This is a genomic window from Pseudomonas sp. GCM10022186 (assembly GCF_042656385.1).
Lineage (GTDB): Bacteria > Pseudomonadota > Gammaproteobacteria > Pseudomonadales > Pseudomonadaceae > Metapseudomonas.
This window is the reverse complement of sequence record NZ_JBHSOU010000028.1, coordinates 7,466-62,491: the sequence shown is the minus strand read 5'-3', so window position 1 is coordinate 62,491 and position 55,026 is coordinate 7,466. Positions and strand designations below refer to the sequence as shown.

Here is a 55,026-nt window from a genome sequence, read left to right as displayed (position 1 = left end):
CACGGCCAGCCATCACCGCATCGACGAAGCCCATGGCGGAGTTGGACAGCTGGGCGACCATGATCGGCGCCGCCAGCTTGAGGAGGGCGCGCAGTTCAGTGCTGGCACGGCTGAAACGGGGTTGGGACTGGGTCTGTGATAGTTCCATATCGATAAGGCATCCTCCGGGCGTACCGGTGGTGTCCATGCAAAAGGTGGCTGGCTGGGATCTGGATGCTGCCTGGTCGCGACGGGCTCGCGACCTTTCACTGTCCCAGCCTTTGCAGAAGAGGCTGCCGGCGGAACGGGACGTGGAGGCTGAGGGAGGCGTAGTCTACGCCCTGACGCCTTGGTCAGAAAAGAGGGGCCGTGGGTTGCCGCGCGGGCGCAGGTCGGGGCGATTGCGTAGAATGTCGGTCTCTCTGCTGGAGCCTGCCATGCGAATAGTTGCCGACGAAAATATCCCCCTGGTCGACGCCTTCTTCGGCGGCCTGGGCGAAATCCGCCGCCTGCCCGGCCGCGCCATCGATGCCGCTGCCCTCGCCGACGCCGACCTGCTGCTGGTGCGCTCGGTGACCCGCGTCGACCGTACCCTCCTGGCCGGGACTCCGGTGCGTTTCGTCGGCACCTGCACCATTGGTACCGACCACCTGGATCTCGACTACTTCCACGAAGCCGGCATCGCCTGGTCCAGCGCCCCCGGCTGCAACGCCCGCGGCGTGGTGGACTATGTGCTGGGCAGCCTGCTGGTGCTGGCCGAGGACGAGGGCGTGGACCTCGCCTCGCGCACCTTCGGCGTGGTGGGGGCCGGCCAGGTGGGCGGGCGCCTGGTGGACGTGCTGCGGGGCCTCGGCTGGCGGGTGCTGGTCTGCGATCCGCCGCGCCAGGCTGCCGAAGGCGGCGATTACGTCGATCTCGAGCACATTCTCCGCGAGTGCGATGTCATCAGCCTGCACACCCCCCTGAATGCCGCCGGCGACCATCCGACCCACCACCTGCTCGACAAGGGGCGCCTGGAGCGCCTGCACCCCGGCGCCTGGCTGATCAATGCCAGCCGTGGCGCGGTGGTGGACAACGGCGCCTTGCGCGAGCTGCTGGGGCGCCGCACCGACCTGCGCGCGGTCCTGGACGTCTGGGAGGGCGAGCCCCGGGTGGACGTGGAACTGGCGCGGCTGTGCCGCATCGCCACGCCGCATATCGCCGGCTACAGCCTGGATGGCAAGTTGCGCGGCACGGCACAGGTGTACCAGGCCTGGTGCCGGGCAAGTGGACAGGTGGAACGCGTGCAGCTGGATGAACTGTTGCCGGCGCCCTGGCTGGACGAGTTGACCCTGGATGCGGCTTGCGAGCCGGACTGGGCGCTGGCGACCCTCTGTCGCGCGGTGTACGACCCGCGCCGCGACGATGCGGATTTTCGCCGCAGCCTGGTGGGCGACGAGGCCCGGCGCCGGGCCGCCTTCGATGACCTGCGCAAGCATTATCCCGTGCGCCGGGAAATCGACGGCTTGCGGGTGCGGTTGAAGGGTGATGCCCCCGCGCTGGCGGGCATCGTCCGCGCCTTGGGCGCGGAACTGGTGTGACGAGGGGCCCGGGGTTGCCCCGGGCCTGGGATCTCACGCCTGTTTCAGCTCGGCGGACAACTGCTTGTGCAGCTCCTGGCAGGCACGCTGGATCATGCTCTCGGTGATCGGAATCTCACGGCCCTGGGCGTCGATGATGGCTCCGCCCACGGGACGGCGCTGCCGCAGCGGAATCACGCGGCGATCGGAAGTGCTGTCGTGCAAGCTCATGGCCTGTCTCCTCTTCAGGTAGTGCGCGCAGTCTAGGTAGGCTAGATGAACACGCAGTGACAGTCGGCGCCAATGGCGCGCCGGAAAAACGAAAGACCAGGAAAACTAGCAGCGAACATGCCAACTGCGAGTGTCCTGGTCCTGGTGGATGGACCCCTGCACGGGGTGCGAGTTCAGTACGAGGTTTAGCATGTCCACGTTCCATATGGGGCTGATTATCAACCCACTGGCCGGTCTGGGTGGCCCGGCGGCGCTCAAGGGCAGCGACGGGGTCGCCGCAGAGGCCCTCGCCAGAGGCGTCGAGCCCCGTGCGGCGTCACGCACCCGCCTGGCGCTGGAATGCCTGTTGCCGCTCGTCGGGCGCATCCAGTTCCTCACCTTCCCCGGTCCCATGGGCGCCGATCTGCTGGCGGAGATGGGCTTCTCCCATCGGGTACTCGGTCACCTCGACGGACCGGCGACCAGCGCCGACGACACCCGCCACGCCGTCGAAGCCCTGCAGGATTCCGGCGTTGCCCTGATCCTCTTCGCCGGTGGCGACGGTACGGCGCGGGATGTCAGCAGCGTGGTACGCGAGGGGCAGCCGGTGCTGGGCATCCCCGCTGGGGTGAAGATCCATTCCGGGGTCTACGCCATCAGCCCGCGTGCCGCCGGTGAGCTGGCGCGGCGCCTGGTGGCGGGCGGCCTGGTACGCCTGGCCAGCGGCGAGGTGCGCGACCTGGACGAGGCCGCGCTGCGCGACGGCAAGGTCGCGGCACGCTGGTACGGCGAGCTGACGGTGCCCGTGGAGGGCCAGTTCATGCAGCAGGTCAAACAGGGTGGCGTGGAGTCGGAAGAGCTGGTGCTGGTGGAACTGGCCGACTGGCTGGGCGACAGCTGGGAGGAGGGCGTGCGCTACGTCTTCGGTCCGGGCTCGACCCTCCATGGCCTGGCCGCCAACCTGGGGTTGGACACCACTCTGCTGGGGGTGGACGTGATCGAGGACGGCGCCGTGATCGCCCGGGACGTCACCGAAGCCCAGCTGTTCGAGCTGGTGAACGGCCATCCGACGCGCCTGCTGGTCACCGCCATCGGCGGCCAGGGCCATATCATCGGCCGCGGCAACCAGCAGGTCAGCCCGCGGGTGCTGCGCGCCATCGGCCTCGAACACCTGCGAGTAGTGGCCACCAAGCGCAAGCTCGGCACCCTGGAAGGCCGGCCGCTGCTGGTGGACAGCGGCGACCCGGCCCTGGACGAAGCCTTCCCCGATGCAGTGCGGGTCTGGGCCGGCTACAAGGAAGAGCTGCTCTATCCCCTGGGCTGGGGCGACGCGGACTGAGGCCATTCACCGGTTTCGCGGGAGGTCGGCTACCATCGAGGGCAGATTCCCGTGGATGCAGGACCATCGCGATGGATGCCGAGCAGTATCCGCCCCATATCCGCCCCGGCGAGCGCGTCGTGCTCTTCGATGGGGTATGCAAGCTGTGCAATGGCTGGGTGAAGTTCATCATCCGCCATGACCGGACGCGGCTGTTCAAGCTGGCCGCGGTGCAGTCTGCGGAAGGGCAGGCGATCCTGCGCTGGTTCGGCCTGCCCGCTGACAGCTTCGCAACCCTGCTCTATGTCGAGGGTCGCGTCCTGTTCGTCCGCTCCGAGGCCATTGCGCGCATCCTGCGCCAGCTGCCGGCGCCCTGGCCGCTGCTGGCGCTGTTCCGCCTCCTGCCCCTGGCCCTGCGGGACTGGTGTTACGACCGGATCGCCCGCAATCGCTACCGGCTCTTCGGCCGCTACGACAGCTGCCTGCTGCCGACGCCCGACCACGCGGGGCGGTTCCTCGATGCCCGCGATTGAATCCTTCTGCCTGGAGCGCGGGGTAAGGTTCCAGGCGAGCCGAACGAGGCGCTGATGCCATCCTTCCTTTCTTCTCGACAGCGCACTGCGTTGCGCATGGCCGGGCGCTTCGTCGCGCCTTACCGCTGGCGGGTGACGGGCGCCTTGCTGGCGCTGCTGTTCACCGCCGGAATCACCCTCTCCATGGGGCAGGGTATTCGCCTGTTGGTGGACCAGGGGCTGGCCACCCAGTCCGAAACCGCGCTGCGGCATTCGATCATGCTGTTCTTTGGCCTGATCCTGGCCCTGGCGCTGGGCACCTTCACCCGCTTCTACCTAGTGTCCTGGATCGGTGAGCGCTTCGTCGCCGACATCCGCAAACGGGTGTTCGACCACCTGATCGAGCTGCATCCCGGCTTTTACGAGAGCAACCGAGCGTCGGAAATCCAGTCGCGGCTGACTGCCGACACCACCTTGTTGCAATCGGTGATCGGCTCATCCCTGTCCATGGCGCTGCGCAACGGCATCATGCTGGTGGGTGGCATCGTCCTGCTCTTCATCACCAACCCCAAGCTCACCGGCATCGTGCTGCTGGCGCTGCCGCTGGTGCTGGCGCCCATCCTGGTGTTCGGGCGCCGGGTCCGGCGCCTGTCCAGGCAGAGCCAGGACCGCATCGCCGATGTCGGCAGCTATGTGGGCGAGACCCTGGGACAGATCAAGACGGTGCAGGCCTACAACCACCAGGCCCAGGACCGTCTGCGTTTCGCCCGTACGGTGGAGGGCGCGTTCGACACCGCGCGGCGGCGCATCACCCAGCGCGCCTTTCTGATCACCCTGGTGATAGTGCTGGTGCTGGGGGCCGTGGGGGTGATGCTCTGGGTCGGTGGCAGCGACGTCATTGCCGGGCGGATTTCCCAGGGGGACCTGGCGGCGTTCGTGTTCTACAGCCTGATCGTAGGTGCGGCCTTCGGCGCCATCAGCGAGGTGATCGGTGAATTGCAGAGCGCCGCCGGCGCGGCCGAACGCATTGCGGAGCTGCTCCAGGCGCGCAATGCCATCCAGGCTCCGGTGGAGGGGCGAATGGCGCTACCGCCGCGGGTCAGCGGGCGCATCGAGCTGGAGGCGGTGCGTTTCGCCTATCCGGGTCGCCCTGAAACGAATGCCCTGGATGGCGTCAGCCTGGATGTTCGTGCCGGCGAGACGCTTGCGCTGGTGGGCCCTTCCGGAGCGGGCAAATCGACGGTCTTCGAGTTGCTGCTGCGCTTCTTCGACCCCCAGGCGGGCAGCATCCGGGTCGAGGGGGTCGAGCTGCAACGGCTCGATCCTGCCGAGCTGCGCCGCTGTTTTGCCCTGGTGTCGCAAAGTCCCGCGCTGTTCTACGGCAGCGTTGAGGACAACATCCGCTACGGCCGAGCCGATGCCAGCGACGCCGAGGTGGAGTTGGCTGCTCGCGCGGCCCACGCCCATGAATTCATCACCCGCCTGCCCCAGGGCTACCAGACACGCCTGGGAGAGGGCGGTATCGGCCTGTCCGGCGGCCAGCGACAGCGCCTGGCCATCGCCCGCGCGCTGCTGGTGGATGCCCCCATTCTGTTACTGGACGAAGCCACCAGCGCCCTGGACGCGGAAAGCGAGCACCTCATCCAGCAGGCGTTGCCGGCCTTGATGAGCGGCCGTACCACCCTGGTGATCGCCCATCGCCTGGCCACGGTGCAGAATGCTGACCGTATCGCGGTGATGGAGCGGGGCAGGGTGGTGGCGATCGGCCGGCATACGCAGCTGGTGGCCAGCAGCCCGCTCTATGCACGGCTGGCGGAACTGCAGTTCGGTACCCGGACGGAGGATGAGCTGGACTAGCGGCTTCGGCGCGCCATCCGGATCGCATCCGGGCCGCCGGATATCGCAGGGCAACAAAAAAGGGGATGCCGATGGCATCCCCTTTTTCATTCAGGCCTGGCCTCAGACGACCGGTTTGGTCTCGTCCTTGGCTTCATCCTTTTCTTCTTCCTCGGCCTTGGGCTCGGCTTTTGCCGGTACCTCGACCTCGGTTACCACCGCCACCTGCTCGGGCTGTTCGGCGGGAGCCTCCACAGCCTGCTCGACGGCTTCCTCGACCTTCTGCTCGGCAGCAACCACTTCCTCTTCCACGCCGGTGACGGCGTGTGCGGCAGCGGCGACCGGTTCGGCGGCGGCTACAGCCTCGACGACCTTGGCGGCAGCCTCTTCGGCTTCCTTGGCCAGGCGCTCGGCTTCGCGCTGACGACGGCGCACTTCACGCGGGTCGTTGGCGGCACGGCCAGTGCTGGATGCCGTGCGAGCGGGCTCTTCGACCAGCGGCGCAGCGACCGGGGCTTCCTCCACCGGGGTGGCGGCCGGCGCTTCGGCCACGGCCTCGGCGACTTCAACGGCCTGGGGCGCTTCGACCACGGCCGGCGCCTCGATTGCCGGGGCTTCCACGACATCCGCAGCCTGTTCGGCGAGCGGCGCTGCTTCTTCCACCGGGGCAACGGCTTCGGCGGCAGGGGCTTCGACCGCCGGAACTTCGGCGACCGGCGCTTCGGCCTGGGCCAGGGTTTCGCTGGCGGCTTCGGCGACCACCTCGGTGGCAGCCACGGCGGTGGCGACTACGGCAGCGGCCTGGGCGGCGTCGGCAGGCGCTGCCTCCTCGGCGCCTTCCTGGCCTTCGGCCAGTTCTTCGCCATTGGCTTCACGCTGGCGCTCGCGGCGGTTGCTGCGGCGACGCTGGCCACGGGAGCGGCGACGTGGACGCTCGCCATCGGCGCCTTCCTGCTCGTCGTCCTGCAGCAGTTCCTCGTTGTTCAGCAGCTCTTCGTCGACCACCTCGGGCTGGGCGGCCAGCTCGGCGCGTGGCTGGCGCTCTTCGCGGGGTTGACGCTCTTCACGGGGCTGGCGCTCTTCGCGGGCGGGACGCTCGGCGCGCTCGCGGCGGCCTTCCTGACCTTCGCGGGCTTCACGCGGCTGACGCTCTTCACGAGGCTGGCGTTCTTCGCGAGGCTGACGCTCTTCACGGGGCTGGCGCTCTTCGCGCGGCTCGCGAGCCTGGCGTTCCTCGCGCGGCTGGCGCTCTTCACGTGGTTGGCGTTCCTCGCGGGGCGGACGCTCGGCGCGCTCGCGGCGGACTTCCTGACCTTCACGGGCTTCGCGCGGCTGACGCTCTTCACGCGGCTTGCGGTCTTCCTCGCGACGGCCTTCACGACCTTCGCGGCCTTCACGACCATCACGTCGGCGGTTCTGCTGGCGGCCGGCACGGCGCTCTTCACCGCGCGGCTGACGCTCGACGACTGGTTGCTCGGTCTCGACCTTGGGTTCTTCCTTGCCGGCGAACAGGCTCACCAGGGATTTCACCAGGCCCTTGAACAGGCTGGGTTCCGGAGCCGGTGTCGGCGGGGCCAGCGGAGCGGCCGGGGCAGGGGCCGGAGCCGGAGCGGGGCGCTCGGGGGATACGGTCTTCACCGCGGCTTCCTGGCGGACCAGGGTGCGGGTGGAGCTGACCGGCTGGGCGTCCTCGGCTTCGGCCGGGGTCATTTCGTAGCTGGACTGGTTGCTCAGCACTTCCGGGCTGTCGTCGCGCAGGCGCTGGACTTCGAAGTGCGGGGTTTCCAGGTGATCGTTCGGCAGGATGACGATGCGCGAACGGGTGCGCAGCTCGATCTTGGTGATGCTGTTGCGCTTCTCGTTGAGCAGGAAGGCGGCGACCGGGATCGGTACCTGGGCGCGGACTTCGGCGGTACGGTCCTTGAGGGCTTCTTCCTCGATCAGGCGCAGGATGGCCAGCGAGAGGGACTCGACGTCACGGATGATGCCCTGGCCATCGCAGCGCGGGCAGACGATGCCGCTGGTCTCGCCGAGGGACGGACGCAGGCGCTGGCGGGACATTTCCAGCAGGCCGAAGCGGGAGATGCGGCCGATCTGCACGCGGGCGCGGTCGGCTTCCAGCGCTTCGCGGACTTTCTCTTCCACTGCGCGCTGGTTCTTGGCCGGGGTCATGTCGATGAAGTCGATGACGATCAGGCCGCCGATGTCACGCAGGCGCAGCTGGCGGGCGATCTCTTCGGCCGCTTCCAGGTTGGTCTGCAGGGCGGTTTCCTCGATGTCGCCACCCTTGGTCGCGCGGGCCGAGTTGATGTCGATGGACACCAGGGCTTCGGTCGGATCGATGACGATGGAACCGCCGGACGGCAGCTTCACTTCGCGCTGGAAGGCGGTTTCGATCTGGCTTTCGATCTGGAAGCGGTTGAACAGCGGAACGCTGTCCTGGTAGAGCTTGATCTTGCTCTGGTACTGCGGCATCACCTGGCGGATGAAGCTCAGGGCTTCCTCGTGGGCCTCGACGCTGTCGACCAGCACTTCGCCGATATCCTGGCGCAGGTAGTCACGGATAGCGCGGATGATGACGTTGCTTTCCTGGTAGATCAGGAAGGGAGCGCCGCGCTCGCCGGAGGCTTCCTTGATGGCGCTCCAGAGTTGCAGCAGGTAGTCCAGGTCCCACTGCAGCTCTTCGCTGGAGCGGCCGAGGCCGGCGGTGCGGACGATCAGGCCCATGTCGGCCGGAGCGTTGAGGCCGTTCAGCGCTTCACGCAGTTCGTTGCGTTCTTCGCCTTCGATGCGACGGGAGATGCCGCCGGCGCGGGGGTTGTTCGGCATCAGCACCAGGTAGCGGCCGGCAAGGCTGATGAAGGTGGTCAGGGCGGCGCCCTTGTTGCCGCGCTCTTCTTTCTCGACCTGGACAATGACTTCCTGGCCTTCGCTGAGCACTTCCTTGATGTTGATGCGGCCTTCGGGGGACTTCTTGAAGTACTCGCGGGAAATTTCCTTCAGAGGCAGGAAACCGTGGCGCTCTGCGCCGAAGTCGACGAAGGCGGCTTCGAGGCTGGGTTCGATGCGAGTGATACGGCCCTTGTAGATGTTGGCTTTCTTCTGCTCGCGTGCGCCCGACTCGATGTCCAGGTCGTACAGGCGTTGGCCGTCGACCAGAGCAACACGCAACTCTTCGGGCTGAGTTGCGTTAATCAGCATTCTTTTCATGTGGTACCAATGGGTTTCCGGGCTTCCGGAAACGGCGATTGGCGCACACGACTCTCGCGGTCGGTGTCAGGTGCGTGTCAGGGGCGGCGGGCCGTCCCCGTGTCCAGCGAATCCAGCCAGTGGGGCGGGATTCGCGACTACGTCTCCTGCTTGCTGTGTCGTGACAGAAGCACTTGGTCAGGAAGAGGAATCAACGGTCGGCAGCGGACGAAATGAAGCGTCTTGAAACTACGCAATCCGACGGTTGTGCATCTCCACCCTACACTTGTCCCTTGAAAATCGGGTGCCGCTCGCTGAATCCGTAGCGGGTTGCATTTACCGCGATCTCCCGTTGGAAGGGGCGATCACGCGTCATGGCTCGAGGCTTTGATTTCGGAAAATTCGCGGTCATTGCGGCGAATTTTCTGTCGGACGGCCTTACGTCCTGAAAGGGTTGCAGCGGCTGGGGGTGGCAGTTTTGGCGAACACCCCGAAACCAGGCCGCTTTTGGCGGCGTTCGCGACTATAGCAGTAATCATTAAGTGCTTCAAATCCATAAAAAATTGTTATGATGCGCGCCATGACTACTCCTGCCTCCCCAACCTCCGGCGTTCAGCTGCTTGAGGTTGCGCCGGAATATGCCGGCCAACGCATTGATAATTTCCTACGTACCCAGCTGAAGGGCGCGCCGAAAACGCTCATATATCGCATCCTGCGCAAGGGCGAAGTTCGCGTGAACAAGGGGCGCATCAAGCCGGAATACAAGCTGCAGGCTGGCGACGTCATCCGGGTCCCGCCATTGCGTCTGTCCGAGCCCGACGAGCCGGCCCCGGTGGCCCAGGGCCTGCTGGAACGCCTGGAAAGCGCGATCGTCTATGAAGACAAGGCGCTGATCGTGCTGAACAAGCCGGCCGGCATTGCCGTGCATGGCGGCAGCGGCCTCAGTTTCGGGGTGATCGAAGCCTTCCGCCAGTTGCGCCCGGAGGCCAAGGACCTGGAGCTGGTCCATCGACTGGATCGGGATACCTCCGGGCTGCTGATGATCGCCAAGAAGCGCAGCATGCTGCGTCACCTGCATGAGGCCTTGCGTGGCGACGGTGTCGACAAGCGTTATCTGGCGCTGGTGCGTGGCAGTTGGCCGACTTCGAAGAAAAAGGTCAGTGCGCCGCTGCTGAAGAACAACCTGCGCTCCGGTGAGCGTATGGTCGAGGTGAATCCCGAGGGCAAGGAGGCGCTGACCGAGTTCCGTGTGGTGCGTCGTTTCGGCGAGTTCGCCACTCTGGTGGAGGCCAGCCCCATCACCGGACGCACCCACCAGATCCGCGTGCATGCCAAGCACGCCGGCCACTCCATTGCCGGCGACCCCAAGTACGGGGATGAGGATTTCACGCGGGAGATCCGTGAGCTGGGTGGCAAGCGCCTGTTCCTGCATGCCCATTCCCTGGCGATCAGCCTGCCGGATGGCGGTGAGCTGAAGCTGGAGGCGCCGGTGGATGAAATGTGGCAGAAGACCCTGGAGCGTCTCGGTGCCTGATTACCAACTGCTGATCTTCGACTGGGACGGTACCCTGGTCGATTCCATCGCGCGTATCGTCGAATCCATGCGCGTGGCGGCCGATGCGGGTGGCCTTCCCTGGCGTGACGACACCGCCATCAAGGGTATCATCGGCCTTGGATTGCCGGAGGCCATCGCCACGCTGTACCCGGAAATCGACGATGCGCAGGGTATCGATATCTTCCGGCGCCGCTATGGTGAGCACTACAACGCCCTGGAAAGTCAGCCTTCACCTCTTTTCGATGGGGTGGGCGATGCGCTGGAAGCCTTCCGTGATCAGGGGTATCGCCTGGCGGTAGCCACTGGCAAGAGCCGTCGCGGACTCGATCATGTGCTCGCGGGGCGCGGCTGGCTGGATTACTTCGATATCACCCGCTGCGCCGATGAGACCGCCAGCAAGCCGGATCCGTTGATGCTGCGGGAAATCCTCGCGTATTGCGGTGTGGCGGCCGAGCGTGCGCTGATGGTGGGGGATTCGCCCTTCGACCTGCGCATGGCGCATCGGGCGGGAATGGATGCCGTGGCGGTGGGCTATGGTGCCCAGCCGCTTGCTGAGTTGCTCAAGGAGTCGCCGAAGCTGGCGATCGAGCGTTTCGAAGAATTGCGTCACTGGCTGGAAGGTAATCCGAGCCGGCAATCCCGAGGAGTGGAGCTCTATGTCTGACGAGTGGAAAGAATCGGCTGCCGACAAGGCTGACGAGAAGAGCTGGAAGCTGCTGGAGAAGGCAGTCCTGGCCGGCGTGCAGGAGCAGCGTCGGGCGCGACGCTGGGGCATTTTCTTCAAGTTGTTGACCTTCCTCTATCTGTTCATCGCCCTGGCGCTTTTCTTGCCGGCGTTCGATCTGCAGAAGAGCGCGGCGCGCAGTCAGGAGCACACGGCTCTGGTGGAGGTCCGCGGCATGATCGCCGACGAGGAGGCGGCCAGCGCGGACAATATCGTCACCGGCCTGCGCAAGGCGTTCGAGGATCCGAAGACCAGGGGCGTGGTGCTGCGCATCAATAGCCCGGGCGGCAGCCCGGTGCAGTCCGGTTACGTCTACGACGAGATCCGTCGGCTGCGTGCGGAGCACAAGGACATCAAGGTCTACGCGGTGATTTCCGACCTGGGCGCTTCGGGTGCCTACTACATTGCCAGTGCGGCGGACGAGATCTATGCCGACAAGGCCAGCCTGGTGGGCTCCATCGGGGTTACGGCGACCAGCTTCGGCTTCGTCGACGCCATGGGCAAATTGGGCGTCGAGCGTCGCGTCTATACCTCCGGCGAGCACAAGGCGTTCCTCGATCCCTTCCAGCCGCAAAAGCCGGAGGAGATCGAGTTCTGGCAGGGCGTGCTGAATACCACTCACCAGCAGTTCATCGAGAGCGTGAAGAAGGGGCGTGGCGACCGCCTGAAGGTCGACGGGCATCCGGAGCTCTTCAGTGGCCTGGTCTGGTCCGGCGAGCAGGCGCTGGAGCTGGGCTTGGTGGACAAGCTGGGCAACGCCAGCTTCGTGGCGCGGGAAGTGATCGGTGCGAAGGAGATTGTCGATTACACCGTGCAGGAGTCGCCGTTCGATCGCTTCTCGAAGAAATTCGGCGCCAGTGTTGCCGAGCGCCTCGCGCTGTGGATGGGCCTGCAGGGGCCGTCGCTGCGTTGAGGTGCGATCCTTTGTGGAAGGACGAGCCCGGCCGATGCCGGGCTTTCTTCTATCTTTATAGGGAATCAGGGAATCTTATAGGGAATCAGGGAATCTGGACGCCTTCGGCGAGCAGCATGTCCACCAGGCGGATCAATGGCAGGCCCACCAGGCTGGTGGCGTCGGTGCCTTCGGTGGCGCGGAACAGGCTGACGCCCAGTCCCTCGGCCTTGAAGCTGCCGGCACAATCGTAGGGGCGCTCGGCTTCCAGGTAGCGCCCGATCCGCGCCTCATCCAGTTCGCGGAAGTGTACGGTGAACGGTACGCAGTCCACCTGATGCCGGCCGGTAACGCTGTTCAGCAGGGCGAGGCCGGTGAGGAAGCTCACGCTGGTGCCGCTGGCGGCCAGCAGTTGGCTGCGGGCGCGTTCGAATCCATGGGGCTTGCCGAGTATCTGCTCGCCGAGCACGGCCACCTGGTCCGAGCCGATGATCAGGTGATTCGGGTACTGGGTGGCGAGGGCGCGGGCCTTTTCCAGGGCCAGCCGGCGCACCAGTTGTTCGGCGGATTCCGTTGGTTGGCGGCTTTCGTCGATGGCCGGGGCGCACCAGGTGAAGGGCAGGCGCAGGCGTTCGAGCAGTTCGCGGCGGTAGGGGGAGCTGGATGCGAGCACCAGGGGCGGCATGGCGATCTCCGGACTGTGAAGCGGGGAATTCTATAGAGCTGCTTCAGGCACCGACAATGCGGAATTTCTTTTGACAGGGCAGGGGCTCATCCCTAGAATGTCGCGCCTATGTTGAATGGGCCGATTCCACCTCATGTAGATCCGCGCAAGCTGGCGGACCGCGAAGTCACTCTCGATGGTGAGATCGCGCTTGCCAGCCTGGAGCGACTCTGCGAACCCCTTGCGGATAACGCGGGCAGCATTCGTGCGAGCCTGGCGTTCGGCCGTGACGAGCGTCGCACCGTCGTCATCCACAGCCGGATCGACGTCGAGGTCAAGATGGTTTGCCAGCGTTGTCTAGAGCTGGTCGCCCTGAACATCCACAGCGAATGCGATTACGCCGTGGTAAGGGAAGGGGCTGACAGTCAGTCGCTGCCGAAGGGCTATGACGTGCTGGAAGTGGGTGAGGATCCATTGGATCTGATGACTCTGGTCGAGGACGAGTTGCTGCTCGCTCTGCCCATAGTTCCGGCCCATGACCCTGAAGATTGCCAGCAGCCGGCGGGCCTCGACGAGCCCGAGCCGAGCGAGGACGAGGTTTCGCGGTCCAACCCGTTCAGCGTACTGGCGCAGTTAAAGCGTGACCCAAACGTTTAGGAGTTAATTGATTATGGCTGTTCAGCAGAACAAAAAATCCCGCTCGGCACGCGACATGCGTCGTTCCCACGACGCCCTCGAAGCCAACGCACTGTCCGTAGAGAAGAGCACCGGTGAAGTTCACCTGCGCCACCACGTTTCCCCGGACGGTTTCTACCGCGGTCGCAAGGTGATCGACAAGGGCGCTGCCGAGTAATCCTTGGCTGCCTCGATCATCGCGATTGATGCAATGGGCGGGGACTACGGTCCCCGCTGCATTGTTCCGGCCAGCATCGCCTGTCTCGCTGAATCCCCCTCGCTCCACCTGGCCCTCGTCGGCCAAGCCCCCCTCCTCGAAGAACTCGTTGCCCGTGTCCCCGCGGTGGATCGCCAGCGCCTGCAGATCGTGCATGCCAGTGAAGTGATCGCCATGGACGAACGCCCGGCGCAAGCCTTGCGCGGCAAGCCGGATGCCTCGATGCGTGTCGCGCTCGAACTGGTGCGCAATGGTCGCGCCCAGGCCTGTGTCAGTGCCGGCAACACCGGTGCCCTGATGGCGCTTTCCCGCTATGTGCTGAAGACCCTGCCCGGTATCGATCGTCCGGCGATGGTCAGTGCCATCCCCACGGCTCGTGGCCATTGCCATCTGCTGGACCTGGGGGCCAACGTCGATTGCAGTGCCGAGCATCTCTACCAATTCGCCGTGATGGGCGCGGTGGCTGCCGAGGTCCTCGGCGTGGTCCGGCCCCGGGTCGCATTGCTGAACGTCGGCACCGAGGACATCAAGGGCAACCAGCAGGTCAAGCTGGCGGCGAGCCTGCTGCAGCAGGCCGAAGGCCTCAACTACATCGGCTACATCGAGGGCGATGGCCTGTACCGTGGCGAGGCGGATGTGGTGGTGTGCGATGGTTTCGTCGGCAACATCCTGCTCAAGTCCAGCGAAGGGCTGGCCTCGATGATTTCTTCACGCATGCAGGCACTCTTCAGCGAGAGTCTGGGCTCGCGGCTGGTAGGGGCGCTGGCCTTGCCGTTGCTGCGCCGCTTGCGCACCGAGTTGACGCCTGCGCGCCACAATGGGGCAAGCTTCCTCGGCCTGCAGGGTATCGTCATCAAGAGCCATGGCGCGGCCGGCTCCGAAGGCTTCCAGAGCGCCATCCGCCGGGCGCTGGTCGAAGTGCGTGAAAACCTGCCGCAGCGCTTGCATGGCCGTCTGGAACATCTGTTGCTATAGGGGGCCTGTTGACGCTTCGCCCGGGTCGCGAGGAAACGCCAACAGACCCTAGAATGTGACCGCTATCGATAGCCTGTCATCCAACTGTCAGTTTCGTGCGCTTGGCTATGCCGGGCGTCAATCTCCCTATACCGCCAGATAAGGGACCACTCTCAATGTCCGCATCCCTCGCTTTCGTCTTTCCCGGTCAGGGTTCCCAATCTCTGGGCATGCTGGCCGAGCAGGGGGGCCAGCAAAAGCTGGTCCTGGATACTTTCGCCGAAGCCTCCGAAGCGCTCGGTTACGACCTCTGGGCGCTGACCCAGCAGGGTCCGGAAGAACAACTCAATCAGACCGACAAGACCCAGCCGGCCATCCTCGCCGCCTCCATCGCCCTGTGGCGCCTCTGGCTGGCCGAGGGCGGCGCACGCCCGGCCTATGTGGCCGGCCACAGCCTGGGCGAGTACTCCGCCCTGGTGGCTGCCGGCAGCCTGGCCTTCGCCGATGCGGTGAAGCTGGTGGAGCGCCGCGGCCAGCTGATGCAGCAGGCCGTGCCGGCAGGGCAGGGCGGCATGGCCGCGATCCTGGGCCTGGAAGATGCCGACGTGCTGGCTGCCTGCGCTGAAGCGGCCCAGGGCGAGGTGGTCAGTGCGGTGAACTTCAACGCGCCCGGCCAGGTGGTGATCGCTGGTGCCGCCGCGGCCGTCGAGCGTGCCATCGAGGCCTGCAAGGCTCGTGGCGCCAAGCGCGCCATGCCGCTGCCGGTGAGCGTGCCGTCCCACTGCGCGCTGATGAAGCCGGCCGCCGAGCGTTTCGCCGAGTCGGTGGAGGCGCTCGCCTGGCAGGCTCCGCAGATCCCGCTGGTGCAGAACGTCAGCGCCGCCGTGGTGGCCGACCTGGCCGATCTCAAGCGCGACCTGCTGGCCCAGCTCTACAGCCCGGTACGCTGGGTGGAGTCGATGGTCTGCCTGTCCGGGCATGGCGTCACCGATCTGGTGGAGTGTGGTCCGGGCAAGGTACTTTCCGGCCTGAACAAGCGTTGCGTGAAGGGTGTCAACACCCACAACCTGGATACCCCTGATGCTTTCGCAGCCGCCCGTGCTGCGCTGGCCTGAACAAGGAGAAGACCTATGAGTCTGCAAGGTAAGGTGGCACTGGTCACTGGTGCGAGCCGTGGCATTGGCCAGGCGATCGCTCTCGAACTGGGTCGTCAGGGCGCCGTGGTGATCGGCACCGCGACCTCCGCTTCCGGCGCCGAGCGCATCGCCGAATTCCTCAAGAGCAACGGCATCGAAGGTGCTGGCCTGGTGCTGGACGTCAGCAGCGACGAATCGGTCGCCAGCACCCTGGAGCACATCCAGCAGCATCTGGGGCAGCCGCTGATCCTGGTGAACAACGCCGGCATCACCCGCGACAACCTCATGCTGCGCATGAAGGACGACGAGTGGTTCGACGTCATCAATACCAACCTCAACAGCCTGTACCGCCTGTCCAAGGCCGTGCTGCGCGGCATGACCAAGGCTCGCTGGGGTCGCATCATCAATATCGGCTCGGTGGTAGGTGCCATGGGCAACGCCGGGCAGACCAACTACGCCGCCGCCAAGGCCGGCCTGGAAGGTTTCAGCCGTGCGCTGGCGCGCGAGGTCGGTTCCCGTGCCATTACCGTCAACTCGGTGGCTCCGGGCTTCATCGACACCGACATGACCCGTGAACTGCCGGAAGCCCAGCGCGACGCGCTGCTGACCCAGATCCCGCTGGGTCGCCTGGGTCAGGCCGAAGAGATCGCCAAGGTGGTAGGCTTCCTCGCCTCCGACGGCGCCGCCTACGTCACCGGCGCCACCGTTCCGGTCAACGGCGGCATGTACATGAGCTGAATGTGACGAATCCCTTCAGGAAGCTGTCATATGGGCTGTCTAGAATTCGCTATAACAGTGCAGTCGGGTTATAGACATTTCGTTGCGGCTATCCGGAAGGGGTTCAGGCGTTCTGCTTGAAATGCGGAAAACCCTTTCTATACACTGCAGCCCCAGCTGCACGGATTTTTCCATAGGAGTGAAAACAAGGTATGAGCACCATCGAAGAACGCGTCAAGAAAATCGTCGCCGAGCAACTGGGCGTCAAAGAAGAGGAAGTCACCAACAGCGCTTCCTTCGTTGAAGACCTGGGCGCCGACTCCCTTGACACCGTTGAGCTGGTGATGGCTCTGGAAGAGGAATTCGAGACCGAAATCCCGGACGAGCAAGCCGAGAAGATCACCACCGTTCAGGAAGCCATCGACTACATCAACGCCCACGCGCAGTAATGTAGTCGTCGGTCTCCCGACGCGGAAAAGCCGCACGACCCGACCGGGCGTGCGGCTTTTCTTTAAGCAGATTGTTGAAAATCCGCGGTGCCACATCGCCAGCCGGGCTTTTCAACAGTCTGTTAACCCGAATCAACCGCCGTGTAGAGATTGAAGAAGGAGATCGCTGTGTCGCGTAGACGCGTCGTGGTCACTGGCATTGGCATGCTGTCACCGCTGGGTACCGATGTACCGAGCACCTGGCAGGGAATTCTGGCTGGCCGCAGTGGCATTGGCCCGATCGAGCATATGGACCTTTCCGCTTACACCACCCGCTTCGGCGGCTCGGTCAGGGGGTTCAATGTCGAGGAGTACCTGTCGGCCAAGGAGGCGCGCAAGCTCGACCTGTTCATCCAATATGGTCTCGCGGCGAGCTTCCAGGCCGTGCGTGATTCCGGCCTCGAGGTCACCGATGCCAATCGCGAGCGCATCGGCGTCGCCATGGGCTCGGGTATCGGCGGCCTGACCAACATCGAGAACAACTGCAAGTCGCTGATCGATCAGGGACCGCGCAGGATCTCTCCCTTCTTCGTACCCGGGTCGATCATCAACATGGTGTCCGGCTTCCTGTCGATCCACCTGGGCATCCAGGGGCCGAACTACGCCATCGCCACGGCCTGCACCACCGGCACCCACTGCATCGGCATGGCTGCGCGCAATATCGCCTACGGCGAAGCCGACGTGATGGTCGCCGGCGGCTCCGAGATGGCCGCTTGCGGCCTCGGCCTGGGTGGTTTCGGTGCGGCTCGTGCGCTGTCCACCCGCAATGACGATCCGACCCGCGCCAGCCGCCCGTGGGACAAGGGGCGCGATGGCTTCGTGCTGTCCGATGGCGCCGGCGCCCTGGTGCTGGAAGAGCTGGAGCACGCCAAGGCCCGTGGTGCGACCATCTATGCCGAGCTGATCGGTTTCGGCATGAGTGGCGACGCCTATCACATGACCTCGCCGCCGGATGACGGCGCCGGCGCGGCCCGCTGCATGCGCAACGCCCTGCGCGATGCCGGCCTGAACCCGGAACAGGTCCAGTACGTCAACGCCCACGGCACTTCGACCCCGGCGGGCGACCTGGCCGAAGCCATGGCGCTGAAGTCGGTGTTCGGCGATCACGCCTATCAGTTCGCGGTCAGCTCCACCAAGTCCATGACCGGCCACCTGCTGGGCGCGGCCGGCGCCGTCGAGGCCATCTTCAGCGTGCTGGCCCTGCGCGATCAGGTGGCGCCGCCCACCATCAACCTGGACGAGCCGGACGATGGCTGCGACCTCGACTTCGTGCCCCACGAAGCCCGCTCGATGCCCATCGATATCGTGCTGTCCAACTCCTTCGGTTTCGGCGGCACCAACGGTTCCCTGGTGTTCCGTCGGTTCGCGGGCTGATGCTGAACTGGGTGGACGGCCATCCGGCCGAGTCGCTGTCCATCAAGGACCGTGGCCTGGCCTACGGCGATGGGCTTTTCGAAACCATAGCCGTGCGCGCCGGCCGTCCACCCTTGCTCGAATACCACATGGCGCGGCTGGCCGAAGGTTGCCAGCGCCTGGGGATTCCCCTCGACTTCAGGCAGATGCGCACCGAGCTGCTGGCCTTCTCCGCTGGACTGGGCGAGGGTGTCGCCAAGTTGCTGGTCACCCGCGGTGAAGGCCTGCGTGGCTACGCACCGCCAGCGGTCGCACTGCCGCGGCGCATCCTGCTGAGCAGTCCCTTCCCGGCCTACCCGGAGGGCAACTGGGAGCAGGGCGTCCAGCTGTTTCCTTGCGCTACCCGTCTTGCCGAGCAGCCCTTGCTGGCCGGCCTCAAGCACCTCAATCGCCTGGAGCAGGTCCTGGCCCGCGCCGAATGGCAGGGCGGCGATTTCGCCGAGGGCCTGATGCTTGACCAGTCGGGGCGCGTGATCGAAGGCGTGTTCAGCAACCTGTTCATGGTCTGCGGCGGCGTGCTGGTCACGGCCGATCTGTCCCGCTGCGGCGTCGCCGGGGTGATGCGCGCGGCCCTGCTCGGCCGCGCCCGCGCCGACGGCCTGCCGGTCGAGGTGCGGGACATTCCCTTCGATGAATTCCTCCGGGCCGATGAGGTCTTCCTCTGCAACAGCCTCTTCGGGATCTGGCCGGTGCGTTCTGTAACAGGCCATCACTGGCCGGTCGGGCCGCTGACCCGTAAACTTCAGGCCATCGCCCGCGATCTTCTGGACATCTGATTCGTGATACGCAAATTCCTGCTGATGCTGGAGGCAGGCCTGCTCCTTGTTGGCCTGCTGATGGCCCTTGCCGGCTGGCAGCAGCGCGTCACCCTCGAGCAACCCCTGAACATTTCCGCCGAACGGATGCTGGATGTCCCGGCCGGCGCGACGCCGGGCGGGCTGCTCAACCGCCTGGAGGAGGAGGGGGTGTTGAATAACGCCTTCTGGCTGCGCCAGTACTGGCGCTTCAACCTGGCCAACGCCTCTCTGCACAGCGGCGAGTACCGACTGACGCCAGGCATGCGTGCCGCCGACCTGCTGGCCCTCTGGCAGCGTGGCGAGGTGGTGCAGTACAGCCTGACCCTGGTGGAAGGCTGGAACTTCCGTCAGGTGCGCGCGGCCCTGGCCAAGCAGGCCAAACTGGAGCAGACCCTGGCCGATGTCAGCGATGCCGAGCTGATGGCCCGACTCGGCCGTCCCGGCGAGTATCCGGAAGGACGCTTCTACCCCGACACCTACCGTTTCGTGCGTGGCACCCGTGACATCGACCTGTTGAAGCAGGCGCGGGAGCGTCTCGACCAGGTTCTCGCCGAGGAGTGGGACAAGCGTGCGGACCAGCTCCCCTATACGGATTCCTACCAGGCGCTGATCATGGCTTCCCTGGTGGAGAAGGAAACCGGCGTGCCGACGGAGCGCGGCCAGATCGCTGGCGTCTTCGTGCGCCGCTTGCGCACGGGTATGCTGCTGCAGACCGACCCGACCGTGATCTACGGCCTGGGTGAGCGCTACAACGGCAATCTGACCCGGGATCACCTGCGCGAGGCGACGCCTTACAACACCTATGTCGTCAGTGGGCTGCCGCCGACACCCATTGCACTGGCCGGACGCGAGGCGATTCACGCCGCGTTGCATCCCGCCGCCGGCAAGAGCCTCTATTTCGTCGCTCGCGGCGATGGCAGCCATGTATTCTCCGAGACCCTGGGCGAGCATAACCAGGCCGTGCGCGACTTCCAGCTGAAGCGTCGCAACGGCTACCGCTCCAGCCCGACCCCGCAATGAAAAAGGACATCCCGTGAGCGGTCTGTTCATCACCCTGGAAGGCCCGGAAGGCGCCGGAAAGAGCACCAACCGCGAGTACCTCGCCGAGCGCCTGCGCAATCAGAGCATCGAAGTGGTGCTGACCCGTGAACCGGGCGGAACGCCCCTTGCCGAGCGCATCCGCGAACTCCTGCTGGCGCCCAGCGACGAAGCCATGGCCGTGGACACCGAGCTGCTGCTGGTGTTCGCCGCCCGCGCCCAGCACCTGGCGGGCGTGATCAAGCCGGCCCTGGCCCGGGGCGCAGTGGTGCTCTGCGACCGCTTCACCGATGCCACATACGCCTATCAGGGCGGTGGCCGAGGCCTGCCGGAGGCGCGCATCGCGCTGCTGGAAAGCTTCGTCCAGGGCGACCTGCGCCCGGACCTGACGCTGGTCTTCGACCTGCCGGTGGAAATCGGCCTGGCCCGCGCCGCCGCCCGTGGTCGCCTCGACCGCTTCGAGCAGGAACAGCGCAGCTTCTTCGAAGCCGTGCGCCAGACTTATCTCAAGCGTGCCCAGGCTGCGCCTGAGCGTTACAAGGTGGTCGACGCCTCGGTGTCGCTGGCCGAGGTCCAGCGGGGCCTGGATCGACTCCTGCCCGAGTTGCTGGAGCGTTGCCATGGCTGACGCCTATCCCTGGCAGGACAACCTCTGGCAGCAACTGGCCGGCCGGCCCCGTCACGCCCATGCCTATCTGTTGCACGGACCGTCCGGCATCGGCAAGCGTGCCCTGGCCGACCGGCTGATGGCGCGTCTGCTCTGCCAGAGTCCTGCAGGGCTCGATGCCTGCGGCAAATGCAAATCCTGCCTGCTGCTGGCGGCCAATACCCATCCCGATGCGTTCGTGCTGGAGCCGGAGGAAGCCGACAAGGCCATCCGCGTCGACCAGGTTCGTGAACTGGTGGGGTTCGTGGTGCAGACTGCGCAGCTCGGCGGGCGCAAGGTGGTGCTGCTGGAACCAGCCGAGGCGATGAACCTCAATGCCTCCAACGCGCTGCTGAAGAGTCTGGAAGAACCCTCCGGCGATACCGTGCTGCTGCTGATCAGCCATCAGCCAAGCCGTCTCCTGCCGACCATCAAGAGTCGCTGCGTGCAACAGGCCTGCCCGCTCCCCGGCGAAGCCCAGAGCCTGGCCTGGCTCGGCTCGGCGCTGCCGGATGCCGCACCTGAGGAGTTGCACGAACTGCTGGTCCTCGCCGGCGGTTCGCCGCTGTCGGCCTTGCGCCTGGAAGGGCAGGGTGTACGTGGGCAGCGTGCCGAAGTGGTGGACGGGGTGAAGAAACTGCTCAAGCAGCAGGTCGGCGCCAGCCAGTTGGCGGAGGGCTGGAATGCGGTGCCCCTGCCGCTGCTGTTCGACTGGTTCTGCGACTGGGCGCAATTGATGCTGCGCTTCCAGCTGACCCGCGACGAGGCCGGGCTGGGCCTGGCCGACATGCGCAAGGTCGTGCAGTACCTGGCGGACAAGGCTCCGCAGCACAAGGTCCTGGCCATGCAGGACTGGCTGCTGCAGCAGCGGCAGAAAGTCCTGAACAAGGCCAACCTCAACCGTGTCTTGCTTCTCGAAGCGCTGCTGGTGCAGTGGGCAAGCCTGCCCGGACCGGGCTAGAATCGGTGCCAGAACCAGCTTGTCAGGAAAACCGCATGAGCCTGCCGCCGAACCTGGGCCCGCGTAACGGGATCCTGTCCTTGACCATCAAGGACAAGTCGGTCCTTTACGCCGCCTACATGCCGTTCATCAAGAACGGTGGCCTGTTCATTCCGACCAACAAGACCTACAAGCTCGGCGACGAAGTATTCATGCTGCTCAACCTGATGGACGAGCAGGAGAAGATCCCGGTCGCCGGCAAGGTCGTCTGGATCACCCCGAAAGGCGCCCAGGGCAATCGCGCTGCGGGCATCGGCGTCCAGTTCAACGATGGCGACAGCGGCGCGCGCAACAAGATCGAGACCTACCTCGCCGGCGCCCTCAAGTCCGACCGTCCCACCCATACGATGTAACTGACAGCAGTTGCGAGCCGCAAGCTACAAGCTGCAAGGGCGTTTTCGCTTTTCTCTTGTGGCTTGAGGCTTGCCGCGTGAGGCTCCCATGCTTATCGACTCCCACTGCCACCTGGACCGCCTCGACCTGGCTGTCCACGGTGGTTCCCTCGACGCCGCCCTGGATGCCGCCCGTGCCCGTGGTGTCGGCCAGTTCCTCTGTATCGGCGTGAGCGCCGACAACGCCGCCGCGGTGAAGGCGCTGGCCGAGCGCTACGAGGATGTGCATTGTTCCGTCGGCGTGCATCCGCTGGACCTGCAGCCCGGCGAATCCCTGGCGCTGGAATGGCTGCTGGGCGAGCTGGAGCATCCGCGGGTGGTGGCCATCGGCGAGACCGGCCTGGACTACCACTACGAGCCCGAGGCGGCCGAGCTGCAGCAGCAGGCGTTCCGCCTGCACCTCGAGGCGGCCCGGGTAACCGGCAAGCCGGTGATCGTGCATACCCGCGAGGCCCGTGCCGACACCCTGGCGCTGCTCCGCGAGGAGGCGCTGCCGCAAGCCGGCGTGTTGCACTGCTTCACCGAGGACTGGGACATGGCCCGCGCGGCGCTGGATCTGGGGTTCTATATCTCCCTGTCCGGCATCGTCACCTTCCGCAATGCCGACGCCCTGCGCGAGGTGGCGCGCCAGGTGCCGGCCGACCGCCTGCTGGTGGAGACGGATTCGCCCTATCTCGCACCGGTGCCCTATCGCGGCAAGTCGAACCTGCCGCAGTACGTGCGTGAGGTGGCGGAGTTCCTCGCGGAGCTGCGTGGCGTGGCGTATGAGGAATTTGCCCGGCAGACCACCGAGAACTACCTGCGCCTGTTCCCCCTGGCGCGTCGCTGAAAAAGCCACGCGCAAAAAAAACCCGGGTTCTGGGGGATGAATCCGGGTCAAGACCATTAGGAGTAAAACAAAGGAACGCGATCCACGGTTCCTCGACTGGCTGGGCACTTGGGGGGAGATGCCGCGCGCCAGTAAGAAGAAGTATTAGCCAATATCCCCCCGCGTCCAGATTAACCGTCGGCGTTTCTTAAACCCATTTGGAATACACCGGCCCCGGCTGAGTCCTCATGCGTCTGCCATCTGGCGCAGCAGCGCAAGGGTTTCGTCTATCACCCGCGGCGGGGTGTAGAAGTGCGGTGAGAAGCGGATGCCGCCGCCACGCAGGGCGCAGACGACCTGCTCGGCGCGCAGCCGCTCGAAGAGCGGCTGGTTGGCCGTTCCATCCAGGCGGAAGGTGACGATGCCGGCGCGGCGTGCCGGCTCCCTCGGGCTCAGCAGCTGCGCGCCGGGAATCCGCGCGAGTCCGTCCTGCAGCCACTGCACTCGTTCGCCGAGGTCCTTGGCCACCCGCTCCATGCCCACCTCCTCCAGTAGCGAGAGGCTCGCCTCCAGTGCAATGGCGCCAAGCATGTTGGGGCTGCCGCATTCGAAGCGGCGTGCGGTGTGCGCGGGCTCCCAGTCGGCACGCTCGTAGTCGCCGGGGTGTTCCAGCATGTGCCAGCCGTACTCGTGGAGCTTCAGCTGCTGGCGCAGGTCGCTGCGGCAATAGAAGACGCCGAGCCCTTCCGGGCCGAGCATCCACTTGTGGCCGTCGGCCATGGCGAAGGCACAGTCGATGGCCTGCACATCGAAGGGCAGGGCACCCAGTTGCTGGATGGCGTCGACACAGAACAGCACGCCGCGCTTGCGACACCCTTGGCCCAGGTGCTGCAGGTCCAGGCGCAGCCCGCTGGCATACTGTACGGCGCTGATGGACATCAGCCGGGTGCGCGGGCCGCAGGCGGCGAGCAGGGCGCCTTCCGGGTCGGGGTTGTCCAGGGAGACTTGAATGGTTTCCACGCCATAGTGCTTCAGCGCTTCCCAGACGACCCGGTTCGAAGGGAATTCCTGGTTGCTGATGACGACCTGATCGCCCGCCGCCCAGTCCAGACCAAAGGCAACGAAAGACAGGGCTTCCGATGTATTCTTGACCAGTGCAAGATCGGCTGTGGTCGATGCGTTCAGTAACCTGGCCAGGCGTTCGCGCAGGCGACGCTCGACTGTCAGCCAGTCCGGATAGTCCCTCGCGCCAAGGCGCCAGTTCTCTTCGGCGAAGCGCTGGACCGCCTGGGTCGCGCGTTTCGGCCAGGGCGCGACGGCGGCATGGTTCAGATAGCGGAGCCCTTCGGCGTGGGCAAACTCATCTTGCAATAAGCTCATAGTCGGATGTTCCGTGCATTTTTACGCCAGATAGGCATAATACCCGGCTTATTTTTTGACCCCACAGTCCCTTTATGCAGAAAGAACCCCGTAAAGTCCGTGAGTTCCGCCGCCGCGAGCAGGAAATTCTCGACACCGCCCTCAAGCTCTTCCTCGAAGAGGGCGAAGACAGCGTAACCGTCGAGATGATCGCCGACGCAGTGGGTATCGGCAAAGGCACCATCTACAAGCATTTCAAGTCGAAGGCGGAGATCTACCTGCGCCTGATGCTCGACTACGAGCGTGATCTGAACGCCCTGTTCCATTCCGCCGATGTGGACCGTGACAAGGAGGCGCTGTCGCGGGCCTACTTCGAGTTCCGCATGCGCGACCCGCAGCGCTATCGCCTGTTCGACCGCCTGGAAGAGAAGGTGGTGAAGAACAGCCAGGTGCCGGAGATGGTCGAGCAGTTGCACAAGATCCGCGCGTCCAACTTCGAGCGCCTGACCCAACTGATCAAGGGCCGTATCGCCGAGGGCAAGCTGGAAGACGTGCCGCCGTACTTCCACTACTGCGCCGCCTGGGCCCTGGTCCATGGTGCCGTCGCGCTCTACCACTCGCCGTTCTGGAGCAGCGTGCTCGAGGATCAGGAAGGTTTCTTCCAGTTCCTCATGGACATCGGCGTACGCATGGGCAACAAGCGCAAGCGGGAAAGCGAGTCGCCCGCCAGCTGACGTATTCAGTGCATCTATGACGCGGTCCCGGATATGTGCTGTACCGACCGCGGGGATATACTCCGGTGTACCACATGCCGGAGCGTTCCATGATCGTCGACCGCCAGGGCAGGCGCTTTCGCAACTTGCGAATCAGCCTGACCGCCGCTTGCAATTACGCCTGCACCTATTGCGTGCCGGATGGCAAACGCCTGGTAGCGGCCCAGGACGAACTCTCGGCCCAGGCCATGGTCCGTGGGGTGGCCTATCTCATCGAGGCGGCCGGCATCGAGCGTCTGCGCATCACCGGCGGCGAACCGCTGGTGAGCCCCAAGCTCGATCCGTTTCTCCATGAAGTCAGCAAGCTCGGCCTGGATGACATCAGCCTGACCAGCAATGGCCAGCTGCTTTCCCGCAAGCTGCCGCTGTTGCTGGATTGCGGCATCCGCCGCCTGAATATCTCCCTCGATACCCTGGATGCCGGTGAGTTCCGCGCCATCGCCCGTGGCGGCGACCTGGCCACTGTGCTCAAGGGGCTCGAAGAGGCCCGGGCGGCCGGGCTGAAGATCAAGATCAACATGGTTCCGCTGCGCGGCAAGAACCTGGACCAGGTCCTGCCGTTGCTGGACTACTGCCTGGAGCGCGGTTTCGAGTTGCGCTTCATCGAGCTGATGCGCATGGGCCACCTGGCCCGCGATCCCAATGCCTTCCATCAGCAGTTCGTCGGTCTGGAGGAGCTGCTGGCGCTGATCCGCACCACCCATGAGTTCGTCCAGGCCGATGCGCCGCTGGATGCAACGGCCCTGCGCTACCGGGTACCCGGGGAGGGCTACTTCGGAGTGATCGCCAACGAGAGCGTGCCCTTCTGCCGTACCTGTTCGCGCCTGCGCCTGTCGTCCACCGGCTGGCTGCACGGTTGCCTCTCTTCGAGCAACCGGCATTACATCGGCGACCTGCTGGAGAAACCCCGCCATGAAGCGCTGCCCGCCCTGCAGCGGTTGCTGGTGAAGGCCCTGGCGGACAAGCAGGATGTCGCCTTTTCCGGTGGCGTCACCGTGATGAAGATCATCGGCGGTTGATGGCGCGGAAGCTGCATTGGCCTTCCATCCGCCGGTTTTTCGTCGCCGGCGTCTGGAGGAGACACGATGCGTAGCATGATTCTGTTGCTGGCGATGCTTGGCCTGGTGGGCTGCATGAAGGTCAGCGACATGGCCGAAGGCACCCGCGAGCAACTGAGCGATGCAGGGTTCCTGGACCACAGCGATACCCGTCGCGCCAGCCCCTGGCGCCTGCAGGCGGACTCCTTCATCTATATCGCCCAGGGCTACTTCGTGCCGCCGGGCGCGGCCTACCCACGTCCCAACGTGGTGGCCGAGGAGGCCTTCAACGGCTTCGTCGAGTATTTCCCCATGGTCCGTCGCGCCAAGGGGCCGGCCGGCCTGGAAGAGGCCATGGGGCAGGCCCGTTCGGTTGGCGCGCACTACCTGTTGTATGCACGTTTCGCCAGCGCCGACGACCGCATCGGCTCAGTGGAGGACTGGGAGGACCAGCAAGCCCTGGACCGCCTCGGCCGTGACCGTGGCGTGATCCAGTTGATGTTGATCGAGACCAATACCCGCTACCTGGTGGACACGGCCCGTATTCGCAACCGTGGCGGATTTCTGACGTTCTACGATGCCAGGCCGGAAGACCTGATAGGTCCGCCCCTGGAAGAGTATGCTCGCAGCCTGATCGGTTCGAGTCGTTGAGGAGATTGAAATGAGCGATCCCGGCAAGGCCGGCGACCTGCTGGCGCAGATACCCGCCGGCGACAAGCCGGGTGGGGCGCCGGTGCACCTGTGGAACCCGCCATTCTGCGGCGACCTCGATATGCGCATCGCCCGTGACGGCACCTGGTTCTACCTGGGCACGCCCATCGGCCGCAAACCCATGGTCAAGTTGTTCTCCAGTGTGATCCGCAAGGATGGCGATGATTATTTCCTGGTGACTCCGGTGGAGAAGGTGGGGATCCAGGTCGAGGATGCGCCCTTCGTCGCCGTGGAGCTGCGGGTGGAGGGGGCAGGGGAAGCGCAGCAATTGCGCTTCATCACCAATGTCGAGGACGAGGTAGTGGCGGGCGCGGCGCATCCGCTGCGGGTCGAGCTGGACCCGGAGACCCAGGAACCTTCGCCCTACGTCCTGGTGCGCACCAACCTCGAGGCGCTGATCCACCGCAATGTCTTCTACCAGCTGGTGGAGCTGGCCGAACCGCGCGAGATCGATGGCGCTATCTGGCTCGGCGTCTGGAGTGGCGGGGAATTCTTCCCCATCGGACCGCTGCCGGAGTAGGCAGGAAGGCGGAAATGAAAAAGGCTCCCGAGGGAGCCTTTTTCGTGACCGCTTACATGTTGGGGTAGTTCGGGCCGCCAGTGCCTTCCGGGGCCACCCAGGTGATGTTCTGGGCCGGGTCCTTGATGTCGCAGGTCTTGCAGTGCACGCAGTTCTGCGCGTTGATCTGGAAGCGCTTGGCGCCGTCTTCCTGGGTCACCACCTCGTACACGCCGGCCGGGCAGTAGCGCTGCGCCGGTTCGTCGTACAGCGGCAGGTTCTTGGCGATCGGGATGCTCGCGTCGGCCAGCTTCAGGTGGCAGGGTTGTTCCTCTTCGTGGTTGGTATTGGAGAGGAATACCGAGGAGAGCTTGTCGAAGCTGAGCTTGCCGTCCGGCTTCGGATAGCTGATGCGCTGGGACTGGGCTGCGGGCTTCAGGCAGGCGTAATCCGGCTTGTTGTCGTGCAGGGTGAGCGGGATCTTGCCGCCGAACCAGTTCTGGTCGATGTAGTTGAAGGCACCGCCCACGAGCGTGCCGAACTTGTGGATGGCGGCGCCGAAGTTGCGGCTGCGGAACAGCTCGTCGTAAAGCCAGCTGGATTTGAAGCTGTCGACGTAGCCGGTCAGCTCGTCACCGCCTTCCTTGCCGGCGGCCAGGGCGGCAGCCACGGCGTCGGCGGCCAGCATGCCGGACTTCATCGCGGTGTGGCTGCCCTTGATCTTGGCGAAGTTCAGGGTGCCGAGGTCGCAGCCGATCAGCGCACCGCCCGGGAAGACCATCTTCGGCAGCGAGTTCAGGCCGCCCTTGCAGATGGCGCGGGCGCCGTAGGCTACGCGCTTGCCGCCTTCCAGGTACTGCTTGACCACCGGGTGGTGCTTGTAGCGCTGGAACTCGTCGAACGGCGAGAGGAAGGGGTTGCTGTAGGACAGGTCGATGATCAGGCCCACCACCACCTGGTTGTTTTCCAGGTGATAGAGGAAGGAGCCGCCCGGGTTCTCGTCGTTCAGCGGCCAGCCGGCGGTGTGGACCACCAGGCCGGGCTGGTGCTTGGCCGGGTCGATGTCCCAGATTTCCTTGATGCCGATGCCGTAGTGCTGGGCGTCGGCGTCGGAATCGAGCTTGTACTTCTTGATCAGCTGCTTGCCGATATGGCCACGGCAGCCTTCGGCGAACAGGGTGTACTTGGCGCGCAGTTCCATGCCGGGGGTGTAGTAACCCTCCTTCGGGTTGCCCTCGCGGTCCACGCCGAGATCGCCGGTGATGATGCCGCGCACCACGCCGTTCTCGTCGATCAGCGCTTCCTGGGCGGCGAAGCCCGGGTAGATCTCCACGCCCAGGCCTTCGGCCTGCTGGGCCAGCCAGCGGCAGAGATTACCCAGGGAGATGATATAGTTGCCCTCGTTGTGCATGGTCTTGGGCACGAACAGGCCGGGAACCTTGATGGCGGAGTCGGCATCCTTGAGCATATAGATGTCGTCACGGGTCACCGGGGTGTTCAGCGGGGCGCCCAGCTCTTTCCAGTCAGGGAAGAGTTCGTTCAGGGCTCGCGGCTCGAATACGGCGCCAGAGAGGATGTGGGCGCCCACTTCGGAACCCTTCTCGACCACGCATACGCTGATCTCCTGACCAGCATCCGCGGCCTTCTGCTTCAGTCGGCACGCGGCGGACAGGCCAGCAGGGCCAGCGCCGACGATGACGACGTCGAATTCCATGTATTCGCGTTCCACAGTCAATCTCCTCAAGGCTCTTCGATATTTTGTGTTGGAGGGCTAGGCTCGATCCCTGACCTGAGCTGGCGCATTATATCCAGACCCCAGGACTGGTCCAATACAAACGTTTGTTTGAATTTTGTGAAACCCTGATAGGATAAGGCTCTGCGGCTTATGGCGGGGTATTTTGCTGTATTGACCGGAATAGGCGATACGGTCAAGATACGGGCGGTTTTGCGCTCACTGTCTGGGCTGAGTGTCGGTTCCGGCCGACCTGCATCACTGGCCAGGCTCGTCTTGGCGACATTCTTATTAACCGGAGAGTAACGAGGAATCCATGAAGGTTCTTGTAGCTGTCAAACGAGTGGTCGACTACAACGTCAAGGTCCGCGTCAAGGCGGACAACTCCGGCGTCGACCTCGCCAACGTGAAGATGTCGATGAACCCCTTCTGCGAAATCGCCGTGGAAGAAGCCGTCCGTCTGAAAGAAAAAGGCGTAGCGAGTGAAATCGTCGTCGTCACCATCGGCCCGAACACCGCTCAAGAGCAGCTGCGTACGGCCCTGGCCCTGGGCGCCGACCGCGCGATCCTGGTCGAATCCAACGACGAACTGAGCTCCCTGGCCGTGGCCAAGCTGCTGAAAGCCGTTGTCGACAAGGAACAGCCGCAGCTGGTCATCCTCGGCAAGCAAGCCATCGACAGCGACAACAACCAGACCGGCCAGATGCTCGGCGCCCTCACCGGCTACGCCCAGGGCACCTTCGCCTCCAAGGTCGAAGTCGCTGGCGACAAGGTCAACGTCACCCGTGAGATCGACGGCGGTCTGCAGACCGTTGCACTGAACCTGCCGGCGATCGTCACCACCGACCTGCGCCTGAACGAGCCGCGCTACGCGTCGCTGCCGAACATCATGAAAGCCAAGAAGAAGCCGCTGGACGTGGTGACCCCGGACGCCCTGGGCGTTTCCACCGCTTCCACCGTGAAGACCCTGAAAGTCGAAGCACCGGCTGCCCGCCAGGCCGGTATCAAGGTCAAGTCCGTGGCTGAACTGGTAGACAAACTGAAGAACGAAGCGAAGGTGATCTGAGATGGCCGTTCTTGTAATCGCTGAACACACCAATGCCGCGCTGGCAGCCGCCACCCTCAACACCGTAACCGCCGCTCAGAAGATCGGTGGCGACATCCACGTGCTGGTTGCTGGCCAGGGCGTAGGCGCTGCCGCCGAAGCCGCCGCCAAGATCGCCGGTGTGTCCAAGGTGCTGGTCGCCGACAACGCTGCCTACGCGCACCAACTGCCGGAAAACGTCGCTCCGCTGATCGCCGAGCTGGGCAAGGGCTACAGCCACGTGCTGGCCGCCGCCACCACCAACGGCAAGAACTACCTGCCGCGCGTGGCCGCCCTGCTGGACGTCGACCAGATCTCCGAGATCATCGCCGTCGAGAGCGCCGACACCTTCAAGCGTCCGATCTACGCCGGCAACGCCATCGCCACCGTGCAGTCCTCCGCTGCCGTTAAGGTGATCACCGTGCGCACCACCGGTTTCGACGCCGCTGCCGCCGAAGGCGGTGCCGCTGCCGTTGAAGCCGTGGCCACCGTTTCCGACGCCGGCAAGTCTGCCTTCGTCGGCGAAGAACTGGCCAAGTCCGACCGTCCGGAACTGACCGCTGCCAAGATCGTCGTCTCCGGCGGCCGTGGCATGCAGAACGGCGAGAACTTCAAGCACCTGTATGCCTTGGCCGACAAGCTGGGCGCCGCGGTTGGCGCGTCCCGTGCCGCGGTCGACGCCGGTTTCGTGCCGAACGACATGCAGGTCGGCCAGACCGGCAAGATCGTCGCGCCGCAGCTGTACATCGCCGTGGGCATCTCCGGTGCCATCCAGCACCTGGCCGGCATGAAGGACTCCAAGGTCATCGTCGCCATCAACAAGGACGAAGAAGCCCCGATCTTCCAGGTGGCGGACTACGGCCTGGTGGCTGACCTGTTCGAAGCCGTACCGGAACTGGAAAAGCTGCTGTAACAGCGCTTCCCCGGCCCGCCGTACAGAAAACCCGCTCCCAGGAGCGGGTTTTTTCTTGCCCCTCAGTTACCGCTGGCGTCGAGGAAGGCCTGGTAGTGCCGAGCGGTTTCTTCCGGGCGCTCGATCATGGGGGCATGGCCGCAGTTCAGCATGATCACCACGCTGGGCTTCTTCAAAAGCGGTTTCATCACCTCGATGCTGGAGACATCCAGCACCCGGTCGCGCTCGCCCCAGAGCAGCAGGGTGGGGGCCTCGATACGTGGCAACTCCGGTTCAAGCGGGATATGGCGTTCGCGAAGCTGGCGGAACACCTCGTCGTAGTGGGCCTCGTTGGCTGCGGACCGCTCGGCCAGGTAGGCCTTCACCGAAGCGGGCAGCGGCGGCGGCTCGACGAAGACGAAGGCCAGCATGCGCTCGAAGTCGTCGGCGCTCCTTACCACCAGCGGGTTGGGCTGGCCGCTTTCGATCAGGCGGAACAGCTCGCTCTGCTTCGGCGCCTTGACCCCGCCGCTGTCGAACAGCGCCAGGCTGCGCACTTGCTGCGGGTAGCGGGCGGCGAAGAGCGCGGCGATATGCCCGCCCATGGAGTTGCCCACCAGGTGTACCTTGCCCAGCTCCAGGGTCTTGACGAAGGACTCCAGGCGTTCGGCCTGGGTGCCCACGTCGTAGCTGCCGGCGGGGCGGTCGCTGTCGCCGAAGCCGGGCAAGTCCAGGGCGATCACGTGGTAGCGCTGGGTGAAGTGGCGGGCGAAGCGCAGCCAGTTGTCCTTGCTGGCGCCAAAACCATGGACCATCAGGATGGTTTCGCCCCTGGCCGGGCCGCCCTCGTAGTAATGGATGCTAAGATCGCCCAGCGCGATCTGCCGTTCCGCCAGGCCGGCGAGCTGGCGCTCCACCAGAAGCACGCCCGTGGTCAGCGCGGCGGGGGAGAAATAGAGGGTTGCCGCCGCAGCCGCCAGGAGGATGACGACTGCGATGAGTAGCTTCTTCATGATCCTTCCTTATCACGAATAGTTCTTTATGCTGCCTGTACGCTAGCATGAAGCGCGCTCCAGGCGGTGCCGCTCATGGGCGGCCAATCGAATGTCCAGTTCGGGAAACTCCAGATGCCAAGTCGACTACGTCTTTCCTCCCTGCTCCTCGCGCTCTGCCTGCTGCCCGGGCTCGGGCAGGCCGCCGGGAAGTGCGAGCGCCTGGTGGCCACTGGCAATCCCGAATATCCTCCTTTCCTCTGGCGCGACCCGGAGAATCCCAAGCAGCTCATCGGCGCCAATGCCGACCTGCTCAAGCAGATCGCCAAGGAGCTGGGCCTGAAGGTGGAGATCCTCTACACCGGCCCATGGTCCCGTGCCCAGGACGAGGTCCGTAGCGGCCGGGTCGACCTGATCGCCGGGGCCTACCTCACCCTGCCGCGCCTCGAAACCATGGACTACGTCCACCCGGCTTTCCTCGAGACCCAGAGCGTGGTCTGGGTCAAGCGCGACAAGGCCTTTCCCTACAGCGGCTGGGACGATCTGCGCAGCCACGCCGGTGGCACCCTGGTGCAGGACAGCTTCGGCGAGGCCTTCGATCGCTTCGCCAAGGACAACCTCAAGCTGGAGGAGATGCCCAGCCTGACCCAGGCCTACCAGAAGCTCCTGCTGGAACGTACCGACTATGTGCTTTACGAACGCTACCCCGGGCTGGTGATGGCTGACACCCTGGGGATGGCGGATGATCTGGTCGCCCTGGAACCACCCATCTCCAGTGAAGGTCTGTACCTGACGCTTTCCCACAACTCAGCCTGCAACGACCCCTGGCTGCGCGGACAGTTGGCGAAAAAGATGACAGAATTGGTCGCCGCGGGGGTCCCGGAAACCCTGCTGCAGCGCAACCTGGAACGTTGGAAGGCGCTGCAGATGCAACCCGCCGCCACTCCCGAATGATTAGGAAACCTCTCGTGAGCAAGACACCCCTGTTTGCTGCCGGCCTGGCGGCGTTGGCCCTGGTCGGCTGCGCCACCGATCCGGCGCCTATGGAGCAGATGCGCCTGACCCAGAAGGCCGTGGAGCAGGCCAAGGCCGTGGGCGCCACCGAAGAGATCGAGGAAATGAAGCTCGCGCAGGAAAAGCTCGCCCTGGCCGAGAAGAACATGGGCGAGCAGGACTACAAGCGTGCCCGCGTCCTGGCCGAGGAAGCCGAGCTGGATGCACGCCTGGCGGAAGCCAAGGTGCTGACCAGGAAGAGCCAGGACCAGTTGGCCGAGTTGACCGCGCGCATCAATCGCCTGCGCAAGCAGTTGGGGGATGTCCAGTGAAGCGCAACCATGCATTGAGTCTCGGCCTGCTGCTCGCTCTCGGCGCGCTCGGTGGTTGTGCCAGCCAGCAGGAGACCGAACAGAGCCTGGAACAGGCCCGGCAGATGTTTCAGAAGGTCAAGGAGGACCAGAACGTCCTCAGCGCCGCCCCCAAGGATGTGATCCGCGCCGGCGAATCCCTGGCCCGCGCCGAACGCCTGTCCAGCTACTGGGGCAATGACGCCGACGTCGTCCACTATGCCTACCTCAGCCGGCGCTACAGCGAGATCGCCAGCCAGCACAGCGAGCAGAACCAGAACCAGGCCCGCGCCGCCAAGCTGCAGCTGGAGCGCGAGCGCCTGCAACTGGCTTTGCGTGAAGCCAAGCTGCTCAGCGTGCAGCAGCAGGGCAAATGGCTGGAAGAACAGATGATCGCCCTGGCCGCCACCGAGACCGACCGTGGCCTGGTGATGACCCTCGGCGATGTGCTGTTCGATACCGGCCACACCGAACTCAAGGCTTCGGCCAACCGGACCGTGCTCAAGCTGGTGCAGTTCCTCCAGCTCAATCCGAAACGCGTCGTGCGCGTCGAGGGCTACACCGACAGCAGCGGCAACAAGCAGGACAACCTCCGGCTTTCCACCGAACGCGCCCAGGCGGTGGCCGACGCCATGATCGATCTCGGGATCGATGCCAAGCGCATCCAGGTCCAGGGCTATGGCGAGGCCTTCCCGGTGGCGGAGAACGCTTCCAATCGGGGGCGGGCGCAGAACCGCCGCGTGGAGATCGTCTTCTCCAACGAAAAGGGCGAACTCGGCCCGGCGCGCTGAGCCGCGTCGCAGAGGCCCCGGCCGCCATTGGGCGCTGGGGCTTTTTCTTGCCTGGACAATTTCACTGTATCGCCCACACTCTCTCGATCTGTACCGGTTCAGTTACAGGGTATTCGGATAGTGTTTCGGTCCAGTGATCCAGGTGCCGCCGTCATGACCAATCTGTTGCTCTACCAACGCATCGCCCAGCAACTGGCCGATGATATCCGCCGTGGTGTCTACCAGCCCGGCGAGCGCGTGCCTTCGGTGCGCAAGCTCAGCTCCCAGCTCAACGTCAGCCATGCCACTGTCCTGCAGGCTTACGCCAGCCTCGAGGACCAGGGACTGATTCGCGCCCGTCCGCAATCCGGCTTCTACGTGCACCAGACGCCGGCCCTGACCGCGCCCACGCCGGATATCGCCCGCGTCGAACGTCCCGGCCTGGTCACCCGCGCCAGCATCATCCAGCAGGTGCTGGCCGAGTCCCGCCGCGAAGGCGTCTTTCCCCTGGGCGCGGCGGTGCCCCATGTGGACTACCTGCCGGTGCGCACCCTGCACCAGCAATTGGCCAAGGTGACCCGCTTCCACAGTCCGCGCGCCTTCAGCTACATGTTCAGCCCAGGCTTCGAGCCGCTGCGGCGCCAGGTGGCGATCCGCATGCGCGATGCCGGCGTGGTGGTGGACCCGAGCGAAGTGGTGATCACCCATGGCTGCGTGGACGCCCTGCAGATGAGCCTGCGGGTGCTGACCCGGCCGGGCGACCTGATCGCCACCGAGTCGCCCACCTATTACGGCCTGCTGCAACTGGCCGACCTGCTCGGCCTGAAGGTGATCGAGATCCCCAGCGACCCGACCACCGGCATCAGCCTGGAAGCCTTGCAGCTGGCCGCCAACCAGTGGCCGATCAAGGCCCTGGTACTGACCGCGCGGCTGAGCAATCCACTCGGCGGCACCATCCCCGAGGAGCGCCAGAAGCAGTTGTTGCGCCTGGCCTCGGATTTCGACATCCAGATTGTCGAGGACGATATCTACGGCGAGCTGATGTTCGACCAGGGCCCGTCCAAGGCCATCAAGGCCTACGACCTGGACGACCGGGTGATCTTCTGCTCCAGCTTCTCCAAGACCCTGTCGCCCGGTGTGCGCATCGGCTGGATGATCGCCGGCAAGTACCAGGCGGAGATCCAGCGCCTGCAGACCTTCAGTACCCACTCGGCGTGCAGCGTCACCCAGATGGGCGTGGCCGCGTACCTGGAGAACGGCGGTTACGACCGGCACCTGCGCTACATCCGCCAGGAGTACCGGAAGAACCTCACGGCCTTCCAGCTGGGCGTGCAGCAGTACTTCCCCGAAGGCACCCAGATGACTCGCCCCAATGGCGGCTTCATCCTCTGGATCAGCCTGCCGGCCAAGGTCAACACCAAGGACCTGCACCTGCGTGCCCTGCAGCAGGGCATCAGCATCGCGCCGGGACTGATCTTCAGTAACACCGAGCAGTTCAACCACTGCGTGCGGTTGAACTGCGGTATCCCGTGGAACCGTGAGGCCGAGCGCGCCATCATGACCCTCGGCATGCTGGCCAAGCAGCTTTGCCAGGAGGCAGGCCTGTAGGGGCGAATTCATTCGCCAAGGGCTGCGAAGCAGCCCCCTTCAGGAATCTACGCAACCTTAACCCGTTCGGCGCAGCGCCTCCGTCTACTGGTGCGAATGGCTCATTCGTTCCCAGGAGGCGTCCATGTCCAGCCATAACTTCCTTCAGCACCAACCCCTGGCCGCCGGTTTCACCGCCGGCCTGCTGCTGGCCCTGGCGGCCTGCAGTGCCCAGGATGCCTCCGCGCCGGCCACCGGCAAGGCCGAGGCACCGCCGCCCGCTCTGGGCCAGGCCGAACCGGCGCTGCGCGAAGAGGCCAAGGCCAGTGCGCCGGCGTCCCTGGCCAAGCGCGCCGACTACGCCGCCGAAGTCCGGCAGATGCCCATGATCGCGCCTGCGCCCATGGCGGACGTTCTCCCGCCGGGCTACCGCGATATGCCCCGCGAGCAGTACCAGCACCTGGCCGACAACCCGGTGCATGCGGTAGCCGGCGAGCCGGTCTCCACCTTCAGCATCGACGTCGACACCGGCAGCTATGCCAACGTCCGGCGCTTCCTCAACAGCGGCCAGCTGCCGCCGGCCGATGCCGTGCGCCTGGAGGAGATGGTCAATTACTTCCCCTACAGCTATCCGCTGCCGGAGGGTGATGTGCCCTTCGGCATCGGCACCGAGCTGGCGCAGACGCCCTGGAATCCGCAAACCCGCCTGCTGCGGGTGGCGATCAGGGCTTCCGACAGCAGCATCGAACAGTTGCCACCGGCCAACCTGGTGTTCCTGGTGGACGTATCCGGCTCCATGGACCGTCGCGAGGGCCTGCCCATGGTGCAGGGCACCCTCAAGCTGCTGGTGGACCAGTTGCGCCCGCAGGACCGTGTATCCCTGGTCACCTACGCCGGGGAGGCCAGGGTGGTGCTGGGCTCCACCTCCGGCAGCGAGAAGGCGAAGATCCGCGCTGCCATCGAGCAGCTCAACGCGGGCGGCTCCACGGCTGGCGAGTCGGGCATTCAGCTGGCCTACGCCGAGGCGCAGAAGGGGCTGATCCAGGGTGGCATCAACCGCATCCTGCTGGCCACCGACGGCGACTTCAACGTCGGCATCAGCGACTTCGACAGCCTCAAGCAACTGGCCGCGCAGAAGCGCAAGGGCGGTGTGTCGCTGACCACCCTGGGTTTTGGCGTGGACAACTACAACGAGCGCCTGATGGAGCAGCTGGCTGACGCCGGTGACGGCAACTACGCCTACATCGACAACCTGCGGGAGGCGCGCAAGGTGCTGGTGGATCAGCTCGGTTCCACGCTCTCGGTGGTGGCGCGGGATGTGAAGTTGCAGCTGGAGTTCAACCCGGCCGAGGTCAGCGAGTACCGTCTGCTGGGCTACGAGAATCGTGCCTTGAAGCGCGAGGACTTCAACAACGACAAGGTGGATGCCGGCGAGGTCGGCGCTGGCCACAGCATCACCGCGCTCTACGAGATCGTCCCCGCCGACGCCAAGGGCTGGCTGGACCCGCTGCGCTACCAGCCCGCCGCCAGGGTCGAGGGCAAGGCCGGAGAGCTGGCCTGGCTGCGGGTGCGCTACAAGGTGCCGGGCTCCGAGCGCAGCCGCCTGCTGGAGCGTCCCATCGCCGCCGGCAAGGTGGCCAGCCTGCAGGAGTCCAGCGAAGACCTGCGCTTCGCCGCGGCGGTGGCGGCCTTCGCCCAGCAGCTCAAGGGCGGCCGGTACACCGGCGATTTTCGCCTGGCCGACAGCGTCACCCTGGCCCGCGGCGCCCGAGGCGAGGACCGCTTCGGCCTGCGCGGCGAGTTCGTGCAACTGGTGGAACTCGCGCAGAGCCTGCAAACTCCTGTCCCATCCCAAGCGCGGAAGGAATGATGTGAACGCGACTCTCACGGATGACGACGCCGCCTTGTTGCGGCGTTACCGCAAAGGCGATGCCGAGGCCTTCGGCGTGCTTTACGCGCGCCATCGCCTTGGCCTCTACCGTTTTCTCTGCGGGCTTTGCGGCGATGGCGCCCTGGCCGAGGAAATCTTCCAGGAAACCTGGCTGAACCTGATCCGCAGCGAGTCCGAGCCGCTGGGGCAGGCCAGCTTCAAGACCTGGCTCTACCAGATCGCCCGCAACCGCCTGATCGATCACTGGCGCAAGCACGGCCGCCTGCACGGTCGCGAAGAAGCCTTCGACGAGGCCCTGCACGGCGATGCCCTGCCCGGCAACAGCCCCGACCCCGAGCGGGAGCTTGCCCTCAGCCAGGACCAGCAGCGCCTGCGCGCGGCCCTGGATGAATTGCCGGGCGAGCAGCGCGAAGTATTCCTGCTGCGCGCCCACGGCGACCTGGAGTTGACCGAGATCGCCGAACTCACCCGAACGCCCGCCGAAACGGTGAAAAGCCGTCTGCGTTACGCGTTGCAGAAGTTGCGTCGGCTGCTGGCCGACCCGGCCGCGGCCGAGGAGGTATCCGCATGAACCGAGACCCGCACAAGCCGGACGATATGGAACGGGAACTGCTCGAACACTACCGCCGCCATAGCCATGACCAGCCGTCGGCGGCGCAGGACCGGCGCATCCTCTCGGCGGCGGCAACCCAGGCGGCGAAGAACCGGACGGCGCAACGTCCTTCCCTTGGCCAGCGCCTGCATGCCTGGCTGTTCGGCGCAGGCGGTCGGCAACGTTGGGCAGTGGCCATCGCCGGCTTCGCTACCCTGGGCATCGGCCTGAGCCTGACCCTGCGCACCCAGGAAGTGGCCAAGCCGCGCTTCGATGCACCACCGGCCGGCGTCGCGCCGTATTCCGCGCCGGCGCCGGCGGCTGCACCCATGTCCAGGGCCGCACCGGCGACCCTTGCCAGCCCGCCTGCCCAGGCTGAAAAGAAGGCTTCGGCAATGGCTGACAGCAGCGCCGAGCTGCAGGAGAGGCGGGCTGAACCGCAGCGGCTGGAGGAGGCCGCGCCCAAGACGGAGCTGGCCAAGTCCGCACCGTCACCGGAGCCTGAGGCCAGCCTGCATCGGGTGCTGGAGCTCCGACAGGCGGGCAGGCGCGAGGAGGCGCACAGGTTGCTGGACGAGCTGCAGTCGCGCTATCCGCAACGGGATCTGGCCGCCGAGCTGCGCGAGCTGGAGCGCGACCGCTGATGCGGTCGCGCCAGGCTTGCCAGCGTGCTGGCGAAGGTGGAGCATGGCGCCATTACCTACTTCACCCGCAAAACCATGCCTGCGAATCGTCTGATAGGGGTTTTCCTGGCCCTGACCCTGCTCGCTGCCTGCGACAAGGAAGCGCCGCCCAAACCCAAGGCTCCTCCGCCGCCGCCGCCGATGTCCTCCAGCCCGGCGCCCGCACCTGCTGCGCCGCCTGAGGCCCCGGCGCCGGCCGCACCGGAGCAACCGGCCCCCGTACCCGCGCCCGAAGCCAAGCCGGTTCCGTCGCCCGCACCCACGCCCCGGCCGGTGTCACCACCGCCCATGCCGGTCACGCCCAAGGAACCGGTGCCGACCGCCACCGCCAAGGCGATGACACTCGATCTCAGCCTGCCCAGGGAACTGGCCGACACGCTGCAGCCGGATGAAGTCGCCGACGAGCTGCCGGTACTGCCGCAGATGTTCGTGGAGAAGCCGGCTCCTGAGGGCCCCTTCCAGCTCAATGGCAAATTGCTCACCAACGAGCGGGAAGACGACTACTGGCGCTCGGTGGAAGGCGCCGAACTGCAGTTCGAGTTCAAGCGCTAGGGCTGCACAGAGCCGCAGCCGTAGGGTGGATAGCGCTTTTCTATCCACCAGCGAGGTATTGCAAGACACCGATGGTGGAAATCCCCAAAGGGATTTCCACCCTACGCGCCTTGTGGGAGCGAACTCATTCGCGAATGAATTCGCTCCCACACATTCAGGACGCCAGGCTTAGAAGCGGAACTCCCCGCGCTGGATCGCCTCGTAGAGCGAGCTGTCCAGGGGGCGGAAGTCCGCTTCGCCGGGCAGGCGGGTGAACAGGGGCGCGCTCACCGCCTCCGGGTCGTAGGCCTGGTTCTTCAGGTCCGTCTTCTTGTACTTGAACGTCCCCGTGGCCTCCACATCCTCCAGCAGACGCAGGAACAGTGGCGATGCATAGCTGGGCAGCTCGCGGTCCAGATGCTCGGCCAGGGCCTGGCAATCCAGGCGAGTGCCGGCCGCCAGGCGCAGGGCCGCCATGCCGCAGCGACCGTTGGTGCCAGGGATCTCCACGCCGTAGACCACCGCATCCTCCACGCCGGGGAAGGCGCCAAGGACGTTTTCCACTTCGGTGGTCGAGACGTTCTCGCCCTTCCAGCGGAACGTGTCGCCGAGCCGGTCGACGAACTGCGCGTGCTTGCAGCCGATACCGCGCATCAGATCGCCGGTGTTGAACCAGGCATCGCCCCGCCTGAACACATCGCGCAGGATCACCGCCTCGCTCCTGGCCGGGTCGGTGTAGCCGTCGAAGGGCCATTTCGGGCTGATCTCGCTGATCAGCAGGCCCGGCTCGCCCTTGGCCACTTCCTGCAGGAACCCGCGCTGGTCGCGCAGGGGGCGGTCGTTTTCCAGGTCGTAACGAACGATGGCGAAGGTGGCCGGGGAGAAGCCCACCGTATTGTCGAAGTTGAACACGTTGGTGAAACCGATATTGCCTTCGCTGGAGGCGTAGAACTCCATCACGCGCTCGATGCCGAAGCGCGTCTTGAACTCGGCCCAGATGGACGGGCGCAGGCCGTTGCCGATCATGCAGCTGAGGCTGTTGCCGCGTTCCTCGGCGCAGGGTGGCTGGTTCAGCAGGTAGCGGCAGAGCTCGCCGATATAGCCGAAGCAGGTGGCCTGGTAGCGTGCCACGTCCTTCCAGAAGTGGCTGGCGGAGAACTTGCGGCGCAGGGCGATGGCGGCGCCGCCGGCCAGCACCGAGGCCCAGCTCACGGTGACCGCGTTGTTGTGGTAGCAGGGCAGGGTCAGGTAGAAGACATCCCGCTCGGTCAGGCCCAGCCCCGAGTGGCCGAAGCCGCCATAGGCCTTGATCCATTTGCCGTGGCTGAGGATGGATGCCTTGGGCAGGCCGGTGGTGCCCGAGGTGTAGATGTAGAAACAGGCGTCCTTGAGGCGTACCTGGCCGGTGTCCGCCGGATTGTCGCTGGAGCGATCCTGGGCCAGGCGCATCAGGTTCAGCCAGTCGGGCGGAGCCTTCCCCGGTTCTTCGAGGCTGTCGGCATCGGCCACCCAGTAGCAGCGGCGCGTGTCATCCAGTTCGTCGCGGACCTCCTCGAAGGCGCCATTCAGCTCTTCACCGACCACGAAATGCCGGGCCTTGACCAGGTTCAGGCTGTGACTCAGCAGCTTGCCGCGCTGGGTGGTGTTCACCAGGGCGGCGATCGCCCCCAGCTTGGCCAATGCCCCCAGCACGGCCAGCACCTCGATGCGATTTTCCAGCATGACCGCCACCACGCAGCCGTGGCCCACACCTTGCTCCTTCAGGGTGTGGGCCAGGCGGTTGCACCAGCCATTGAACTCGGCGTAGCTGAGGCGGCGTTGTTCGTCGATGACGGCCGGGCGCTGCGGATACAGGCGCGCCGCCCTCTCCAGGGCCCAGCCCAGGGACAGCCTTTTCTCGCGGTTGCGGATGCCGGTGTAGTAGAGGCCCAGCAACATGCGCGGCAGGCGTGGCAGGTTGGCCGGCAGGCGGGCAATGAAGCGAAACGGGGAGATCAGTTCGGCTTGGCTCATGGTGTTCGCGTGTTGTCGTTGTTGTATGCGGCGCAGAACACTCTAGGGCGGGCCGGCGGGCGCCGCCATGACCCCGGCGCGGCGGTGAGGGGGCAGATGGGCGAATGGTCTCTTGTAGGGGCGAATTCATTCGCCAAGGGCTGCGCAGCAGCCCCATTCCTTGTTGGGCAGGACTCCGTCCTGCTTGGCGAATGAATTCGCCCCTACAGGGTCACCGCCCCGCGGGGCTCAATCGAGAAACAGGTCCGGCACCAGCGCGCCGCCGTCCGGGTCGTAGCGGTACTGCTCGAACTCGGTCTGGCCCTGTTCGCGCAGCAGGTCCTCGTCGATCAGCAGGCGCCCGGTGATGCTGCGGCCCTGGCTCGAGAGGATGGCGTGCGCCGCATCGGCCATGATGGCTGGGGTGCGGGCGCGCTTGAAGGCATCGCGTCCGCCCAGTTCGAACTCGATGGCGGCGGTGGCGATGATGGTCCTGGGCCACAGCGAGTTGACGCTGATGCCGTATTTCCTGAACTCGTCGCTCATGCCCAGGGTAAGCATGCTCATGCCGTACTTGGTGATGGTGTAGGGCCCGTGCTGGGCGAACCACCTGGGTGCCAGGTTGAGCGGCGGCGAGAGACTGAGGATATGGCCGTTGGCGCTCTGCTTCAGATAGGGCAGGGCGGCCTGGCTGCAGACCATCACCGCGCGGGTGTTGATCTGGTACATCAGGTCGAAGCGCTTGGGTTCCAGGTGCTCGACGCCCGTGAGGCGGATGGCGCCGGCGTTGTTGACCAGGGCATCGATGCCGCCGAAGTGCTCGGCGGCCCTGGCCATGGCTTCGCGCACCGCGTTCTCGTCACGCACATCCAGCTGCAGGGGCAGGGCCCGGCCTCCGGCCGCCGCCACTTCCTCGGCCACGCTGAAGATGGTGCCGGCGAGCTTGGGATGGGCTTCCGCGCTCTTGGAGGCGATGACGACATTCGCGCCATCGGCGGCGGCGCGCAGGGCGATCTCGCGGCCGATGCCACGGCTGGCGCCGGTGATGAACAGGGTTTTGCCGGACAGTGACATTGCATGGCTCCTGATTGTTGTCATGGGGCCGCGGAGCGGCCCTTGGCGAATGAATTCGCCCCTACAAGGAACAGCGCGAGCGTCAGGCTTCTTCCACCTCCACCAGCAGCTGGCGGTTCTTCACCTGGTCGCCCGCGCTGACCTGGACGCGGCGGATCACGCCGTCCACCCCGGCCTTCAGCGGGTGCTCCATTTTCATGGCTTCCAGCACCACCAGCAGTTGGCCCTTGCCGACCTGTTCGCCTTCGCTCACCAGTACCTCGACTATGGCGCCGTCCATGGGCGCCTTCACCGTGCCCGAGCCGGCGCCGCCCTGGCCGTCTGCCGGTGCATGGGTGACATCCTGCAGTTCCAGGTTGCCGTGGTGCCCGAACAGCCAGAGCTGCTCGGCCTGTTGATGGTAGGCGATGCGGCGCCGGACGCCGTCCAGCTCCACCACTGCCCAGCGGCCGTCGGCGCGCAGCAGACGGATGGAGATTTCCGCGTCGCCCACCCTGGCCAGCAGGTGTGGCCGCTCGCCGGCCTTCTGGACCGCCAGTTCCACCGCGTGCTTCTGTTCGCCCTGACGCAGCACCAGGCGCCAGGGGGCGCTGCCGGCGCTGCGCCAGCCGGCCAGGCCGCCCTGGTGGGCGCTGCCGGTGGCCGACGCCTGGTAGAGCAGGGTAGCGGCGATGGCCAGTTCGGCTGCCGATGCGGGCTGCGGACTCAGGCTGGAATCGGTGCCGAAGGTTTCGCCGATGAAGGCCGTGGTGGCTTCGCCGGCGGCGAACCGTGGGTGGCGCAGCAGGTTGGCGAGGAAGCGCTGGTTGCCTTTCACGCCGAGCAGCACGCAATCCTCCACCGCACGGGCCAGCTTGCGCCGGGCCTCGTCGCGGGTGGCGCCCCAGGCGATCACCTTGGCCAGCATGGGGTCGTAGAAGGGTGTCACCGCCTGGCCTTCCTCCAGGCCATGGTCGATACGGATGCCGGGAAGCATTGCCGGTTCCCAGCGCAGTACTTCGCCGGTCTGGGGCAGGAAGCCGGCGGCCGGGTCTTCGGCGTAGAGGCGCACTTCCATGGCATGGCCGTCCAGGCGGATGTCCTCTTGCCTGAGCGGCAGCGCCTGGCCTTCGGCCACGCAGATCTGCCAGGCCACCAGGTCCTGGCCGGTGACCAGTTCGGTCACCGGGTGTTCCACCTGCAGGCGGGTGTTCATCTCCAGGAAGTAGAAGGCGCCGCTGGCATCCAGCAGGAATTCCACCGTGCCGGCGCCGACGTAGTTCACCGTGCGCGCGGCCCGCACCGCCGCCTCGCCCATGGCCTGGCGCAGCTCGGGTGTCATCACCGGGCAGGGCGCTTCTTCGATGACCTTCTGGTGGCGGCGCTGCACCGAGCAGTCGCGTTCGCCCAGGTAGACGATGTTGCCGTGCTGGTCGCCGAACACCTGGATTTCCACGTGGCGCGGCTGCAGCACGGCCTTTTCCAGGATCAGTTCGGCGCTGCCGAAGGCGTTCAGCGCCTCCGAGCGGGCGGTGCGCAATTGCGCGTCCAGTTCCTCCGCGCTGTGCACCAGGCGCATGCCGCGCCCGCCGCCACCGGCGCTGGCCTTGATCATCAGCGGGTAGCCGATGCGCCCGGCCTCGCTGGCCAGGGTCGCGTCGTCCTGCTCGGCGCCTTCGTAACCGGGGATGCAGGGTACGCCGGCCTCCAGCATGGCCAGCTTGGACAGGCGCTTGCTGCCCATCAGGTGGATGGCCTCCACGGTGGGGCCGATGAAGGCGATGCCGGCCGTTTCGCAGGCGCGGGCGAAGTCGGCGTTCTCGGAAAGGAAGCCGTAGCCGGGATGGATGGCGTCGGCACCGGTCTTCTGTGCGGCGCCGATGATGGATTGGACCGACAGGTAGGACTGGCCCACCGGCGCCGGGCCGATGCACACCGCTTCGTCCGCCAGCTGCGCGTGGCGGGCATCGGCGTCGGCCTCGCTGTAGACGGCGACGGTGCGGTAGCCGAGGGCCTGGGCGGTGCGCATCACCCGGCAGGCGATTTCGCCGCGGTTGGCGATGAGGATCTTGTTGAACGCGGGCATGGTGGTTGTTCCCTCTCCCCAGCCCTCTCCCTGAAGGGAGAGGGGGATTGTTCGGTGCGGGCGGTTGTCACTCGGCCCAGTTCGGCTTGCGTTTCTGCACGAAGGCCAGGGTGCCTTCGGTGCCTTCCGGGCCGGTGACGGCGGCGGCGAAATCTTCGGCTGCTCTGTCCAGCAGCGGGCCCAGGGGTTCGTCTTCGCTGGCCAGCAGCAGGGCCTTGGTGCGGGCGTTGGCGCCGGGGGCGCAGCGGCGGACCTGTTCCAGGCTTTCCGCCAGGCGTTGTTCCAGTGCTGTCGTGTCGGCCTCGGCGAAATGCACCAGGCCCAGGCGCAGGGCCTCACCGCCATCGAAGCGGGCGGCGGTCAGGGCCAGGCGGCGCGCCTGGGTCAGGCCGATGCGCTTGACCACGAAGGGCGCGATCTGCGCCGGCAGGATGCCCAGGCTGGTTTCCGGCAGGCCGAACTGCGCGCTTTTCAGGGCGATGGCGATATCCGAGACGCAGGCCAGGCCGAAACCGCCGCCGAGCACCGCGCCTTCCAGCACCGCCACCACTACCTGGGGCTGGGCCTGGGCTTCTTCCAGCAGGCTGCCGAAGGCCCGGTTCAGCCGTTGGTAGGCCTCGCCGCCGGTGGCGCGGGCCGAAGCCATGTCCTTGATGTCGCCGCCGGCGCAGAAGTGCCCGCCGGCACCGCGCAGCACCAGGGCACGCACGCTGGCGTCGTTACGCACGGCAGCCAGTACGGCGCGCAGCTCTTCCACCATGGCCAGGCTCATGGCGTTGCGGCTGTCAGGCCGGTTGAGGGTCAGGTGCAGCACGCCGCCGGCCCGTTCCAGCAACAGGGTTTCGCAGTTCGGCAGTTCATTCATGCCGGGATCCTCATCAATTGGTTCGTCGCACCCGCTCGGAATCGTAGGATCTTCAGCCCTTCTTCTTGCCGGGCAGGATGCCCATCAGCTTGCAGATGATGCCCAGCATGATCTCGTCGGCGCCGCCGCCGATGGACACCAGGCGGGTGTCGCGGTAGGCGCGGGAGACGTGGTTGTCCCACATGAAGCCCATGCCGCCCCAGTATTGCAGGCAGGCGTCGGTGACCTCGCGGCCGAGGCGGCCGGCCTTGAGCTTGGCCATGGAGGCGAGGCGGGTGACGTCCTTGCCGGTCACGTAGAGCTCCACGGCCTGGTAGACCAGGGCGCGCAGGGCTTCGATTTCGGTCATCAGCTCGGCCAGGCGGAAGTGGATCACCTGGTTGTCGATCAGGGGCGCGCCGAAGGTCTTGCGCTCCTTGCAGTAGTCGATGGTGACGTCCACGCAGTGTTCCAGGCCCTTGATCATGTTGGCCGCGCCGAACATGCGTTCTTCCTGGAACTGCAGCATCTGCATCATGAAGCCGGCGCCCTCGTGGCCGATGCGGTAGCGCTGCGGCACGCGGACGTTGTCGAAGAACACCTGGGCGGTCTCGGAGCTGCGCATGCCGAGCTTGTCCAGGTGGGGGCTCAGGGTGATGCCGGGGGTGTTCATCGGCACCATGATCAGCGACTTGTTGACGTGGGGCTTGTCGTCCGAGGTATTGGCCAGCAGGCACATGAAGTCGGCACTCGGGGAGTTGGTGATCCACATCTTGCTGCCGTTGATCAGGTAGTCGTCGCCGTCCTTGCGGGCGCTGGTCTTCATCCCAGCCACGTCGGAGCCGGCGCCCACTTCCGAGACGCCAATGCAGCCGACCATCTCGCCGGCGATGGCGGGGCGGAGGAACTCCTCGCGCAGCTCATCGGAGCCGAAGCGCGCCAGGGCCGGGGTGCACATGTCGGTCTGCACGCCGATGGACATGGGGATGCCGCCGCAATGGATAGTGCCGAACTCCTCGGCGGCGACTATGGAGTAGCTGTAGTCCAGACCCATGCCGCCGAACTTCTCCGGCTTGGAGATGCCCAGCAGGCCCAATTCGCCGGCCTTCCTGAAGATGTCGTGGATGGGGAAGCGGCCTTCCTTTTCCCATTGGTCGACATGGGGGTTGATCTCCCTGTCGACGAAATTGCGCACCGTACGGCGGAGTTCTTCGTGTTCCTGGGTGAAGATCATTGTTCTTGTTCTCCTTGTAGGGTGCGCCGCGCGCACCGTGATCATTTCATTCGGTGCGCATGGCGCACCCTACGGATCAGAACCGTGCGACGCCGAAGCTGCTGGCCTTGAGCGGGCGGGCGTCGGCTTCCGCGCAGATGTCCAGCAGATAGCCCAGCAGCCGGCGGCTGTCACGGGGGTCGATCAGGCCGTCGTCCCAGAGGTTGGCGGTGCCGTAGAGGGCGGTGGACTGGCTGTCGAGTTTCTGCGCAGTCATCTGTTCGAGCATGTCGAGCATCTTGCTGTCGGGCTCCTTGCCCTCCTTGGCGTGCTTCTCCTCGGTGACGATGCGCAGCACCTTGCCGGCCTGGGCGCCGCCCATGACGGCGGTGCGGCTGTTGGGCCAGGCGAAGATGAAGCGCGGGTCCAGGCCGCGGCCACACATGGCGTAGTTGCCGGCGCCGTAGGAGCCGCCCACCACCAGGGTGAGCTTGGGCACGCGGGCGTTGGCCACCGCCTGGATCATCTTCGCGCCGTGCTTGATCACGCCCAGCTGTTCGGATTCGGTGCCGACCATGAAGCCGGTGGTGTTGTGCAGGAACAGCAGCGGCACGTTGGCCTGCTCGCAGAGCTGGATGAACTGCGCCGCCTTGGCCGCGCCCTGGGGCGTGATGGGGCCGTTGTTGCCGATCAGGCCGCAGGGCCGGCCTTCGATGCGCAGGTGGCCGCAGACGGTCTGGTTGTCGAATTCGTTCTTGAAGTCGAGGAATTCCGAGCCGTCGGCGATGCGCGCGATGATCTCGCGCACGTCGTAGGGCTTCTTCGGATCGGCTGGCACCACCCCCAGCAGTTCCTCGGCGCTGTACAGCGGCTCGCGCCAATCGGCCTTCCGCTGCGCCGGCAGCTGGGCGTTCCACGGCAACATGGCGAGGATGTCGCGGGCCAGGCGCAGGCCGTCGGCATCGTTCTCCGCCAGGTATTCGGCGGTGCCGGCCACCTGGGCGTGCATCTCGGCGCCGCCCAGCTGTTCGTCGGTGGCGACCTCGCCGGTGGCGGCCTTCAGCAATGGGGGACCTGCGAGGAACATCTTGGCCTTGCCGCGCACCACGATCACGTAGTCCGACAGCCCCGGCTGGTAGGCGCCGCCGGCCGTGCTGGAACCGTGCACCACGGTGACCTGGGGAATGCCCATGGCGGAGATCCGCGCCTGGTTCGCGAAGCCGCGCGCGCCCTCGACGAAGATTTCCGCCGCGTAGTTGAGGTTGGCGCCGCCACTTTCGGTCAGGGCCACCAGCGGCAGTTTGTTCTCCATGGCGACCTGCTGCAGGCGCAGGGTCTTCTTCAGCCCGGTGGGCGAGATGGTGCCGCCCTTGATGGCGCTGTTGCTGGCGCTGATCAGGCAGCGCACCCCGGAAATGTAGCCGATGCCGGCGATGATGCCGCCGCCGGCCTGGGTGCCGTCCTTGTCGTCGTGCAGCTTGTAGCCGGCCAGGGAGCAGAGTTCGAGGAAGGGGCTGCCCGGGTCCAGCAGCAGGTTCAGCCGCTCGCGGGGCAGCAGCTGGCCGCGTTTCTCGAACCTCGGCTTGGCATCGAGCGCCTTGTCCAGCACCTTCTGCTCCACCTCGCGGAAGCTGGCGATGGCGGCGAGCATGGCGTCGCGGTTCCGGGCGAAGTCCTCGCCCTGGGTGTCCAGTTCGGATTGGATGATGGCCATCACTCCTGGTCCTTCAGCACGTCGGGCAGGTAGGCGCGGTGGAAGCCGTTGTAGGCCTCGCTCTGGCCCGGCCTGGCCTTGGCCAGGGGGAAGGCGCGGCTGCCCTGGCTGGCGGCGCCGTCGATGCGGATGGTGTTGCCGCTGATGAAGGCGGCGCCGGGGGAGAGCAGGAAGACGATGGCGGCGGCCACTTCCGATTCGCTGCCGATGCGCTTGAGCGGCACGTGCTCGCGCAGGGTGGGGATGATGGCCTTGAAGGCGCCTTCGTAGGTGTCCATGCCGCTGGAGGCGATCCAGCCCGGCGCCACGGCGTTGACCCGCACCCCGGCGTGGCCCCACTCGACGGCGGCGGTCCTGGTGAAGTTCTCCATGCCGGCGCGGGCGGCGCCGGAGTGGCCCATGCCGGGCATGCCGCCCCACATGTCGGCGAGCATGTTGACGATGCTGCCGCCGGTCTTGCTCATGGCCTGGTTGAACACCTCGCGGGCCACCAGGAAGCCGCCCACCAGGTTGGTACGCACCACGGTCTCGAAGCCTTTCTGGCTGATCGAGGCGAGCGGGGCGGGGTACTGGCCGCCGGCATTGTTGACCAGGTGATGGATGGTGCCGCGCTCGGCCAGCACCGCCGCGACCATGACCTTCACCGCCTCCTCGTCGCGGATGTCGCAGGCCTGCCAGCTGGCGCTGCCGCCGTCTTCGATGATCTCGCCGGCGGTTTTCTCCAGCTTCTCCGCCTTGCGCCCGACCAGCACCACATGGGCGCCCAGGGCCGCCAGCTCGTGGGCGGTGCAACGGCCGATACCGCTGCCGCCGCCGGTGACCAGGATGGTCTGGCCGCTGAACAGGCCGGGCTTGAATACCGAATCGTATGCCATGGGTTGCGTCCTCAGAGGCTGTCGGCCAGCGCCTGGGGCACCGGCACCGGGAATTCCAGGAGTTGCTGGGCGAAGGCCTTGCCCTGCGGGTCGATGCGCAGGCTGGCGACACCGCCGCCGCCCAGGGCGTTCTCCAGCAGGAAGTTCAGGCTGTGGCTGCCCGGCAGGTACCAGCGCGCCACGCGGCCGATCTGCGGGTCGAGCACGTGGCCCATCCAGTCCACCACCGCTTCCGGGGTCAGGGCCTCGGCTATCCAGGGCAGGTACTCGGGTTTGCGCGCCATGACCCCGATATTGCTGTGGTTGCCCTTGTCGCCGGAGCGGGCCACCGCCAGTTTCACCAGGGGGACGCTGGCACCGGCCTGACCTTCGGCTGCGGGTGGCGGAAGGTCGTCGGCCAGGGCGGATACATCGAAGTGCTCCAGCTGCGGCAGCGGGCAGGGTGTGCGCTGGCCATCCAGCTCCACTTCCAGCTGGCAGGCGGACTTGTCCACCAGGAAGGAGAACAGGCGGATCACCGGGTAGACGGTCGGCCGGCCACCGACTATGCCGGTCAGGCCCGGCGCCATGCCGGTGGCGGCCTGGGCGATCTCGCGGGAGAACAGCACCAGGGCGTCCTTGCGGGCGTGGCTGACGGCGATCTTGATCACCACTTCGCGGCTGTCCTGGCGCTGGCCATGGGGACCGTAGGTGGCTTCGCTGCCCAGCAGCTCGACATTCACCTCGCGGTAGCGGCCCCAGCCGCGTTCGGCGAAGAGTTCTTCGGTCCTGGCGATGATGGCGCGGCTGACCCGTTCGGCCTTCTTTACCGCATCGATGCCGGCCAGCAGGCAGCTAGCGGTGCAGCGGAAACCGTCCGGGTAGGTGGCGCTGACCTTGTACCGCGGCGTCGGCGGCAGGCCACGGGCGCCCAGTACGCGCACCCGGTTCGGGCCGGCCTGTGCCAGGGTCACCCGGGTGAAGTCGCAGACCAGGTCGGGGAGCAGGTAGGCGCGCGGGTCGCCGATCTCGTAGAGCATCTGCTCGCCGACCGAGAAAGGCGTGACCAGGCCGCCGGAACCTTCCGGCTTGGTCACGCAGAAACCGCCATCGGCTTCGACCTCGACTATGGGGAAGCCCATGTGTTCGTAATCCGGCACCGACTCCCAGTCGGTGAAGTTGCCGCCGGTGCACTGGGCGCCGCACTCCACCAGGTGGCCGGCGAGGGCGGCCTGGGCCAGCTTGTCGTAGTCGCTCCAGGCCCAGCCGAACTCGTGGACCAGGGCGGCACTGACCACCGCGCTGTCCACCACGCGGCCGGTGATGACGATGTCCGCGCCCTGTTCCAGCGCGGCCACTATGCCCGGCGCACCCAGGTAGGCGTTGACCGAGACGCACATGGGCGGCAGCGGGGCGCCGGTGAACATTTCGCGGATGCCGCCCTTGGCCAGTTCGCCCAGCCGGGGCTGCAGGTTGTCGCCATGCAGGACGGCGATCTTCAGCGCCACGCCGGCCTTCTCGCAGGCGGTGGCCAGGGCGCTGGCGCAGGCGGCGGGGTTGACCCCGCCGGCGTTGCTGATGACGCGGATCTTCTTCTCGGCGATTTCCGCGAGCAGGGGCGCCAGCACCTCGACGAAGTCGGTGGCGTAACCTGCGTTCGGGTCCTTCAGGCGGGCTCCGGCCATGATCGACAGGGTGATCTCGGCCAGGTAGTCGAATACCAGGTAGTCCAGGGTGGCGCCGTGCACCAGCTGGGCGGCGGCGGTGGAGGTGTCGCCCCAGAAGGCGGAGGCGCAACCGATGCGTACGGTTCTTGTCATTGGAGTGGTCCGCAGCATTGTTGGATGACGCGATCAACACTACCAAGCAAGCGCTTGGTTGAAAAGTGCCGGATTTGTTCTTTTTCACCCGAGCGCTTGCTTGGGGGAGTTACCCGGCATAAATTTCGTTAATCAAGACAGAGACTTGCGGACCATTCTTAAGATGGAATGGCTGACCGCAGCGGGGATTGCGATGAGCCTTGACGACGAAAAAGCCCAGGCGGTGATGCAGGAGCTGGTAGCCAGCGGCCAGGTCACCGACCCCGAAAGCGCCCGCGGCAAGCTGCTGCAGACCGCCGCCCACCTGTTCCGCAGCAAGGGTTACGAGCGCACCACGGTGCGCGACCTGGCCAGCGCGGTGGGCATTCAGTCCGGCAGTATCTTCCACCATTTCAAGAGCAAGGATGAGATCCTCCGTTCGGTGATGGAGGAAACCGTTCTCTACAACACCGCCCTGATGCGTGCCTCCCTGGCGGATGCCGGCGATCTGCGCGAGCGGGTACTGGCGCTGATCCGCTGCGAGCTGCAGTCCATCATGGGCGGTACCGGCGAGGCCATGGCGGTGCTGGTGTACGAGTGGCGTTCGCTGTCGGAGGAGGGCCAGCGCCATATCCTCGAGCTGCGCGAAACCTACGAGCGACTCTGGCTGGAGGTGCTCGGCGAGGCGAGGGCCGAAGGCTACTTCAGCGCCGACCCCTTCATCCTGCGCCGCTTCCTCACCGGTGCCCTGAGCTGGACCACCACCTGGTACCGCCCGGAAGGGCCGATGACCATCGACCAGTTGGCCGAACAGGCGCTTTCGCTGGTGATCAAGGACGCCTGAGGCCGCTACTCAGGCCAGCCGCAGCGGATAGCTCAGCAGGAGCAGGTGGCAGAGATTGACCACCAGGTGCAGCGCCACGGCCACCGCCAGCCGGCCGCTGTAGTGGAAGGCCAGGCCGTAGCCCAGGCCGGCAACGCCTGCCAGCAGGGCGAATAGCGGACTGAACGGCAGATGGACGGCGCCGAACAGCGCCGCGGTGAGCAGCACGCCGGGGTGGGCCCCCAGCCTGGCGACCAGCGCAGGCTGCAGCAACCCGCGGAACACCAGTTCCTCCGCCAGTACCGTGGCCAGCAGGTTCACCGCCAGCCATTCCCAGAGCATCTCCGGCCATTTCGGCTGCCAGCCCACCAGGCCGGTGCCCAGGGCCAATAGCGGTACCAGCAGCAGGGTCGCCAGTACCGCGAGCCACGCCCGTTGCGGTGCCGGCGCCGGTTGCGCCGGACGGCCCAGCCACCAGGCCAGCAGGGTCATGCCCACCAGCAGCTTGTCCCAGGACAGGCGCAGGGCATAGGGCGGCGCATCGGGGCTGACGCGCTGGGGTTCGCCCAGGGACAGCGGGCTGAATCCCGGCACCAGGTGGGCAGCCAGGGCCACGGATGCGAGCAGGGTGACCGGCAGCCAGAGCCGCGGCGGCAGCTGGCGCTCGGCGAACACCCAGCCGGCATAGGCCACGCCCGCCAGCAAGGCGCTTACCTGGACCCCGCCCAGCCCCTGGCCGAGGGCGAGGACGACCAGGGGGAACAGCAGCTGCAGGTGGAGCGGCATGGCGCCACCCCGCGGTGGCGCCTCAGTGAGGTCGTCGGGGTGTGGCACGGGGTCAGCGGTCCTTGGCGTCCTTGGCATCCATCTCGGCATTGCGCTCGTGGATGCGCTTGAGTTGTTCCTCGGTCAGAGGCAGCTTCTTCGCCGTGTCGCGCAACAGCATCAGGCTACCGACTATGGAGCCGATGGCCAGGACCAGTATCAGCCAGGCATACCAGGGCATGATCATCTCCTGCGGAAAGGTGCATCACTCTATTCGATTGTGCGCGCCTTTCCACGTTCCCGAGAAGCATTCAAATCGATAGCGGCTCAGCGGGCACCACAGCTTGCGGTCCTGCTCGCCCGGCCTTCCAGCAAGCGTGCACGGAGCGCGTCATAGGTCCAGTTGAAGACCAGTGTGTAGGGCAGGAAGAACAGCAGCAGGCCGATGTCCAGCAGGAAGGCCTCCACCAGCCCGATCGACAGCCACCAGGCCGCCAGCGGCACCAGTACCAGGATCAGCCCCAGCTCGAACAGCAGCGCATGGGCGATCCGCACCGGCAGCGTGCGCTGGAAACCCAGGCGCTGCTGGGCACGGTCGAACAGGCTGTTGAAGAGCATGTTCCAGAGCATCGCCACGGTGGAGAACATCAGGGTCAGCGCGCCCATGTGCTCCAGGGACTTGCCCAGCACCAGGGACAGCACTGGCGCGGTGAGCAGAACGGCCAGGCCTTCGAACGCCAGCGCGTGGAACGCCCGTTCCTTGACGGATTTGTTCAGGGCGGTGTTGGTCCGGCTCATGACGATCTCCAGGCTCCGAATGAAGGATGGCCTGTATTCTCATCGGTCGATGGGATAGGGTTAAGTCAGATATCATCGGGAAAACCGATATGAACTACTCACCTGAATCCCTCGAAGCTTTCGCCCAGTCCGTCGCCCTCGGCTCCTTCAGTGCCGCCGCACGCAAGCTGGGCAAGAGCCAGTCCACCGTCAGCGAGGCCATCGCCCGGCTGGAGATCGACCTGGGCCTGGAACTCTTCGACCGCAGCACCCGCCAGCCGCAGCTGACCGAGGCCGGTCGCGTCCTGCTTGGCCGCGTCGAGGAAATCCTCGCCGCCTCCGACCGCTTGCAGCACGCGGCAGCCCAACTGGCCGGCGGGCTGGAGCCACGGGTAAGCCTGGTGCTCTCGGATGCCTACCAGTCGGCGCAATACGAAGCACGCCTGGCTGAACTGGAGCAGCGTTACCCCGATCTCGAATTCGAATGCCTGATCGCCGAGCACCAGGACGTGATCGAACTGGTCGCCCAGGGGCGCGCCACCCTCGGCCTGCTGGCCGCGCAGGGCAGCTACCCGCCGGAGTTGGGGGCGGCGACTGTGGCCGAGCGTGCCGATTTCGGCCTGTTCGTGGCCCTTGACCACCCCCTGGCGCAGCGCGCCGATGTGCGCGTGAGCGACCTGGCCGGCTGGCGCCTGCTGCGCCTGAATACCCTGGGCGATGCCCTGGCCGTGGACGACGGCCTGCCCTCCAGTGGCGGGCGCTGCTGGTCGGCGCCGAACTACCTGTTGCTGCTGGAAATGGCCGTCCACGGATTCGGTTGGGCCGAGCTGCCGCGCTGGCTGGTCAGCGGTTACGCCAAGGGGCGCCTGAAGGAGTTGCCGGTCCCCGGCTGGCCGCGCAGCCAGGCGGTGGATGTGGTCTGGTCCCGGCAGCGCCAACTGGGGCCGGCGGCGAGCTGGTTGCTGGGGCGCCTGCTGGACCGATAGGCTGGCGGCCATGGCCGGGCCGGGGCTGTTCGCCGACCTGCCGCCGCACTGGCTGGCGTTCGCCCTGGGATTTTCCGCGGGGGCGGTGCTCTGCATGCTGGTGGACACCCTGCTCCCCGAAGCCTTCGAGAGCGCCCATGCCTGGACCGGGCCGATCACCCTGGCGGGTTTCATGACGGCGTTCGCCCTCGACCACCTTGTCTGAGGGAAGGCAGCGGCGCGCGAGGGCTTGCGCTACAATGCGCGCCGTTTCCGATTCGTAAGAGATTTCCCATGTCCGCCTGTCAGACGCCGATCATTGTCGCCCTCGACTTCCCCACCCGCGAAGCCGCCCTGCGGCTGGCCGACCAGCTGGACCCCAGGCTGTGCCGGGTCAAGGTGGGCAAGGAGCTGTTCACCAGCTGCGCCGCCGAGATCGTCTCGACCCTGCGTGACCGGGGCTTCGAGGTCTTCCTCGACCTGAAATTCCACGACATCCCCAACACCACCGCCATGGCGGTGAAGGCCGCCGCCGAGATGGGCGTGTGGATGGTCAACGTGCATTGCTCCGGCGGCCTGCGCATGATGGCGGCCTGCCGCGAGACCCTGGACAAGTTCAACGGACCCAAGCCGCTGCTGATCGGTGTCACCGTGCTGACCAGCATGGAGCGCGAGGACCTGGCCGGCATCGGCCTGGACATCGAGCCCAGGGAGCAGGTGCTGCGCCTGGCGGGCCTTGCCGACCAGGCCGGCATGGACGGCCTGGTCTGCTCGGCCCAGGAGGCCACCGACCTCAAGTCCGCCTACCCGCGCCTGCAACTGGTCACCCCGGGCATCCGCCCGGCCGGCAGCGCCCAGGACGACCAGCGCCGCATCCTCACTCCGCGCCAGGCCCTGGATGCCGGCTCCGACTATCTGGTGATCGGCCGTCCCATCAGCCAGGCCG

General features: G+C 66.0%; 56 protein-coding genes (1 of these 56 running past the window's edge). 38 read left to right on the top strand and 18 right to left on the bottom strand.

The window, feature by feature from the left end; translation table 11 throughout:
• Positions 1-148: the 5' portion of an MATE family efflux transporter gene (locus ACFPU0_RS12335; protein WP_377693291.1), read on the bottom strand. Its footprint begins 1,235 nt before the window's first position; 148 of the gene's 1,383 nt are visible here — the first part of the coding sequence; it begins with the start codon at positions 146-148; its stop codon lies off the left edge, out of view.
• Between the two features lie 268 nt (positions 149-416).
• On the opposite strand from ACFPU0_RS12335, the gene pdxB reads away from it, so the two are divergent.
• The gene (pdxB, locus tag ACFPU0_RS12330; protein ID WP_377693290.1) at positions 417-1,559 is read left to right on the top strand and encodes a 4-phosphoerythronate dehydrogenase PdxB; all 1,143 of its coding nucleotides are present in this window, start codon (positions 417-419) and stop codon (positions 1,557-1,559) included.
• Between the two features lie 33 nt (positions 1,560-1,592).
• On the opposite strand, the gene ACFPU0_RS12325 is transcribed toward pdxB, so the two are convergent.
• Positions 1,593-1,769: a PA1571 family protein gene (locus tag ACFPU0_RS12325; protein ID WP_377693289.1), complete on the bottom strand. Its 177-nt coding sequence runs from the start codon at positions 1,767-1,769 to the stop codon at positions 1,593-1,595.
• A gap of 190 nt (positions 1,770-1,959) precedes the next feature.
• On the opposite strand from ACFPU0_RS12325, the gene ACFPU0_RS12320 reads away from it, so the two are divergent.
• The 3 genes from ACFPU0_RS12320 to ACFPU0_RS12310 all read left to right on the top strand — a co-directional run bounded on the left by ACFPU0_RS12320 (position 1,960) and on the right by ACFPU0_RS12310 (position 5,435).
• Entirely contained in the window at positions 1,960-3,087 is a 1,128-nt protein-coding gene (locus ACFPU0_RS12320) for an ATP-NAD kinase family protein (protein WP_377693288.1), read from the top strand.
• 71 nt (positions 3,088-3,158) lie between these two features.
• The gene (locus ACFPU0_RS12315) at positions 3,159-3,599 is read left to right on the top strand and encodes a thiol-disulfide oxidoreductase DCC family protein (RefSeq protein WP_377693287.1); all 441 of its coding nucleotides are present in this window, start codon (positions 3,159-3,161) and stop codon (positions 3,597-3,599) included.
• A 54-nt stretch (positions 3,600-3,653) separates the two neighbouring features.
• Positions 3,654-5,435 carry an ABC transporter transmembrane domain-containing protein gene (locus ACFPU0_RS12310; protein WP_377693286.1) on the top strand — a complete coding sequence of 594 codons (1,782 nt, stop codon included), beginning with the start codon at positions 3,654-3,656 and terminating at the stop codon, positions 5,433-5,435.
• A 102-nt stretch (positions 5,436-5,537) separates the two neighbouring features.
• Here ACFPU0_RS12310 and rne read toward each other — a convergent pair whose 3' ends face one another.
• Complete coding sequence (rne, locus tag ACFPU0_RS12305; protein ID WP_377693285.1) at positions 5,538-8,624, bottom strand: ribonuclease E; 3,087 nt, start codon at positions 8,622-8,624, stop codon at positions 5,538-5,540.
• A gap of 559 nt (positions 8,625-9,183) precedes the next feature.
• On the opposite strand from rne, the gene rluC reads away from it, so the two are divergent.
• The 3 genes from rluC to sppA are packed head-to-tail and all read left to right on the top strand — an operon-like array spanning position 9,184 to position 11,795.
• Positions 9,184-10,137 carry a 23S rRNA pseudouridine(955/2504/2580) synthase RluC gene (gene rluC, locus ACFPU0_RS12300; RefSeq protein ID WP_377693284.1) on the top strand — a complete coding sequence of 318 codons (954 nt, stop codon included), beginning with the start codon at positions 9,184-9,186 and terminating at the stop codon, positions 10,135-10,137.
• The gene (locus tag ACFPU0_RS12295; RefSeq protein WP_377693283.1) at positions 10,130-10,822 is read left to right on the top strand and encodes an HAD-IA family hydrolase; all 693 of its coding nucleotides are present in this window, start codon (positions 10,130-10,132) and stop codon (positions 10,820-10,822) included. The genes rluC and ACFPU0_RS12295 overlap by 8 nt, the downstream gene beginning before the upstream one ends.
• The gene (gene sppA, locus ACFPU0_RS12290; protein WP_377693282.1) at positions 10,815-11,795 is read left to right on the top strand and encodes a signal peptide peptidase SppA; all 981 of its coding nucleotides are present in this window, start codon (positions 10,815-10,817) and stop codon (positions 11,793-11,795) included. The genes ACFPU0_RS12295 and sppA overlap by 8 nt, the downstream gene beginning before the upstream one ends.
• 85 nt (positions 11,796-11,880) lie before the next feature.
• Here sppA and ACFPU0_RS12285 read toward each other — a convergent pair whose 3' ends face one another.
• Entirely contained in the window at positions 11,881-12,459 is a 579-nt protein-coding gene (locus ACFPU0_RS12285; RefSeq protein WP_377693281.1) for a Maf family protein, read from the bottom strand.
• Positions 12,460-12,567: 108 nt separating this feature from the next.
• On the opposite strand from ACFPU0_RS12285, the gene ACFPU0_RS12280 reads away from it, so the two are divergent.
• The 13 genes from ACFPU0_RS12280 to ACFPU0_RS12220 all read left to right on the top strand — a co-directional run bounded on the left by ACFPU0_RS12280 (position 12,568) and on the right by ACFPU0_RS12220 (position 22,740).
• Positions 12,568-13,095 carry a YceD family protein gene (locus ACFPU0_RS12280; protein WP_377693280.1) on the top strand — a complete coding sequence of 176 codons (528 nt, stop codon included), beginning with the start codon at positions 12,568-12,570 and terminating at the stop codon, positions 13,093-13,095.
• Between the two features lie 13 nt (positions 13,096-13,108).
• Positions 13,109-13,291, top strand: a complete 183-nt coding sequence (rpmF, locus tag ACFPU0_RS12275; RefSeq protein ID WP_044870244.1) for a 50S ribosomal protein L32 — start codon at positions 13,109-13,111, stop codon at positions 13,289-13,291.
• A 3-nt stretch (positions 13,292-13,294) separates the two neighbouring features.
• Positions 13,295-14,305, top strand: coding sequence for a phosphate acyltransferase PlsX (gene plsX / locus ACFPU0_RS12270; RefSeq protein ID WP_377693279.1), 1,011 nt, complete (start codon positions 13,295-13,297; stop codon positions 14,303-14,305).
• Positions 14,306-14,460: 155 nt separating this feature from the next.
• Complete coding sequence (fabD, locus tag ACFPU0_RS12265; protein ID WP_377693278.1) at positions 14,461-15,399, top strand: ACP S-malonyltransferase; 939 nt, start codon at positions 14,461-14,463, stop codon at positions 15,397-15,399.
• 15 nt (positions 15,400-15,414) lie between these two features.
• Complete coding sequence (gene fabG, locus ACFPU0_RS12260) at positions 15,415-16,158, top strand: 3-oxoacyl-ACP reductase FabG (protein ID WP_377693276.1); 744 nt, start codon at positions 15,415-15,417, stop codon at positions 16,156-16,158.
• A gap of 191 nt (positions 16,159-16,349) precedes the next feature.
• Entirely contained in the window at positions 16,350-16,586 is a 237-nt protein-coding gene (gene acpP, locus ACFPU0_RS12255) for an acyl carrier protein (RefSeq protein ID WP_003283670.1), read from the top strand.
• Positions 16,587-16,754: 168 nt separating this feature from the next.
• On the top strand, positions 16,755-17,999 hold the full coding sequence (gene fabF, locus ACFPU0_RS12250; protein ID WP_377693275.1) for a beta-ketoacyl-ACP synthase II: 1,245 nt from the start codon (positions 16,755-16,757) through the stop codon (positions 17,997-17,999).
• The gene (gene pabC, locus ACFPU0_RS12245; RefSeq protein WP_377693274.1) at positions 17,999-18,814 is read left to right on the top strand and encodes an aminodeoxychorismate lyase; all 816 of its coding nucleotides are present in this window, start codon (positions 17,999-18,001) and stop codon (positions 18,812-18,814) included. Before fabF ends, pabC begins: the two co-directional genes overlap by 1 nt.
• Before the next feature lie 6 nt (positions 18,815-18,820).
• A complete protein-coding gene (gene mltG / locus ACFPU0_RS12240) occupies positions 18,821-19,855 on the top strand; it encodes an endolytic transglycosylase MltG (RefSeq protein WP_377693498.1) in 1,035 nt (344 codons plus the stop codon).
• A gap of 13 nt (positions 19,856-19,868) precedes the next feature.
• Positions 19,869-20,501, top strand: coding sequence for a dTMP kinase (tmk, locus tag ACFPU0_RS12235; protein WP_377693273.1), 633 nt, complete (start codon positions 19,869-19,871; stop codon positions 20,499-20,501).
• The gene (locus ACFPU0_RS12230) at positions 20,494-21,480 is read left to right on the top strand and encodes a DNA polymerase III subunit delta' (RefSeq protein ID WP_377693272.1); all 987 of its coding nucleotides are present in this window, start codon (positions 20,494-20,496) and stop codon (positions 21,478-21,480) included. The genes tmk and ACFPU0_RS12230 overlap by 8 nt, the downstream gene beginning before the upstream one ends.
• A gap of 35 nt (positions 21,481-21,515) precedes the next feature.
• Positions 21,516-21,872 (top strand): PilZ domain-containing protein, encoded by a 357-nt coding sequence (locus tag ACFPU0_RS12225; RefSeq protein ID WP_028627861.1) that lies wholly within the window; start codon positions 21,516-21,518, stop codon positions 21,870-21,872.
• An 88-nt stretch (positions 21,873-21,960) separates the two neighbouring features.
• The gene (locus tag ACFPU0_RS12220) at positions 21,961-22,740 is read left to right on the top strand and encodes a TatD family hydrolase (RefSeq protein WP_377693270.1); all 780 of its coding nucleotides are present in this window, start codon (positions 21,961-21,963) and stop codon (positions 22,738-22,740) included.
• A gap of 225 nt (positions 22,741-22,965) precedes the next feature.
• Here ACFPU0_RS12220 and ACFPU0_RS12215 read toward each other — a convergent pair whose 3' ends face one another.
• Positions 22,966-24,099, bottom strand: coding sequence for an aminotransferase class V-fold PLP-dependent enzyme (locus ACFPU0_RS12215; protein WP_377693269.1), 1,134 nt, complete (start codon positions 24,097-24,099; stop codon positions 22,966-22,968).
• 74 nt (positions 24,100-24,173) lie between these two features.
• Between ACFPU0_RS12215 and ACFPU0_RS12210 the strand changes: the two genes are divergently transcribed.
• From ACFPU0_RS12210 to ACFPU0_RS12195, 4 genes are all read left to right on the top strand, one after another.
• Positions 24,174-24,812: a TetR/AcrR family transcriptional regulator gene (locus ACFPU0_RS12210; protein ID WP_271408287.1), complete on the top strand. Its 639-nt coding sequence runs from the start codon at positions 24,174-24,176 to the stop codon at positions 24,810-24,812.
• 89 nt (positions 24,813-24,901) lie between these two features.
• The gene (locus tag ACFPU0_RS12205) at positions 24,902-25,870 is read left to right on the top strand and encodes a GTP 3',8-cyclase MoaA (RefSeq protein WP_377693497.1); all 969 of its coding nucleotides are present in this window, start codon (positions 24,902-24,904) and stop codon (positions 25,868-25,870) included.
• 66 nt (positions 25,871-25,936) lie between these two features.
• Positions 25,937-26,539, top strand: a complete 603-nt coding sequence (locus tag ACFPU0_RS12200; protein ID WP_377693268.1) for a DUF4823 domain-containing protein — start codon at positions 25,937-25,939, stop codon at positions 26,537-26,539.
• 10 nt (positions 26,540-26,549) lie between these two features.
• Positions 26,550-27,119, top strand: coding sequence for a DUF1285 domain-containing protein (locus tag ACFPU0_RS12195; protein ID WP_377693267.1), 570 nt, complete (start codon positions 26,550-26,552; stop codon positions 27,117-27,119).
• A 52-nt stretch (positions 27,120-27,171) separates the two neighbouring features.
• Here the strand turns inward: ACFPU0_RS12195 and ACFPU0_RS12190 are convergent, their stop codons facing one another.
• Positions 27,172-28,827, bottom strand: a complete 1,656-nt coding sequence (locus ACFPU0_RS12190) for an electron transfer flavoprotein-ubiquinone oxidoreductase (RefSeq protein WP_377693266.1) — start codon at positions 28,825-28,827, stop codon at positions 27,172-27,174.
• Positions 28,828-29,146: 319 nt separating this feature from the next.
• Between ACFPU0_RS12190 and ACFPU0_RS12185 the strand changes: the two genes are divergently transcribed.
• A complete protein-coding gene (locus tag ACFPU0_RS12185; RefSeq protein WP_377693265.1) occupies positions 29,147-29,896 on the top strand; it encodes an electron transfer flavoprotein subunit beta/FixA family protein in 750 nt (249 codons plus the stop codon).
• Between the two features lies 1 nt (position 29,897).
• Positions 29,898-30,827 (top strand): electron transfer flavoprotein subunit alpha/FixB family protein, encoded by a 930-nt coding sequence (locus ACFPU0_RS12180; RefSeq protein ID WP_377693264.1) that lies wholly within the window; start codon positions 29,898-29,900, stop codon positions 30,825-30,827.
• A gap of 62 nt (positions 30,828-30,889) precedes the next feature.
• Here ACFPU0_RS12180 and ACFPU0_RS12175 read toward each other — a convergent pair whose 3' ends face one another.
• Entirely contained in the window at positions 30,890-31,819 is a 930-nt protein-coding gene (locus ACFPU0_RS12175; RefSeq protein WP_377693263.1) for an alpha/beta fold hydrolase, read from the bottom strand.
• Positions 31,820-31,933: 114 nt separating this feature from the next.
• Between ACFPU0_RS12175 and ACFPU0_RS12170 the strand changes: the two genes are divergently transcribed.
• The 8 genes from ACFPU0_RS12170 (at position 31,934) to ACFPU0_RS12135 (ending at position 39,216) form a co-directional block, all read left to right on the top strand.
• Positions 31,934-32,752 carry a substrate-binding periplasmic protein gene (locus ACFPU0_RS12170; RefSeq protein ID WP_377693262.1) on the top strand — a complete coding sequence of 273 codons (819 nt, stop codon included), beginning with the start codon at positions 31,934-31,936 and terminating at the stop codon, positions 32,750-32,752.
• A 14-nt stretch (positions 32,753-32,766) separates the two neighbouring features.
• Positions 32,767-33,123: a DUF4398 domain-containing protein gene (locus tag ACFPU0_RS12165; RefSeq protein WP_377693261.1), complete on the top strand. Its 357-nt coding sequence runs from the start codon at positions 32,767-32,769 to the stop codon at positions 33,121-33,123.
• The gene (locus tag ACFPU0_RS12160; RefSeq protein ID WP_377693260.1) at positions 33,120-33,932 is read left to right on the top strand and encodes an OmpA family protein; all 813 of its coding nucleotides are present in this window, start codon (positions 33,120-33,122) and stop codon (positions 33,930-33,932) included. The genes ACFPU0_RS12165 and ACFPU0_RS12160 overlap by 4 nt, the downstream gene beginning before the upstream one ends.
• Before the next feature lie 153 nt (positions 33,933-34,085).
• Entirely contained in the window at positions 34,086-35,519 is a 1,434-nt protein-coding gene (locus ACFPU0_RS12155; protein ID WP_377693259.1) for a PLP-dependent aminotransferase family protein, read from the top strand.
• Between the two features lie 124 nt (positions 35,520-35,643).
• Complete coding sequence (locus ACFPU0_RS12150; protein WP_377693258.1) at positions 35,644-37,368, top strand: vWA domain-containing protein; 1,725 nt, start codon at positions 35,644-35,646, stop codon at positions 37,366-37,368.
• A 1-nt stretch (position 37,369) separates the two neighbouring features.
• Positions 37,370-37,960 (top strand): RNA polymerase sigma factor, encoded by a 591-nt coding sequence (locus ACFPU0_RS12145; RefSeq protein ID WP_377693257.1) that lies wholly within the window; start codon positions 37,370-37,372, stop codon positions 37,958-37,960.
• Positions 37,957-38,625, top strand: coding sequence for a hypothetical protein (locus tag ACFPU0_RS12140; protein WP_377693256.1), 669 nt, complete (start codon positions 37,957-37,959; stop codon positions 38,623-38,625). Before ACFPU0_RS12145 ends, ACFPU0_RS12140 begins: the two co-directional genes overlap by 4 nt.
• A 24-nt stretch (positions 38,626-38,649) precedes the next feature.
• The gene (locus tag ACFPU0_RS12135; RefSeq protein ID WP_377693255.1) at positions 38,650-39,216 is read left to right on the top strand and encodes a hypothetical protein; all 567 of its coding nucleotides are present in this window, start codon (positions 38,650-38,652) and stop codon (positions 39,214-39,216) included.
• 168 nt (positions 39,217-39,384) lie between these two features.
• Here the strand turns inward: ACFPU0_RS12135 and ACFPU0_RS12130 are convergent, their stop codons facing one another.
• From ACFPU0_RS12130 to ACFPU0_RS12095, 8 genes are all read right to left on the bottom strand, one after another.
• On the bottom strand, positions 39,385-41,208 hold the full coding sequence (locus tag ACFPU0_RS12130; RefSeq protein WP_377693253.1) for a long-chain-acyl-CoA synthetase: 1,824 nt from the start codon (positions 41,206-41,208) through the stop codon (positions 39,385-39,387).
• Between the two features lie 228 nt (positions 41,209-41,436).
• On the bottom strand, positions 41,437-42,261 hold the full coding sequence (locus ACFPU0_RS12125) for an SDR family oxidoreductase (RefSeq protein WP_377693251.1): 825 nt from the start codon (positions 42,259-42,261) through the stop codon (positions 41,437-41,439).
• Positions 42,262-42,343: 82 nt separating this feature from the next.
• On the bottom strand, positions 42,344-44,326 hold the full coding sequence (atuF, locus tag ACFPU0_RS12120; protein WP_377693250.1) for a geranyl-CoA carboxylase subunit apha: 1,983 nt from the start codon (positions 44,324-44,326) through the stop codon (positions 42,344-42,346).
• A 67-nt stretch (positions 44,327-44,393) separates the two neighbouring features.
• A complete protein-coding gene (gene atuE, locus ACFPU0_RS12115; RefSeq protein WP_377693249.1) occupies positions 44,394-45,191 on the bottom strand; it encodes an isohexenylglutaconyl-CoA hydratase in 798 nt (265 codons plus the stop codon).
• A 52-nt stretch (positions 45,192-45,243) separates the two neighbouring features.
• Entirely contained in the window at positions 45,244-46,404 is a 1,161-nt protein-coding gene (gene atuD / locus ACFPU0_RS12110) for a citronellyl-CoA dehydrogenase (RefSeq protein WP_377693248.1), read from the bottom strand.
• Between the two features lie 76 nt (positions 46,405-46,480).
• Complete coding sequence (gene atuC, locus ACFPU0_RS12105) at positions 46,481-48,097, bottom strand: geranyl-CoA carboxylase subunit beta (RefSeq protein ID WP_377693246.1); 1,617 nt, start codon at positions 48,095-48,097, stop codon at positions 46,481-46,483.
• A complete protein-coding gene (locus tag ACFPU0_RS12100; RefSeq protein WP_377693244.1) occupies positions 48,097-48,972 on the bottom strand; it encodes an SDR family oxidoreductase in 876 nt (291 codons plus the stop codon). The genes atuC and ACFPU0_RS12100 overlap by 1 nt, the downstream gene beginning before the upstream one ends.
• Positions 48,973-48,983: 11 nt before the next feature.
• On the bottom strand, positions 48,984-50,771 hold the full coding sequence (locus ACFPU0_RS12095; RefSeq protein ID WP_377693243.1) for an acyclic terpene utilization AtuA family protein: 1,788 nt from the start codon (positions 50,769-50,771) through the stop codon (positions 48,984-48,986).
• 193 nt (positions 50,772-50,964) lie between these two features.
• Here ACFPU0_RS12095 and ACFPU0_RS12090 point away from each other — a divergent pair, with 193 nt between their 5' ends.
• Positions 50,965-51,594, top strand: a complete 630-nt coding sequence (locus ACFPU0_RS12090; RefSeq protein ID WP_377693241.1) for a TetR/AcrR family transcriptional regulator — start codon at positions 50,965-50,967, stop codon at positions 51,592-51,594.
• 9 nt (positions 51,595-51,603) lie between these two features.
• Here the strand turns inward: ACFPU0_RS12090 and ACFPU0_RS12085 are convergent, their stop codons facing one another.
• The 3 genes from ACFPU0_RS12085 to ACFPU0_RS12075 form a co-directional block, all read right to left on the bottom strand.
• Positions 51,604-52,359 (bottom strand): CPBP family intramembrane glutamic endopeptidase, encoded by a 756-nt coding sequence (locus ACFPU0_RS12085; RefSeq protein WP_377693240.1) that lies wholly within the window; start codon positions 52,357-52,359, stop codon positions 51,604-51,606.
• A 52-nt stretch (positions 52,360-52,411) separates the two neighbouring features.
• Complete coding sequence (locus ACFPU0_RS12080; protein WP_082073127.1) at positions 52,412-52,579, bottom strand: DUF2897 family protein; 168 nt, start codon at positions 52,577-52,579, stop codon at positions 52,412-52,414.
• 86 nt (positions 52,580-52,665) lie between these two features.
• Positions 52,666-53,136 carry a multidrug/biocide efflux PACE transporter gene (locus ACFPU0_RS12075; RefSeq protein WP_377693238.1) on the bottom strand — a complete coding sequence of 157 codons (471 nt, stop codon included), beginning with the start codon at positions 53,134-53,136 and terminating at the stop codon, positions 52,666-52,668.
• Between the two features lie 89 nt (positions 53,137-53,225).
• Here ACFPU0_RS12075 and ACFPU0_RS12070 point away from each other — a divergent pair, with 89 nt between their 5' ends.
• From ACFPU0_RS12070 to pyrF, 3 genes are all read left to right on the top strand, one after another.
• A complete protein-coding gene (locus ACFPU0_RS12070; protein ID WP_377693236.1) occupies positions 53,226-54,101 on the top strand; it encodes a LysR family transcriptional regulator in 876 nt (291 codons plus the stop codon).
• Between the two features lie 10 nt (positions 54,102-54,111).
• Complete coding sequence (locus ACFPU0_RS12065; protein WP_377693235.1) at positions 54,112-54,306, top strand: hypothetical protein; 195 nt, start codon at positions 54,112-54,114, stop codon at positions 54,304-54,306.
• A gap of 68 nt (positions 54,307-54,374) precedes the next feature.
• Positions 54,375-55,026: orotidine-5'-phosphate decarboxylase (gene pyrF, locus ACFPU0_RS12060; protein ID WP_377693234.1), on the top strand; the 652-nt coding region annotated here is incomplete at its 3' end.

Excerpts from the sequence above, each read along its gene's own strand:
- pdxB (WP_377693290.1), top strand. The coding sequence starts at position 417 with ATGCGAATAGTTGCCGACGAAAATATCCCCCTGGTCGACGCCTTCTTC.
- ACFPU0_RS12325 (WP_377693289.1), bottom strand. The coding sequence starts at position 1,769 with ATGAGCTTGCACGACAGCACTTCCGATCGCCGCGTGATTCCGCTGCGG.
- ACFPU0_RS12320 (WP_377693288.1), top strand. The coding sequence starts at position 1,960 with ATGTCCACGTTCCATATGGGGCTGATTATCAACCCACTGGCCGGTCTG.
- ACFPU0_RS12315 (WP_377693287.1), top strand. The coding sequence starts at position 3,159 with ATGGATGCCGAGCAGTATCCGCCCCATATCCGCCCCGGCGAGCGCGTC.
- ACFPU0_RS12310 (WP_377693286.1), top strand. The coding sequence starts at position 3,654 with ATGCCATCCTTCCTTTCTTCTCGACAGCGCACTGCGTTGCGCATGGCC.
- rne (WP_377693285.1), bottom strand. The coding sequence starts at position 8,624 with ATGAAAAGAATGCTGATTAACGCAACTCAGCCCGAAGAGTTGCGTGTT.
- rluC (WP_377693284.1), top strand. The coding sequence starts at position 9,184 with ATGACTACTCCTGCCTCCCCAACCTCCGGCGTTCAGCTGCTTGAGGTT.
- sppA (WP_377693282.1), top strand. The coding sequence starts at position 10,815 with ATGTCTGACGAGTGGAAAGAATCGGCTGCCGACAAGGCTGACGAGAAG.
- ACFPU0_RS12285 (WP_377693281.1), bottom strand. The coding sequence starts at position 12,459 with ATGCCGCCCCTGGTGCTCGCATCCAGCTCCCCCTACCGCCGCGAACTG.
- ACFPU0_RS12280 (WP_377693280.1), top strand. The coding sequence starts at position 12,568 with ATGTTGAATGGGCCGATTCCACCTCATGTAGATCCGCGCAAGCTGGCG.
- rpmF (WP_044870244.1), top strand. The coding sequence starts at position 13,109 with ATGGCTGTTCAGCAGAACAAAAAATCCCGCTCGGCACGCGACATGCGT.
- fabD (WP_377693278.1), top strand. The coding sequence starts at position 14,461 with ATGTCCGCATCCCTCGCTTTCGTCTTTCCCGGTCAGGGTTCCCAATCT.
- fabG (WP_377693276.1), top strand. The coding sequence starts at position 15,415 with ATGAGTCTGCAAGGTAAGGTGGCACTGGTCACTGGTGCGAGCCGTGGC.
- acpP (WP_003283670.1), top strand. The coding sequence starts at position 16,350 with ATGAGCACCATCGAAGAACGCGTCAAGAAAATCGTCGCCGAGCAACTG.
- pabC (WP_377693274.1), top strand. The coding sequence starts at position 17,999 with ATGCTGAACTGGGTGGACGGCCATCCGGCCGAGTCGCTGTCCATCAAG.
- ACFPU0_RS12230 (WP_377693272.1), top strand. The coding sequence starts at position 20,494 with ATGGCTGACGCCTATCCCTGGCAGGACAACCTCTGGCAGCAACTGGCC.
- ACFPU0_RS12225 (WP_028627861.1), top strand. The coding sequence starts at position 21,516 with ATGAGCCTGCCGCCGAACCTGGGCCCGCGTAACGGGATCCTGTCCTTG.
- ACFPU0_RS12220 (WP_377693270.1), top strand. The coding sequence starts at position 21,961 with ATGCTTATCGACTCCCACTGCCACCTGGACCGCCTCGACCTGGCTGTC.
- ACFPU0_RS12215 (WP_377693269.1), bottom strand. The coding sequence starts at position 24,099 with ATGAGCTTATTGCAAGATGAGTTTGCCCACGCCGAAGGGCTCCGCTAT.
- ACFPU0_RS12210 (WP_271408287.1), top strand. The coding sequence starts at position 24,174 with ATGCAGAAAGAACCCCGTAAAGTCCGTGAGTTCCGCCGCCGCGAGCAG.
- ACFPU0_RS12205 (WP_377693497.1), top strand. The coding sequence starts at position 24,902 with ATGATCGTCGACCGCCAGGGCAGGCGCTTTCGCAACTTGCGAATCAGC.
- ACFPU0_RS12200 (WP_377693268.1), top strand. The coding sequence starts at position 25,937 with ATGCGTAGCATGATTCTGTTGCTGGCGATGCTTGGCCTGGTGGGCTGC.
- ACFPU0_RS12195 (WP_377693267.1), top strand. The coding sequence starts at position 26,550 with ATGAGCGATCCCGGCAAGGCCGGCGACCTGCTGGCGCAGATACCCGCC.
- ACFPU0_RS12185 (WP_377693265.1), top strand. The coding sequence starts at position 29,147 with ATGAAGGTTCTTGTAGCTGTCAAACGAGTGGTCGACTACAACGTCAAG.
- ACFPU0_RS12180 (WP_377693264.1), top strand. The coding sequence starts at position 29,898 with ATGGCCGTTCTTGTAATCGCTGAACACACCAATGCCGCGCTGGCAGCC.
- ACFPU0_RS12175 (WP_377693263.1), bottom strand. The coding sequence starts at position 31,819 with ATGAAGAAGCTACTCATCGCAGTCGTCATCCTCCTGGCGGCTGCGGCG.
- ACFPU0_RS12170 (WP_377693262.1), top strand. The coding sequence starts at position 31,934 with ATGCCAAGTCGACTACGTCTTTCCTCCCTGCTCCTCGCGCTCTGCCTG.
- ACFPU0_RS12155 (WP_377693259.1), top strand. The coding sequence starts at position 34,086 with ATGACCAATCTGTTGCTCTACCAACGCATCGCCCAGCAACTGGCCGAT.
- ACFPU0_RS12150 (WP_377693258.1), top strand. The coding sequence starts at position 35,644 with ATGTCCAGCCATAACTTCCTTCAGCACCAACCCCTGGCCGCCGGTTTC.
- ACFPU0_RS12140 (WP_377693256.1), top strand. The coding sequence starts at position 37,957 with ATGAACCGAGACCCGCACAAGCCGGACGATATGGAACGGGAACTGCTC.
- ACFPU0_RS12130 (WP_377693253.1), bottom strand. The coding sequence starts at position 41,208 with ATGAGCCAAGCCGAACTGATCTCCCCGTTTCGCTTCATTGCCCGCCTG.
- ACFPU0_RS12125 (WP_377693251.1), bottom strand. The coding sequence starts at position 42,261 with ATGTCACTGTCCGGCAAAACCCTGTTCATCACCGGCGCCAGCCGTGGC.
- atuF (WP_377693250.1), bottom strand. The coding sequence starts at position 44,326 with ATGCCCGCGTTCAACAAGATCCTCATCGCCAACCGCGGCGAAATCGCC.
- atuE (WP_377693249.1), bottom strand. The coding sequence starts at position 45,191 with ATGAATGAACTGCCGAACTGCGAAACCCTGTTGCTGGAACGGGCCGGC.
- atuD (WP_377693248.1), bottom strand. The coding sequence starts at position 46,404 with ATGATCTTCACCCAGGAACACGAAGAACTCCGCCGTACGGTGCGCAAT.
- atuC (WP_377693246.1), bottom strand. The coding sequence starts at position 48,097 with ATGGCCATCATCCAATCCGAACTGGACACCCAGGGCGAGGACTTCGCC.
- ACFPU0_RS12100 (WP_377693244.1), bottom strand. The coding sequence starts at position 48,972 with ATGGCATACGATTCGGTATTCAAGCCCGGCCTGTTCAGCGGCCAGACC.
- ACFPU0_RS12095 (WP_377693243.1), bottom strand. The coding sequence starts at position 50,771 with ATGACAAGAACCGTACGCATCGGTTGCGCCTCCGCCTTCTGGGGCGAC.
- ACFPU0_RS12090 (WP_377693241.1), top strand. The coding sequence starts at position 50,965 with ATGAGCCTTGACGACGAAAAAGCCCAGGCGGTGATGCAGGAGCTGGTA.
- ACFPU0_RS12085 (WP_377693240.1), bottom strand. The coding sequence starts at position 52,359 with ATGCCGCTCCACCTGCAGCTGCTGTTCCCCCTGGTCGTCCTCGCCCTC.
- ACFPU0_RS12080 (WP_082073127.1), bottom strand. The coding sequence starts at position 52,579 with ATGCCCTGGTATGCCTGGCTGATACTGGTCCTGGCCATCGGCTCCATA.
- ACFPU0_RS12075 (WP_377693238.1), bottom strand. The coding sequence starts at position 53,136 with ATGAGCCGGACCAACACCGCCCTGAACAAATCCGTCAAGGAACGGGCG.
- ACFPU0_RS12070 (WP_377693236.1), top strand. The coding sequence starts at position 53,226 with ATGAACTACTCACCTGAATCCCTCGAAGCTTTCGCCCAGTCCGTCGCC.
- ACFPU0_RS12065 (WP_377693235.1), top strand. The coding sequence starts at position 54,112 with ATGGCCGGGCCGGGGCTGTTCGCCGACCTGCCGCCGCACTGGCTGGCG.